Consider the following 55,295-nt stretch of genomic DNA (forward strand, 5'->3'; position numbering starts at 1 on the left):
ATTGCTTTCACTTTGGCTGATGCAGCGCTTCGGGATGTCTCCCGGCGCGGCAGGGCAGTTCTTCTTCTGGGCTGGAATGTTGACAACGGCCTCGCAGTTCGCCGCGGTGCCACTGGCACGGAAGGTCGGTCTTCTGAACACGATGGTGTTCACACACATTCCTTCCAGCGTCTTCCTGATCGCCGCCGCATTCGCGCCGTCACTGACGATGACCCTGCTGCTATTGCTCGCGCGCAGTGCGCTGTCGCAAATGGACGTGCCGACCCGGACGGCGTACGTGATGGCCGTGGTGACGCCAGCCGAGCGCACTGCGGCCGCGAGCCTGACTGCGGTACCGAGGAGCCTGGCTGCCGCCATCAGCCCGGTGCTTGCCGGTGGCCTGATGGCAATGGGCTGGATAGGCGCGCCGTTGCTGGCCTGCGGCGTGCTGAAGATTGGCTATGACCTCGCCATCCTGGCCGCTTTCAGGCGTGTCAGGCCACTCGATTAGCGTACATGGGCGTTGATCCGGCCCGCCTCCTTCCAACGGTGACGCTGGCGTGGAGAATGCGAATGGCAAAAGTCCCGGATGCGCAGGCGAGCGTGTAGCAATGCGTGGGGCACGGGCATCACCAGTCACATCAAAATAGCTCCGTGACGGTCACCAGAAACAAAAAAGCCCTCTAGAAAGAGGGCCTTGGCTACTTTTCTCCACTTCTGGAGATATGTATCTCAGAACGGAATATCGTCGTCCATATCCTCGAAGCCGTTCGACGGGGCTGGCTGCGGACGACGCGCGCCGCCACCCTGACCGCCACCCTGGCCGCCGCCCTGGCCACCGGAGGCCTGGCCGCCGCGGGCGCCGTAGCCACCACCACCGCCACCGCCCGATTCGCGGCCACCGCTGTAGCCGCCGCCCATGTCGTCACCGCCACCGCCGCCGCCCATGCCCTGGCGCGAGCCCAGCATCTGCATCTGTTCGGCCACGATTTCGGTGCTGTACTTTTCCGCGCCCGCCTGGTCGGTCCACTTGCGCGTGCGGATGCGGCCTTCGATATAGACCTGCGAACCTTTCTTCAGGTACTGGCCGGCGATCTCGGCCAGCTTGCCGAAGAAGGCAATGCGGTGCCACTCGGTGGCTTCCTTCATCTCGCCGCTTTGCTTGTCCTTGTAGCGGTCGGTGGTCGCCAGGCGGATGTTGGTCACGGCGTCGCCGCTGGGCATGTAGCGGGTTTCGGGGTCCGCGCCCAGATTGCCGACGAGGATGACTTTGTTGATCGATGCCATGTGAATGTTCTCCCAGGACCACGCCCTCTGCTGCAAGCGGCGTGGCGATGCCTTGACTGATGCGCAAACAAATGCGCGTAAACGAATAACGCGCCCCCGGCCATAGAGTCGGGCGCGCGGTCATGCTAGTGCCAAACAGCGGCGAAAAGCTTTACGAAGTGATGCGACAAACCCTTTCGGACCTGCCTTCCCGCTGCCGCCTGCTTCAGGCAGCGACGGCCGGCGCACTACTTTTCCGGGCCGGGGGCGACTTCATGTTCCAGGCGATTATAAGCCAGAGCAGGAGCACGACCGCGCAACCGATGAACACCGCGCTGCGACCTTCGTGCTTGAGCAGCCAGCCGCCGACGGCGCCGCCGAGAAACAGGCCCATCGCCTGCGTGGTGTTGTACACGCCCAGCGCGGCCCCGCGCGCCGCGGCGGCGTACCGCGACACCAGCGAAGGCTGCATGGCTTCGAGCACGTTGAAGGCGACGAAAAACAGCAGCAGCACGCCAACGATGCCCCACAGGCCGTGCACCGCGGCGAACAGCAGTTGCACGGCAGTCATCAGGCCGACCGAGCACAGCAGCACGGGGCGCACCTTGCCATAGCGCTCGGCCGCCATCATGGGTCCGAGCATCAGGACGAAGGAAACCAGCACCACGGGCAGGTAGACCTTCCAGTGCTGGTCCAGCGGCATGCCGGCGCTGCTGAGCATGGCCGGCACCACCATGAACATGGCGACCTGGGACGCATGCAGGGCGAGCACGCCCACGTTGAGGCGGATCAGGTCGGGGTTGAGCAGCACGGCACGGAACGGCAAGCGCACCGGGTGCGGCGGCGGCGGCGCGGGCACCAGGAACAGCGTGACCAGGATGGCGACCACGCCGAGCACCGACATCAGCGTGAAGATGCCCGGCATGCCGATGCTGTGCAGCAGCGGCGAGGCGATCACCAGCGACAGCGCGAAGGTCAGGCCGATGCTGCCGCCGACCATGGCCATGGCCTTGGTGCGGTGCTGCTCGCGGGTCAGGTCGGCGATGCAGGCGGTGATGGCCGCGGAAATCGCGCCCATGCCTTGCAGCGAGCGGCCGACGATGATGCCGGTCAGCGTGTCCGACCCGGCCGCCACCAGGCCGCCGGCGACGAACAGCAGCAGCCCCGCCACCATCACCGGCTTGCGGCCGACGCGGTCGGACAGCCAGCCCAGCGGGATATGGAGGAAGGCCTGCATCAGGCCATAGATGCCCATGGCCAGGCCCACGCGCTGGGCGTCGTGCCCGTCGGGCAGCCCGGCGGCGTATTCGGCGAACACCGGCAGGATCAGGAACAGCCCGAGCATGCGCAGTGCGAAGATGCTGGCGAGCGAGATGCTGGCCCGCAGTTCCATGCGGGTCATGCGGTCGCGACCGGCGGCCTGGGGCCTGGCGCCATCGGCCTTGGAATCGTCGGCCTTGGCCGCATCTTGGGAGGAGCTATGGATCGACGACATTGCGATCGTGGGGAATTTCCGAGACTGGTTGCCGGACCGGCCCATGCAGCACGCCGGATGCGGTGCCGCGCTGCACCCCCGGAAGCCCCCGGATGGCACCCATCGCGGGACCCTCGGAGACACCCTCGGAGGCATCGCCACACAAGGACGGGCAACCCCGGAAACCGAAGTTCGGTATATTAACAGGTTTGCTTCGCCGCGCTTTGGGCGCCGCAACGGGCGCCGCGCGGCCCGGAGCGGGCTGCCAGAGCCGTGCCTGGCATGCTTTTTTCTTGGAAATTCCGTGAGACCGGCCTGTCGACCTGACTGGCGGCCCGCCTGGCGAAGACATTCGGTATATGGAAGAAATCAGAATCCGTGGTGCCCGTACCCACAACCTGAAGAACATCAATCTCGATCTGCCCCGCAACAAGCTGATCGTGATCACCGGGCTATCCGGTTCGGGCAAGTCATCGCTGGCCTTCGACACCTTGTATGCCGAGGGGCAACGGCGCTATGTGGAGTCGCTCTCGGCCTACGCGCGCCAGTTCCTGCAGCTGATGGAAAAGCCCGACGTGGACCTGATCGAAGGCCTGTCGCCGGCGATCGCCATCGAACAGAAGGCAACCAGCCACAACCCCCGCTCCACGGTGGGCACGGTCACCGAGATCCACGACTACCTGCGCCTGCTGTTCGCGCGCGCCGGCACCCCCTACTGCCCGGACCACAACCTGCCGCTGCAGGCACAGAGCGTGTCGCAGATGGTGGATGCCGCGCTGGCGCTGCCGGAAGACACCAAGCTGATGATCCTGGCGCCGGTGGTGGCCAATCGCAAGGGCGAGCACCTCGACCTGTTCGACACCATGCAGGCGCAGGGCTTCGTGCGTTTTCGCATCCGCTCGGGCGGCGGCACCACGCACGAGGCGCCGGCCGTGGTCTATGAAGTCGACGCGCTGCCCAAGCTGAAGAAAACCGAAAAGCATTCCATCGACGTGGTGGTGGACCGCGTCAAGGTACGCGCCGACATCAAGCAGCGCCTGGCGGAATCGTTCGAGACGGCGCTGCGCCTGGCCGACGGCCGCGCCATTGCGCTGGAGATCGACAGCGCGCACGAGCACGGCTTCAGCTCCAAGTTCGCCTGCCCGATCTGTTCCTACTCGCTGCAGGAGCTGGAGCCGCGCCTGTTCTCGTTCAACAACCCGATGGGCGCCTGCCCGAGCTGCGACGGGCTGGGCCAGATCACCTTCTTCGATCCCAAGCGGGTGGTGGCGTTTCCCAACCTGTCGCTGGCCTCGGGCGCGATCAAGGGCTGGGACCGGCGCAACCAGTTCTACTTCCAGATGCTGCAGAGCCTGGCCGCCTACTACGACTTCGAGCTGGATACGGCCTTCGAGGACCTGCCCGCCGAGGTGCAGGAGGTGGTGCTGCATGGCTCGGGCGACGTCGAGATCCCGTTCACCTACATGAACGAGCGCGGCCGCACCACGGTGCGCGAGCATGCCTTCGAGGGCATCATCCCCAATCTGGAGCGGCGCTACCGCGAGACCGACTCGGTCGCGGTGCGCGAGGAACTGGCCAAGTACCAGAACAACCAGGCCTGCCCCGCCTGCCACGGCACGCGGCTGCGCACCGAGGCGCGCCACGTCAAGCTGGGCGAGAACGACCAGGCGCGCGCCATCTTCGAGATCAACGGCTGGCCGCTGCGCGATGCGCTGACGTATTTCCTCACACTGGACATGCACGGCGCCAAGCGCGAGATCGCCGACAAGATCGTCAAGGAGATCACCGCGCGCCTGAATTTCCTCAACAACGTGGGGCTGGACTACCTCTCGCTCGAGCGCAGCGCGGACACGCTCTCGGGCGGCGAGGCGCAGCGCATCCGCCTGGCCTCGCAGATCGGCTCCGGCCTGACCGGCGTGATGTACGTGCTGGACGAGCCGTCGATCGGCCTGCACCAGCGCGACAACGACCGCCTGATCGGCACGCTCAAGCACCTGCGCGACATCGGTAATTCCGTGCTGGTGGTGGAGCACGACGAGGACATGATCCGCGCCTGCGACTACGTGGTCGACATCGGCCCGGGCGCCGGCGTGCACGGCGGCATGATCGTGGCCGAGGGCACGCCGGCCCAGATCGAGCAGTCGCCCAACTCGCTTACCGGCCAGTACATGTCCGGCGCGCGCCGCATCGAGGTGCCGGCCGAGCGTGCCGCGCCCGACGAGGAAAAGCTGCTGCGCATCATCAACGCCACCGGCAACAACCTGCGCAACGTCAGCGCGGAGATCCCGGTGGGCCTGCTGACCTGCGTCACGGGAGTATCCGGCTCGGGCAAGTCGACGCTGATCAACGACACGCTGTACCACGCGGTGGCGCGCCACCTGTACGGCTCCACGGCGGAGCCGGCGGCGCACGACCGCATCGACGGGCTGGAACACTTCGACAAGGTCATCAACGTCGACCAGAGCCCGATCGGGCGCACGCCGCGCTCCAACCCCGCCACCTACACGGGCCTGTTCACGCCGATCCGCGAGCTGTTCGCCGGCGTGCCGGCGGCCAAGGAGCGCGGCTACGATCCGGGCCGCTTCTCGTTCAACGTCAAGGGCGGGCGCTGCGAGGCCTGCCAGGGCGACGGCGTGCTCAAGGTGGAGATGCACTTCCTGCCCGACGTGTACGTGCCTTGCGATGTGTGCCACGGCAAGCGCTACAACCGCGAGACGCTGGAGGTGCTCTACAAGGGCAAGAGCATCCACGAGACGCTGGACATGACGGTGGAGCAGGCGCACGAGTTCTTCAACGCAGTGCCGGTGGTACGGCGCAAGCTCAAGACACTGCTCGACGTGGGCCTGGGCTACATCCGCCTGGGGCAGTCCGCCACCACGCTGTCGGGCGGCGAGGCGCAGCGCGTGAAACTCTCGCTGGAGCTGTCCAAGCGCGACACCGGGCGCACGCTCTACATCCTGGACGAGCCCACCACGGGCCTGCATTTCCACGACATCGAGCTGCTCCTCAAGGTCATCCACAAGCTGCGCGACCAGGGCAATACGGTGGTGATCATCGAGCACAACCTGGACGTGATCAAGACCGCGGACTGGCTGCTCGACATGGGCCCCGAGGGCGGCGCCGGCGGCGGCCAGGTGATCGCCAAGGGTACGCCGGAAACCGTGGCCGGCAGCCGCGCCAGCTTTACCGGCAAGTACCTCGCGCCGCTGCTCGCGCGCTGAGCGCGCATCGGCCTGGCCGGCGCGCCGCCGTGCGCGCCCCCGCGGCGGTGGCGCCTTGCATTCGACACCGCGCGGCCTACCATGGACTGCGGAAGATCCCGATTCGCTCGGGTCGATGCAGGAGCATGGCCATGGAACTCAGCGTAGTACCGGTCTCCAAGCCGGAGGCGACCAACTTCATCTTCGGCCAGTCGCACTTCATCAAGACCGTCGACGACATCCACGAGGCGCTGGTCGGCGCGGTGCCGGGCATCCGCTTCGGGCTGGCCTTCTGCGAAGCCTCGGGCAAGCGCCTGGTGCGCTGGTCCGGCAACGACGACGGGCTGATCGACCTGGCCTGCAGCAACGCCATGGCGATCGGCGCCGGGCACAGCTTCCTGCTGTTCCTGGGCGACGGCTTCTATCCCGTCAATGTGCTGGGCGCGGTGCGCGCGGTGCCCGAGGTCTGCAGGATCTACTGCGCCACGGCCAATTCCGTCGAGGTGGTGATCGCGCAGACCGCGCAAGGCCGCGCGGTACTGGGCGTGGTGGACGGCGAGCCGCCGCTCGGGCTGGAAACCGACGCCGACATCGCCTGGCGGCGCGACCTGTTGCGCCAGATCGGCTACAAGCTCTGACATCCCGCGCCCGCCGGGCGCGGGCCGCGCCTCAGTGCGCCTGGGCGGACGGCACTGCCCGCACCGGCGGCTCGCCGTCGTCCTCCTTCATGCGGCTGCGGTTGAGCACGCCCGCCTCTTCCAGCACCGGGTAGGCCGTGGCGCAGAACAGCGAGTTCAGGCGCTTGAGGTCACTGATCACGTCGAGGTGCAGCGAGCTGGTCTCGATGCTCTCCGCGGTCTGCACGGCGATGCGCTGCAGGTGGGTGCGCGCGTACTGGCGCTCCAGGTCGCGGAAGGTGGCCTTCTCGGCCATCAGTTGCTGCGCGCTCCTGAGGTCGCCGGAGAGGAAGACCGACAAGCCCAGGCGCAGGTTCGCCACCACGCGCGCATGCATCTGCGCGATTTCCTGCATGCCTGCCTCCGAGAAGGCCAGGTTGTGGGCGATCTTCTTGTCGCGCGCATCCAGCAGGATGCGCTCGATGATGTCGCCGGCATGCTCGAGGTTGATGGTGAGCGAGATGATTTCGGTCCAGCGCCGGCCGTCGCGCTCGTCGAGGGCCTCCAGGCTGATCTGGGTCAGGTAGAGCTTGATGGCGGTGTAGAGGTCGTCCACCTCGTCGTCGATGCGGCAGGTGGCGGCGGCCAGCTTGGCATCGTTGTTGCGCAGCACCCGCAGCATGTTGTCGAGCATCTGCTCGATGCGGTCGCCGATGCGCAGCACTTCGCGCGCGGCGTTGGACAGCGCCAGCGCGGGCGTGGACAGCGCGGCCAGGTCCAGGTGGCGCGGCGTGACCTGGCTGTCGCCGGTATTGCGGCCCGGCAGCACCGCCTCGCACAGGCGCGCCAGCGGGCCGGTGGCGCCCAGCAGCAACACCGCCAGCGCCACGTTGAACAGCAGGTGGAAGTTCACCACCAGCCGCTGCGGGTCGGCATCGAACAGCGCGAGCAGGCTCTCGGCCTGCCCCAGCAGGGGCAGCGCGACCACGCAGCCAAGCAGGCGCGACAGCAGGTTGCCCAGCGTGACGCGCTTGCCGGGCTGGTTGTTGCCCGAGGTGGTGAGTAGCGCCGAGATCCCGGAGCCGAGGTTGGCGCCCAGCACCAGGGCCAGCGCCACGTGCAGCGAAACCACGCCGGCCGAGGCCAGCGCGCCGCAGAACAGCACCACTGCCAGGCTCGAGTAGCACAGGATGGTGAGGAAGGCGCCGATCAGCATGTCGAGCGTCGGATCGCCCGTCAGCGTGCCGAACAGCACCTTGACGCCGGCTGCCTGCACCACCGGGCGCGTGGCGATGGAGATCAGCTCGAGCGCCAGCGTGATCAGCCCCAGGCCGATCAGCACGCGGCCGACGTGGCCGGGCTTGTTGCCCTTCCAGGACAGGTGCAGGATCACCCCGACGAAGATCAGCAGCGGCGACAGCCACGACAGGTCCAGCGAGAACACCTGCACCATGATCGCGGTGCCCACGTTGGCGCCCAGCATGATGGCCAGCGCCGGTGCCACGGCAATCAGGCCCTGGCCGACAAAGGAACTGACGATCACCGCGGTGGCATTGCTGCTCTGCACCAGGCCGGTCACGCCGAGCCCGGCGGCAAAGGCCGAGAGGCGGTTGGAGATACTGGAGGAAAGCACGTGGCGCAGGTTGGCGCCGTACACGCGCAAGATGCCCACCTTGACGATGTTGGTGCCCCAAACCAGCAGCGCCACGCCGGAAAGCAAATGAAGTAAAACGCCCATGGTCCACCCTTCTGTGACCGGTGCCGCCGTTGCGATGGCAGGTGCCGGAGCCCGGCATGAAGGCTGAGGCAAATGCCGGCCGCAAGTTGCCGCCCGGTCATCGTATCGTTGTTGTCAATGGGGCATTATGCGCCCGCATGCATGTGCGGGCAACGCCATGGGGATGGCGCGTGGAACTGCGCAACAGTGCCGGCAGTCCGGGCGGCAGCGGGGCCGCGCGGACACCGGGCGTCCGGGCTGTTCGGGCGTCCGGATGCCCGGGCGTCCGGGCCTATAGCGCGACCTTGATGCCGAGCACCACGAAGATCGCGCCGGCAACGCGGTCAAGCCAGCGGCCGGCGCGCGGACGGTGCTTGAGCCAGTCGCCCAGCACACCCGCGAACAGCCCGAACAGCGAGAACACCACCGCCGTCTGCAGCATGAAGACCACGCCCAGCACCAGCATCTGCCAGCCCGGGTGGGCGGCATCGGCGCGCACGAACTGCGGCAGGAACACCAGGAAGAACAGCGTCACCTTGGGGTTCATCAGGTTGGCCAGCACGCTCTGGCGGAACACCGTGGACAGCGGCACCTCCGGCGTGTCGGCGGCCTTGCCCAGCGCCCCGCGCGAGCGCAGCGCCTGGATGCCGATCCAGATCAGGTAGGCGGCCCCCGCGAACTTGATGCACTGGAAGGCCAGCGGCGAGGAACGCAGCACGGCCGCCAGCCCCACGGCTGCCACCACGGTGTGGAAGAGACAACCGAAAGCAAAGCCCAGCGCCGCCGCCACGCCGGCGCGGCGCCCCTGCGCCATGCCGCGCGCCAGCACTTGCAGGTTGTCGGGCCCGGGAGCCAGGGTGATGGCCACCGAGGTGACGAGGAACAGCATGAGATCCGGCATGGAACAGGCTCCGGTGGTCTATCCAGGTGAGCGCGCGGCGCGCCTCAATGGCCGTCGAAGCGGCACACCGTGAACAGCGGCAGCCCGCTGTCGAGCAGATGGCGCGAACCGCCCAGCTCCGGCAGGTCGACGATGGCGGCGCCCTCCACCACCGTGGCGCCCAGGCGCTCGAGCAGCTTGCGCCCGGCCATCATGGTGCCGCCGGTGGCGATCAGGTCGTCGATCAGCAGCACGCGGTCGCCGGCCTTGCAGGCGTCGGCGTGGATCTCGACGGTGGCGCTGCCGTATTCCAGCTCGTATTCCTCGGACACGGTCTGGAAGGGCAGCTTGCCCTTCTTGCGGATCGGCACGAAGCCGAGGTTGAGCTCGTAGGCCACGATGGCGCCGAGAATGAAGCCGCGCGCGTCGATGCCGGCGACCAGGTCCAGGCGGGCGTCCATATAGCGGTGGACGAAGACGTCGATCAGCACGCGCAGGGTCTTGGGATCCTGCAGCAGAGGCGTGATATCGCGGAACATCACGCCGGGCTGCGGCCAGTCGGGCACGGTGCGGATGCGCTCGCGCAGGTAGTCGGTGACGTGGCCGAGGGCGGACGACTGGATAGTGGTATTGGGCATGGGAACTCGTTCTGACAGCCTGCCGCCGTGGCAGGCCGGATGCGGTAATGGGCTACCACCCGGGCTGCCGCGAACGGCAACACAATGGGCTGGTACCAGGGGGGCCGGGCGCGCAGGCTTGCGCGCCGTTCCGCCGGGCACCCGTAACCATACAGGAGACCGCGATGGCAAAAAAGATCTTGATGCTGGTTGGCGACTACGCCGAGGACTACGAAACCATGGTGCCTTTCCAGGCACTCCAGATGGTGGGCCATACGGTCCATGCGGTCTGCCCGGACAAGAAGGCCGGCGCCAGCTGCGCGACCGCCATCCACGATTTCGAGGGCGACCAGACCTATAGCGAGAAGCGCGGCCACAACTTCACGCTGAACGCGACCTTCGCCGAGGTCGACCCCGTCGCCTACGATGCGCTGGTCATCCCGGGCGGGCGCGCGCCGGAGTATCTGCGCCTGAACGACCGTGTGCTGGAGATCGTGCGCCACTTCGCCAGCGCCAACAAGCCGATCGCCGCGGTCTGCCACGGCGCCCAGCTGCTGGCCGCGGCCGGCGTGCTGGAGGGCCGCACCTGCTCGGCCTACCCGGCCTGCGCGCCCGAGGTGCGCCTGGCTGGCGGCAAATACGCCGACATCCCCGTGGACCAGGCCCACACCGACGGCAACCTGGTGACCGCGCCCGCATGGCCTGCGCATCCGGCCTGGCTGGCGCAGTTCCTTGCGGTGCTGGGCACCCGGATCGTACAGTAGAGGCTGCCGAAACGCGGCCCGCCCTTTGCGCCGGGCCGCGCCGAACCGGAGTCCCCCATGTGCGAAATCTTTATCCGGGCCAACCCGGAGTCGTACCTCTGCCAGTCGCGCTCGCTGCGCCTGCACGGCGTGGCCACCAGCATCCGGCTGGAAAGCCTGTTCTGGGAAGTCCTGGAAACGCTGGCCGGGCGCGACGGCATGAGCGTGGGCCAGCTCATCACGCGGCTGCACGACGAACTGGCCGCCTACCGCGGCGAGGCGGCGAATTTCACCTCCTTCCTGCGCGTGTGCTGCCTGCGGTACCTGATGCTGCAGGCAGAGGGCCGCATCCCGGCCGATCCGAGCATCCCGATCCGCTCGCTCGACGCGCGCTCCGTGCTCGAAGGCCTGCCGCCGTCATGGGCCGACAGCGTGGAAGGATCGAAAACCGCCAGCCGCGTGGCGGCATAGCGCCACAGCCGTGCCTTGCCGGGCGCTTGCGGGGCGTGCTTGCAGGCCGTCCTTGCGGGCCGTGCGCCCTTCAGCCCGTCAGCATGCGTTTTTCCGCCGCCTCCAGCGCCTCCGGCTGCCCGCGCAACACCACCACGTCGCCCGGCTCCAGCACGGTTTCCGGCTGGGGGTCGAAGGCGCGGATACCGCGCCGGCGCACTGCCGTCACCTCCACCCCGATGCGTTCCAGCCCCAGCGCGCCGAGGCTGCGCCCGAGCGCAGTGGCGTCGGGGCCGAGCGAGACCGAATGCAGGCGCACCGAGTCGCGCTCGACCATATCCTCTTCGTCGTCGCGCCCGTGAAAGTATCCGCGCAGCAGGCTGTAGCGCGCGTCGCGCGCCTGCTGCACGCCGCGCACCACGCGGCGCATCGGCACGCCGAGCAGCACCAGCGCGTGCGAGGCCAGCATCAGGCTGCCTTCGATGATCTCCGGCACCACCTCGGTGGCGCCGGCCTTCTGCAGGATGTCGAGTTCCGAGTCGTCCACGGTGCGCACGATCACCGGCAGGGCCGGCGCGAGCTCCTGCACGTGGTGCAGCACCTTGAGGGCGGAAGGTGTGTTGGCGTAAGTGATGATCATGGCGGCGGCCCGGTGCAGCCCGGCGGCGATCAGCGCCTCGCGCCGGCCGGCGTCGCCGTACACCACGGTGTCGCCGGCGCCCGCGGCCTCGCGTACGCGGTCGGGGTCCAGATCGAGCGCGACATAGGTGATGCCCTCGCGCTCGAGCATGTGGGCGAGGTTCTGCCCGCTGCGGCCGAAGCCGCAGATGATGGCGTGCTTTTCCGTCTGCAGGCTCTGCGCGGCGATGCGCGTCATGTTGAGCGACTGCATGAGCCATTCATTGGCGGCGAAGCGCAGCACGATGGCATCGCTGTACTGGATCAGGAAGGGCGCGGCCAGCATCGAGAGCAGCATCGAGGCCAGGATGACCTGGATCAGCACCGGATCGACCAGGTTCAGCCCGTCGATCTGGTTGAGCAGCACGAAGCCGAACTCGCCCGCCTGCGCCAGGCCCAGGCCGGTGCGGATCGCCACGCCCTGGCGCGAGCCGAACGCGCGTGCCAGGCCGGAGATCAGCAGCAGCTTGAAGAGGATCGGCACCGCCAGCAGCCCCAGCACCAGCCACAGGTGGTCCAGCACCACGTGGATATTGAGCAACATGCCGATGGTGACGAAGAACAGCCCGAGCAGTACGTCGCGGAAGGGCTTGATGTCTTCTTCCACCTGGTGGCGGTAGGGCGTCTCGGAGATCAGCATGCCGGCCATGAAGGCGCCCAGCGCCATCGACAGCCCGAGCCGCTCGGTCAGCGCCGCCATGCCGAGCGTGACCAGGAGCAGGTTGAGCATGAACAGTTCCTGCGAGCGGCGCGCGGCCACCACGTGGAACCAACGGCTCATCACTTTCTGCCCGACGAAGAAGATCAGGCTCAGGGCCACCGCGATCTTCAGCGTGGCCAGCGCCAGCGCCATGGCCATGTCGCCGGGATCGCGCGACAGCGCGGGGATCACGATCAGCAGCGGCACCACCGCCAGATCCTGGAACAGCAGGATGCTGATGATGTTGCGCCCGTGCTCGCTTTCCAGCTCCAGGCGCTCCGAGAGCATCTTGGACACGATTGCGGTGGACGACATCGCCAGCGCCCCGCCGAGCGCCACCGAAGCCTGCCAGGTCATCGGGAACGCCCAGTTGAACAGCCAGCTCGCCGGCACCACCACGAGCATCGACAGCACCACCTGCGAGCCGCCCAGCCCGAACACCTGGCGCTTCATGGCCTTGAGCTTGCTCAGGCTGAACTCCAGCCCGATCGAGAACATCAGGAAGACCACGCCGAATTCGGCCAGGTACTTGGTCTGCGCGGTATCGCTGGCCAGGCCTAGCGCGTGAGGACCGATCAGGATGCCGACCGCCAGGTATCCCAGCATCGGCGGCAGCTGCAGCATGCGGAATGCGACCACGCCGAACACGGCGGCGGCCAGCAACACGAGAGTCAGGTCCAGCGGAGAGTGCATCGACAAGGGCCTGGTACGCCGCCCCGGGACAGGGCCACGCCCGGCGCGGGCGACCCTGCCGGCGGATTACGGCAAGCGCGGCGGCCGCCTTTGCTGCCCGATCCCCGGAACAGGCAAGGCGCCATCGCATTCGTTGGTATACTTCGTCGCCATGATAGCTAATTTCAATGCGGATCGAGCACTTCGGCTTGCTCGCGAGACCCTCCAGATCGAAGCAGACGCCGTTGCCGCCCTTGCGGGCCGCCTGGACGGCGAATTCGCGCATGCCGTGCAGCTCACGCTGGAGTGCAGCGGCCGCGTGGTGGTGTCGGGCATCGGCAAGTCCGGGCATATCGGCCGCAAGGTGGCCGCTACGCTGGCGTCGACCGGCACGCCCTCGTTCTTCGTGCATCCTGCCGAGGCCAGCCACGGCGACCTCGGCATGGTCACGCGCGACGACGTGCTGATCGCCTTCTCCAATTCCGGCGAGACCGCCGAGCTGCTGTCGATCCTGCCGATCGTCAAGCGCATCGGCGCCAAGCTGATCTCGGTGACCGGCAATCCCGGCTCCACGCTGGCCAAGATGGCCGACGCCCACCTCAATGCCGGCGTCGAGAAGGAAGCTTGCCCGCTCAACCTGGCGCCGACCGCCAGCACCACCGCCGCGCTGGCGATGGGCGACGCGCTGGCGGTGGCGGTGCTCGACGCGCGCGGCTTCGGCGAGGAAGACTTCGCCCGCTCGCACCCGGGCGGCGCGCTCGGGCGCAAGCTCCTGACCCATGTGCGCGATGTCATGCGCAGCGGCAACGCGGTGCCCAAGGTGCGCGAAAGCACACCGCTGGCACAGGCGCTGATGGAAATCACGCGCAAGGGCATGGCCATGACCGCCGTGGTGGATCCGGACGATCACCTGATCGGCGTGTTCACCGACGGCGACCTGCGCCGCCTGCTGGAGACCCCCCGCGACTGGAAGACGGTGCCGATCAGCGAGGTCATGCACCGCGCGCCACACGCCGTGGGCCCGGACCAGCTGGCCGTGGAAGCGGTGCAGGTGATGGAGGCGAACCGCATCAACCAGATGCTGGTGGTCGACGCCGAGCACCGCCTGGTCGGCGCGCTGCATATCCACGACCTGACCCGCGCCAAGGTCATCTGAGGGCGGCCACAGCATATGCGGGATCTCCTGTCCTCCGTGAGCCGGCTCGGAATGCGGCTGCTGCCACTGCTGCTGATGGCGCTGGTGGCGGGCAGCACTTTCTGGCTGGTGCAGGTCAACTCGCCGCGCGAAGCCGCCACCGGCCCGGTCGGCAAGAAGCACGAGCCGGATTACTACATGATCCATTTTTCCGCCACGGAGCTTGCCGAGGACGGAAACACCAAGATGCGCTTCACCGGCGACAAGATGACCCACTTCGAGGACGACCAGACCTACGAAGTGACGCGCCCGGCCATGCGCGCCTATGAGATTGACCGCCCGCCGGTGACCGGCCACTCCGACCGCGGCACCATGAATGCCGAGGGCTCGGTGGTGGACCTGTTCGGCAACGCGCTGATCGTGCGCGCGCAGGGGCCCGATCCCGCCAAGGATCCGCAGATGACCGCTGCGTCCGAGTACTTCCAGGTGCTGGTCAACGACGACATCGTCAAGACCGACAAGGCCGTCAAGCTCACGCGCGGCCCGTCGGTGATGACCGCCAACGGCCTGATCTTCAACAACGTCACCCGCGAAGTACAATTGCTGGGTAACGTACACGGCACCATCATTACGGGGCCGCCGGCCAGCGCCGCGAAGCAGCCCTGACGAAGCCTGACGCGCCGCGCCCGGAAACAGCCAAGAAACGAAGCCGCCCGCGGGCCAGAGCCGCCCGCGCCAACCGCCACCACGCCAATATGAATCCATTCCTGACGACATCGTCCTGTCGCCGTCGCAGCACGGCTGCCCTGCTGACGCTGGCAGCCATGCTCGGCCTTGCGCTGGCCGCGCCCGCCCGCGCCGAGAAGGCCGACCGCGACAAGCCACTGGTGCTGGAGGCGGACAATGCCAGCTACGACGACGTCAAGCAGGTGTACGTACTGACCGGCAACGTGGTGCTGACCAAGGGCACCATGGTGCTGAAGTCCGATGCGGCCGAAGTGCGCACCGACCCCGAGGGCTACCAGTACGCCGTGGCCACCTCGAAGGCAGGCAAGCAGGCCTATATCCGCCAGAAGCGCGACAACGTCGACGAATACATCGACGGCTGGGGCGACCGCATCGAGTCCGACGGCAAGCAGGAAATCTCCAAGCTGATCGGCCGCGCCCGCATGGCGCGCCTGGCCGGCGCCAAGCTGGTCGACGAGATCCGCGGTGCCGTGATCACCTACGACAGCCGCAACGAGTTCTACACGGCCACCGGCGGCGCCGAGAACGCCACGGCAGGCAGCCCGTCCGGACGCGTGCGCGCGGTGCTCTCGCCGCGCCAGGAGCAGCCCGCCAGCGGCGCCGCCGCCAGTCCGCTGCCGCTCAAGCCGGCCCCTGCCCCCGCCAACCCCTGACGCCGGCGCGCAGCAGCGCCGCCCGATCCACGGATTCAGCCTTCATGACCGCTACCCAAACCGAACCGTCCCAGCCCAACGTCCTGACCGAGAGCAGCACCCTGGTCGTGCGCCACCTGAAGAAGCGCTACGGCTCGCGCACGGTGGTCAAGGACGTGTCGCTCGACGTGAAGAGCGGCGAGGTGGTCGGGCTGCTGGGTCCCAACGGCGCGGGCAAGACCACTTCGTTCTACATGATCGTCGGGCTGGTGGCGCTGGACGAAGGCGACATCGTGCTCGACGACAAGCACATCAGCGGCCTCGCCATCCACGAGCGCGCGCGCATGGGCCTGTCCTACCTGCCGCAGGAAGCCTCGGTGTTCCGCAAGCTCAACGTGCAGGAGAACATCCGCGCCGTGCTCGAGTTGCAGGTGCACGACGGCAAGCCGCTGTCCAAGGCGGATATCGAGCGACGCCTGGACTCGCTGCTCGACGACCTGCAGATCGCCCACCTGCGCGAGAATCCGGCGCTGTCGCTGTCCGGTGGCGAGCGCCGCCGCGTGGAAATCGCCCGTGCGCTGGCTTCCGCGCCGCGCTTCATCCTGCTCGACGAACCGTTCGCCGGCGTGGACCCGATCGCGGTGGGCGAAATCCAGCGCATCGTCAGCTTCCTCAAGGCACGCAACATCGGCGTGCTCATCACGGACCACAACGTGCGCGAGACGCTTGGCATCTGCGACCACGCGTATATCATCAGCGAAGGCACCGTGCTGGCGTCAGGCCAGCCCGAAGACATCATTGCCAACGAATCGGTGCGCAAGGTCTACCTGGGCGAGAACTTCCGCATGTAACGCGGGGCGCGGCCTACTGCCGCGCAGCCGGGATATTCGCGGCCAGGCGGCGTTCATGTCGCCTTTCATCCTGCAAACGATCACGGCGGCATCAGCGATAGCAATTTCCGTTCCAACGGCATGGAAGTTGCGCATAAAATAGGTCGCATGAAACCGTCGCTACAGCTCCGCCTCTCGCAGCATCTCGCGCTTACGCCGCAACTCCAGCAGTCGATCCGGCTGCTGCAACTGTCCACGCTCGAACTGCAGCAGGAAGTTGAGCAAGCGCTCACCGAGAACCCCCTGCTCGAACGCGAAAACGACTGGATCGAAAGCCCGCTGCGCGTGGGTGCCGATGGCTCCGTCAACCTGCAGAGCGCGCCCGCGCCTGCGCCCGCCGATGGCCAGGGCACCAGCGAGAACCGCCCCGACGGCGCCGCCGATGGCGACGACAACTACGCCGACAGCGGCGAGGATTACGGCAGCGACTGGAGCCTCGACGACTTTGCCCGCCGCCCGCAGGGCGACGAGGACGAAAAGACGCCGATGCAGCTGCGTGACGCCGAGCCGACGCTGCGCGAGCACCTGATGGAGCAACTCGCGCCGCTGAAGATTTCCATGCGCGACAAAGGGCTCGCGATCTTCCTGGTCGAGTCGCTGGACGACGACGGATACCTTAGCGCTTCGCTCGAGGAGATCTGCGCCGAACTGCCCGAGGAACTCGAGTTCGAGATCGACGAGGTACACGCCGTCCTGACCCTGCTGCAGAGCTTCGACCCGGCCGGCGTAGGTGCGCGCAACGCCGCCGAATGCCTGGCGCTGCAACTGCGCCGGCTCACCCATCCGCAGCGCGAACTGGCCCTGACCATCGTCACCAGCCACCTGGAGCTGCTCGCGGTGCGCGACTACACGCGCCTGAAGAAAGCGCTGCAGGTCGACGAGGCCGACCTCAAGGCCGCGCACGAACTGATCCGCTCGCTCGCCCCGTATCCCGGCCATGCCTATAGCCGCCCCGAGGCGGATTTCGTGGTGCCGGATGTTTTCGTGCGAAAAATGAGCGGCGGCTGGATCGCGCAACTCAATCCGGATGTGATGCCGCGGCTACGCATCAACGATATGTACGCGCAGATTTTGCGCGGTGCAAAAGGCGATTCAGGGGCTGCCGGACTGCAGCAAAAATTGCAGGAAGCACGCTGGTTGATCAAGAATATCCAGCAGCGCTTCGACACCATATTGCGCGTCGCACAAGCGATTGTCGAACGTCAAAAGAACTTCTTCACCCACGGGGAAATTGCGATGCGCCCCTTGGTTTTGCGGGAGATTGCCGATACACTGGGTCTACACGAGTCCACCATCTCTCGGGTGACAACCAATAAATACATGGCAACGCCGATGGGGACTTTCGAGCTGAAGTATTTCTTCGGCAGTCACGTATCCACAGAAACCGGCGGCGCGGCCTCTTCAACGGCAATTCGAGCGTTGATCAAGCAACTCATAGGAGCCGAAGATCCCAGGAATCCCCTGTCGGATAGCAGGATCGCCGAACTGCTCGGCGAGCAAGGCTTCGTGGTGGCGCGCCGTACCGTCGCCAAGTACCGCGAGGCGCTGAAAATCCCTGCCGTAAATCTCCGCAAGTCTTTGTAGCCGAGTTGCATCGCCTGCCTGATGCAACTCTTTCAGAAGGAGAAACGCTATGAACTTCAAGATCAGTGGACACCACTTGGACATCACGCCCCCGCTGCGTGAGTACGTGGAAACGAAACTGGAGCGTATCGTCAGGCATTTCGATCAAGTCATTGGCGTAAGTGTGCTGCTATCTGTCGACAATACAAAAGAAAAGGACCGGCGGCAGTACGCGGAAATCAATCTACATCTCAAGGGCAAGGACATCTTTGTCGAAGCGCATCACGAAGACCTGTATGCCGCTATCGACGCGCTAGTCGACAAGCTCGACCGGCAGGTGATTCGCCACAAGGATCGCGTGCAAAGCCACGACCGCGAAGCGGTCAAGTATCAATTGGCCGCAGCGCAGATGCAGCAATGACCGTGCCTGGCGGCCCACCTAGGGGGCCGTCGGTGTCAGTCCCTTGAAACCAGAACAAGCCGCGCCCGATGCGCGGCTTTTTTGCGCACATTTTTGTGGCGTTCTCCCGCATTTACGGCCGGTATCGAATCACGCAAGGGGATTCCGCAAGGCCACGCTCCCGGTGTATGCTGTGCAATACATAAGCAATAGCGCGGCAATTTTTCCGTGCGCGCGGCACCGCTTCCGCGCATCGGCTATTGCAATGCACAAGGCGGGGGCGGGCCTGCTCTATAATGGCCAGACGCCCGACACCGGCATGGGATAACCGGTGAAACGAGGGCACGAGCCTTTCTATCCCCTTTGCCTGGTGCGGCCCTCTCCTGGCCACGGGCCTGCTTACTAGAAAAACCTGCGCATTCCACATGAATCGTTTGGCTAAATTGCTGCCACCCGGCAACATCAACCTCGACGTCAGCGTCACCAGCAAGAAGCGGGTGTTCGAACAGGCCGGGCTCCTCTTCGAGAACAACCATGGCGTAGCGCGCGCTACCGTGACCGACAACCTGTTCGCCCGCGAATCGCTGGGCTCGACCGGCCTCGGAGCCGGGGTTGCCATTCCGCACGGTCGCATCAAGGGCCTCAAGCAGCCCCTGGCCGCCTTCATGCGCCTGGGCGAGCCGATCCCCTTCGAGTCGCCTGACGGCAAGCCGGTGTCGCTGCTGATCTTCCTGCTCGTGCCCGAACAGGCTACCCAGCAGCACCTGGAGATCCTTTCCGAGATTGCCCAGCTGCTGTCCGACCGCGAAATGCGCGAAGGACTCGCTACCCTGCCCACTCCCGATGCCGTGCACCAGTTGCTGACGCAATGGCATCCCTGACCCGCCGGGGCAAGCCCTGCCCGGCCAACAGGGCCGTTGCCTCCCCGGCCTGAAAGCCTGTCCCCCGAAAGCACCGCATGGAACTCACTGGCGTCACCTCGCAGTCGATCTTCGACGACAACGCAGCCGACATCAAACTCTCCTGGGTCGCTGGCCTGGAAGGGGCCGACCGGGCCTTCGACGTTGAGTTCGCGCGTGAAGCCACGTCCGCCGCCGATCTCGTCGGGCACTTGAACCTGATCCACCCGAACCGGATCCAGGTGCTCGGCAAACCCGAAATCACCTATTACCAGCGTCTCGACGACGAAATGCGCAAACGCCAGATGGGCGAGCTGATCCTGCTCGAGCCGCCCTTCCTGGTGATCGCGGACGGCATGGAGCCACCCCCCGACCTGGAACTGCGCTGCACGCGCTCGTCCACGCCCCTGTTCACCACGCCGGTATCCTCGGCCGCGGTCATCGACCACCTGCGGCTCTATCTGTCGCGGATTTCCGCGCCGCGCGTGACCATGCACGGCGTGTTCCTCGACATCCTCGGCATGGGCGTGCTGATCATGGGCGAGTCGGGTCTGGGCAAGAGCGAACTAGGCCTGGAACTGATCTCGCGCGGACACGGACTGGTGGCCGACGATGCGGTGGACTTCGTGCGCCTGGGGCCTGACTTCATCGAAGGCCGCTGCCCGCCGCTGCTGCAGAACCTGCTCGAAGTGCGCGGACTGGGCCTGCTCGACATCAAGACCATCTTCGGCGAGACTGCGGTGCGCCGGAAAATGAAGATGAAGCTGGTGGTGCAGCTGGTGCGGCGCAACGATGGCGAGTTCGAGCGCCTGCCGCTGGATTCCCAATACCTCGACGTGCTTGGCCTGCCGATCCACATGGTCAAGATCCAGGTGGCGGCCGGCCGAAATCTCGCCGTGCTGGTCGAGGCCGCCGTGCGCAACACTATCCTGCGCCTGCGCGGCATCGATACGCTGCGTGATTTCATGGACCGCCAGCGTGCCGCGATGCAGGCCGATGTCGCTTCGCGCGGCCAGGGCCGCCTGCTCTGACAAGCGGTTTCTGCGCCACTTTTCGTTTGCTTATATTGCTGCAAGCATGAAGAAGGGCGACGAGCGCAAGGCATTCATGAAGGAATGCCTGTCCAAGTAACAAGGGTCGCCCTTTCGTGGACGCATGTGCAAATGGCGAACTCCGGTTCGTCATTTTTTATGAGGCCCGCCCGTCACGATACCGTCATGACGGCGTCATCGCCTGATGTTATGCTTGTGACGCTATGCGCATCATACTTATCACCGGAATTTCCGGCTCCGGCAAATCCGTCGCCCTGAACGTACTGGAAGACGCAGGCTATTACTGCGTCGACAACCTGCCGGCCCAGTTCATCCCGGAACTGGCGCGCTACCTGGCCGCCCAGGGCTATACCCACCTCGGCGTCGCCACCGATATCCGCAGCCGCGAATCGCTGGACCAGTTGCCCGGCACGCTGCGCGACCTCGCCGCGGAGCACGAGGTCCGCGTAGTCTTCCTGACGGCCAATACCGATGCGCTGGTACAGCGCTACTCAGAGACCCGCCGGCGGCACCCGCTGTCGATGCGCATCGACAAGGCCGGCCTGCCCGCCGCCACGGGCGACGATGCGGGCAATGCACCCGATGCCGATGCGCCGCTCAACGACACTTCGCTGATCGAAGCGATCGAGATGGAGCGCGAGCTGCTCAGCCCCCTGGCGGAAGCCGCGCACCGCATCGATACCAGCAATGTGCGCACCAACACCCTGCGCGCGTGGATCAAGGAGTTCGTGCGGGACGACGACCTGCGGCTCACGCTGCTGTTCGAATCATTCGGCTTCAAGCACGGCGTGCCCAGCGACGCGGACATGGTGTTCGATGTGCGCTCGCTGCCGAATCCTTACTACGACCTCGCGCTGCGGCCGCTGACCGGGCGCGACGAGCCGGTGATCGATTTCCTGCAGAGCCAGCCGATGGTGCTGGCGATGGCCGAGGATATCCGCGCCTACGTCGAAAAGTGGCTGCCGAGTTTCATCGCCGACAACCGCAGCTACCTGACCGTGGCCATCGGCTGCACCGGCGGCCAGCATCGTTCGGTGTACATCGCCGAAAGACTTGCCAACTATTTCCGCGCGCATGGTAATGTGCTGGTGAGACACCGCGAGCTCGCGCCGGGCGGCTGACATGCCGCGACGCCAGGCTCCGCGGTCCCCGCCCGGGCCGCCGGTGTCCGGCATCGCTGCCCGGGCGCAACCTTTGCTGGCTCAGCATGTCCTCACGCGCCACGCCCACCGCTCCCGGCCCGTCGACCTCGCCGTCCTCATCCGCTACGCCGGCGCCGCCCCGGCTGGATAGCCTGCCGCTGTTTCCGCTGCACACCGTTCTGTTCCCCGATGGCCTGCTGCCACTGCGCGTGTTCGAGGCGCGCTACGTGGACATGGTGCGTGCCTGCATGCGCGACCGCACACCCTTCGGCGTGTGCCTGATCGCCAGCGGCAGCGAGGTCGCGCATCCCGGCGAGCCCACCATGCCGGAGACGGTCGGCTGCCTTGCGGATATCGTCGATTGCAATATGGAGCAGCTCGGCGTGCTGCTGATCAGCACGCGCGGGCGGCAGCGCTTCCAGCTGCTCAGCCACAGCGTGCGCGAAGACGGCCTGATGGTGGGCCAGGCCAGATTGCTGCCTGCGGACATCATCGACTGCAAGCTCGAATTGCTGGGCGAATGCCTGACCGTGCTACGCCGCATCGTCAGCTCGCTGCACGCCGAGCATCCCGGCAAGCTGCCCTTCAGCGAGCCTTTCCTGTGGGACGACCCGAGCTGGGTGGCGAACCGCCTGTGCGAACTGCTGCCGGTACCGCTCAAGGCGAAGCAGATGCTGATGGCCCTGCCCGATGCGGGGATGCGGATCGAGATCGTCCACAAATACATGCACCAACACCACATCCTCTAGGAAGGTTCAGGAAGGTTCAGGAAGGGACGAGCAAATCTGCTGCGCAAGCGGTGGCAGGCACTGTGGTGCTCGCCGTACCCATCTACGGCCGCGCTCCTCGCACCTGCCGCCTGCCACCTGCCGCCCGCTGCGATCTCTTCACCCTTGCTGACCCACCCTTAGAACAAGCCTCCCCGCGCTTGCGTTTCCAGCAGCTTGCGTACCGGTGCGGGAGTGCCGACTTCATCCAGGTCGTCGAGCGAGATCCAGCGCAGCGCCGGGCCGTCGCCGCTATCGCGCACGGCCAGCGCGCCGCTCATGTCGACGCGGATGGCGCGGATGAGCAGGCGAAAGTGGGTGAAGACGTGGGTGAGCTCGCCGACCATCGCGGCGCGGTCCGGGGTTCCGAATTCGCGGGCGCGTTCGAGCGCCGCGTCTTCGGCCTGCTCGGCATCGAAGGGCACGGTGTCGACCGGCATTTCAGGCAGGCTCCACAATCCACCCCAGATGCCGCTGTCCGGGCGCAGCGCCAGCAGGACCTCGCGGCGGCGCCGCACCAGCAGCATCACGGTGCTGCGCTCGGGGATGGCGGCGCGCGGCTTGGGCGTGGGCAGCACGGCAGTCAGGCCGTCGCGGCGCGCCACGCAGTCCGCCGACAGCGGGCACGACTGCGCCGCGCCCAGGCATGCAGGCTTGCCGCGCGAGCAGACCGTGGCGCCGAGATCCATCAGGCCCTGGGTGTAGGACACCATATCCTCGGACTGCGCAGGTCCCTCGGCCGGCAACACTTCGCCCGCCAGCTGCCACATGCGGGTCTCGACCGCCTTGACGCCGGGATGTCCGTGAATGCCGAAGAACCTGGCGAACACGCGCTTGACGTTGCCATCCAGGATCGGCGATCGCACGCCGGCGCTGAACGCGGCCACCGCGGCCGCGGTGGAGCGGCCGATGCCGGGCAGCGTCACCAGTACCTCCGGATCGGTCGGGAACGCGCCGCCGTGCTCGCTCATCACGGCCTTGGCGCAGCGATGCAGGTTGCGCGCGCGCGAGTAATAGCCGAGCCCGGCCCACAGGGCCATCACCTCATCGGCGCTCGCGGCGGCAAGCGCGGCGACCGTGGGAAGGCGGCTTACAAAACGCTGGAAGTACTCGATCACCGCGCTGACCTGGGTCTGCTGCAGCATGATCTCGGACAGCCAGATGCGATAGGGATCGCGTGTGTTCTGCCACGGCAGGTCATGGCGCCCGTGCACGCGCTGCCACGCCACCACGCGGGCGGCAAAGTCGGCGCACGGCGGGGCTACGGCGGCGGGAGTATCAACAGGCAGGGCGGCGGACTTGCGGGGCATCGGAGACGTGACGGGAAAGGCGGCGGCGCCGGGAGCGGCGGCGCGTCATGATACCGCCTCCCGCGCCACGGCCCCGCCGTGCCTGTGCCCTGCCTCAGGCCGCAACCGCCCGCGCCGGGGCGGCGCTGCCCTCCGAGCCCAGGATCTGCCCGGCGAACGATTCGATCCGTCCGCTGCGGTCGTCAAGGCCGTTGAGCACTTCCTCGAGCTGCGCGATGCGGCTCTCGAGCGTGTCGGTGGCTTCGTGGATGCGCTCGATCGAATCGACCCGGCGGCGCAGCTGCTTCTGGTGCTCGCGCACCTGCGCCTCCAGCGGCGTCATCACCGACTTGAGCCAGATCTCGATATCGCGGTTGAGGTCGCGGAAGGTCTCCAGCACGCGGCTGGAGATGGTGGAGAACGCGCTCTGCACCAGCTGCGGGCGCGAACGCGTCAGCATGCTCATGGCGCCGAAGTGCGTATTGGCCAGTGTCAGCGTCAGCTGCAGTTCGCTGATATAGCGCGCGGTGACGAACTGGATCGGCGCCGGCAGCGTGAAGCCATGCTCCGCATTGAAGCGGCGGTACATGCTTTCGGTGAGCTGATGGAGCTGGACGATCTTCTGGTCGGCCTCGCTCACCAGTTCGCCGAGCCGCGCGAACAGGCTGTCCATGTCTTCGCGCAGGCCGCGCGAGAAGAACCTTTCCTTCATCTGCTCGCGCCGGTCGCGCATGGTGCGACGCACGTCGCGCAGCTGCAGGCTCTTGATGATGTCGGCGCTGTGCCGCCCGAACACCAGCCGCAGGGCCTGGAACTTGGCGATGCTCTGCTCGAACTCTTCCTTCTCGGACTGCACGCGCGAGAGCATGTGCTTGACCATTGCGTGGTTCTTGCCGCGCAGGCCGCGCAGCTCGAACAACTGCTCGACGATGCTGCGGCGGCGGCTTTGCAGCAGCTGCTGCGCGCCGCGCGCCATCTCCTCCACGGAGCGCTGCACCTGGTCGGCGACGATCTCGCGCCGCTGCGGGATCAACTGGTCCGACAGCACGTGTTCGAACTGCGGCAGGCCGCTGCGCGCAAGCAGGTCGTCGTCGTGCGTCACCTTGGCGACCAGCCCCTTCTGCGCCGACACCGGATAGACGCGCGATTCGTCGATGCCCAGCACCTGCGCGCTGGTGGTGACCTGGCGCGTGATCTCCGCCGCGGTCTCGGACGGCGTCTTGAGCGGGTCCCACAGGCCGTCGATCTTGTTGAGCACCGCCAGGCAACCCTTGCGGTGGCCGGCGCTGACATGGCTGCGCCAGAGCTCGAGGTCGCTCTTGGTCACGCCCGCGTCGGCTGCGAGCATGAACACCACCACATGCGCATCCGGGATCAGGCGCAGCGTCAGCTCCGGCTCGGTACCGATGGCGTTCAGCCCCGGCGTGTCGAGGATCACCAGGCCCTGGCGCAGCAGCGGATGCGGGAAGTTGATCACCGCATGGCGCCAGCGCGAAATCTCCACCATGCCGTCGGCGTCGAGCGCGTACGCGGCGTCGGGGTCCTTGTCGTTGTACAGGCCCAGCGATTCGGCCATCTCGCGCGTGACGCGGCTGGTCTCGATCACGTGGCGGAAGGCGGCGAGCATGCCGTCGGGCGACGACGGATCGAGCGGCACGGTATGCCAGTGCGAATCGACGTCGAGGAAGTCGGCGGTGGAGGCTTCCTGCATGCGCGTCTCGATCGGCAGCAGGCGTATGCAGGGCGCCTCGCTCTCGTCGTAGCGCAGCTCCGTCGGGCACATGGTGGTGCGCCCGGCCGACGACGGCAGGATGCGCCGGCCGTAGTCGGCAAAGAAGATGGCGTTGATCAGTTCGCTCTTGCCGCGCGAGAACTCAGCAATGAAGGCAACCTTGAGCCGGTCACTCTTGAGCACGCCCTGGATGCGCTGCACGCGTTCGTCAGCCTGCGCATCGTAGAGATCGTGCTGCTGCAGCCACGAGCGGAATTCAGCCAGGGAATCGAGTACCCCGGTTCTCCAGGCACCGTATTGTTCGAATTGATGGACGAGGGTTGTCATTGGTACTGGGATCTTGAGCGCTGAGCCCCGCGGCAGCGCCAGGTGCCACGCGCAGGAATCTACGCCGGCTCGCGCCAGGACGGGGGCTGTGGATGCTGTAACACTTTTTTACGTTCTCGACGATACAGGTTTCCCAAGCACTTTTGTGAAATTCGAAGCGCCTGTGCGCGCCCGGTGTTGCGCCGGCCCATCGGGCGCGCGCAACATACTCCGGAAGGTAACAAAGAGCCACTTTTACGTGGCGTTGCTCCGCGCGCCCTGCCGCGGCGAGCCGCATGCCGTTCAACGCTGGCAGGTCGGGCAATAGAAGGTGGAGCGCTGCCCCTGGACGATCTGGCGGATGGTGGTGCCGCATACCCGGCATGGATGACCGGCGCGGTCGTACACGGCGCAGTCCAGCTGGAAGTAGCCGCTGCTGCCGTCGCTGCCGACGAAGTCGCGCAGGGTGCTGCCGCCGCGCTCGATGGCGCGTGCGAGCGTGTCCCGCACGGCCGCCGCGAGCCGCTCGCAGCGCGCCAGCGACAGCCGGCCGGCCGGCGTGGTGGGACGGATGCCGGCGGCGAACAGGCTTTCCGACGCGTAGATATTGCCCACGCCGACCACGATGTCGCCGGCCAGCAGCACCGTCTTGATGGCTGCGCTGCGCCCGCGGCCGTGGCGATAGAGCCAGCTCCCGTCGAAACGCTCGTCGAACGGCTCGATGCCGAGCCCGCGCAGCAGCGGATGCGTGTTCAGCGCGGCCTCTTCCAGCGGGCTCCACAGCACCGCACCAAAACGGCGCGGGTCGCGAAAGCGCAGCACGAGCGAGTCAGCCCCGCCCGGCGCAAGCGGGTCGGCAAGGACCAGGTCGAGATGATCGTGCGCCCCCGGCGAGGGCGCCTGCGGCAGCACACGCAAGGTGCCGGTCATGCCAAGGTGGATCAGCAGCCAGCCGCGGTCGCCGGCGGGCGCCGGGGCAACTGCGTGCGCTCCTGCGTGCTCCGCCGCCAAAGTACTGTCCGCGGCGGCGCGCACGCATTCCAGCAGCAGGTACTTGCCGCGCCGCTCGATGCGCGCGATCACGCGTCCGGCCAGTTGCGCCTCCAGGCCGGCTTCCACCGGCCAGCGCAAGCCGCGATGACGAACCACCACCTCGGCGATGCGCCGTCCCACCACATGCGGCAGCAAGCCGCGCCGGGTCACTTCGACCTCCGGCAACTCAGGCATCGAACCTCTCCCTTGCGCGCCACTCAAACCGCCAGAGACCCCATGTACGCTGGCGCCATGCGGACAAGCAAGGCATTGTAGCGGCAGGCTACAATGCCTTTAACTTTCCCATTGCATTTGCGCTTTTGCGTGCTGGAGCACCCCCCCACATGCCGGACCGCCTGGACCGTATCACGATGACCACCGCTGACTCCACCCTTATCCGGCGGCCCCTGCGTCACAGGCTCGCGGCTACCGCTGCGGCCGCGCTTGCGGTCTGTGCCCTGGCGCCGCTCGCCGGCCATGCTGCGCCCGCCGAGGGCAAGCGGCCGCTCACGCTGGCGGCGGAGGCCGCACCCGCGCCCATCCGCTCCAGCCCCTTGCCGCCCAGGATGCCGCTGCCGGCCGTGTCGCTGACCGGCGATATCCTGTACCGCGTGCTGGCCGCGGAAATCTCCGTGCAGCGCGGGGTGATCGGCCCGGCGTACCAGACCTACATGGAACTGGCCCGCAATACGCTCGACCCGCGCTTCGCGCAACGCGCCACCGAGATTGCGTTCAATGCACGCAGCGCGCAGCAGGCGCTGGATGCCGCGCGGCTGTGGACCGAACTCGCGCCGACCTCGGCCGGTGCGCGCCAGGTGCTGTCCACCCTGCTGGTGCTGAGCGCCAAGTGGGACGAGGCCGAGCCCCTGCTCGCGCTGCAGCTCAATGGCGTGCCGCCGAGCCACCGGCCGGAGGCAGTCCTGCAGATGCAGCAGCAATTGTCGCGCACCAGCGATCCCGCCGGCGCCGCGGCCCTGCTGCAGCGCCTGGTGGCCGACGATATGCGCTCGGCCGAAACCCACCTGGCACTGGCCCGGGCCAAGGAAGCCGCCAGCGATATCCCCGGCGCCCTCGCCGAACTCGACGAGGCGCAGCGCATCCGGCCAGACTACGAAGCCGCGGCGCTGATGGCTGCCGAACTGCGCGCGGATACCGCACCAGACCAGGCCATCGCCGGCCTGAAGTCGTTCGTCAGCAAGGCGCCGGCTTCGGTCAACGGGCACATCACGCTGGCTCGCCTGTACCTGCTGCAGAATGACCTGCCATCCGCGCGCGCCGAGTTCGAGACCCTGCGCAAGATCGCACCGAAGGATCCGCGCGTGCCGCTCGCGCTCGGGCTGACCAGCCTGCAGTCCAAGCGCTACGACGAGGCCGAGCAATACCTCAAGGAGTACCTGCAGCTGGCCGAGCAGGTGCCCTCGGCGAGCCCGGATATCGCCTACCAGTACCTCGCACAGATCGCCGAGGAAAAGAAGGACTACCCGGCCGCGGTGGCCTGGCTCGACCGGATCGACGACAGCCGCCTGGCGCCCGCCGCCGCCGTGAAGCGCGCGCAGCTGCTGGGCCGCATGGGCAAGCTCGACGATGCCCAGGCGGTCTTCAACGACATGCTGGCCGATGCCGAGGATATTGCCGAGCCCGACCAGCGCGCCCAGCGCATGACCGCGATCCGCCAGGCCGAGGTCGGCATGCTGATCGACGCCAAGGCCTACGACCGTGCCCGCAAGGTGCTGGAAGAACGCTCCGCGGCCGAGCCCGAGAACCCGGACTGGGTCTACGAGCTGGCCATGCTCGACGAGCGCGAGAAGCGCTACGACAGCATGGAGAAGCTGCTGCGCCGGGTGATCGCCATGCAGCCCGAGCAGAAGCAAGGCTACAACGCGCTCGGCTATTCGCTGGCGGACCGCAACGTGCGCCTGCCCGAAGCTCTGCAATTGCTGGAAAAAGCCTCGGCGCTGGGCCCGGACGATCCCTACATCATGGATAGCCTGGCCTGGGTCAAGTTCCGCCTCGGCCAGCTCCAGCCGGCGGCCGAACTGTTGCGCAACGCCTACGCCAAGGCGCCCGAGGCCGAAATCGGCGCCCACCTGGGCGAGGTCCTGTGGCAACTCGGCCAGCAAGACGAAGCGCGCAAGACCTGGACCGAGGCCGCCAAGATCGAGCCCGACAACGTGATCCTGATCGACACCCTGCGCCGCTACAACGTGCCGGTCTCCGCGCTGTCCAAGTAAGCCCTCGATCACCTTCCTTTCCGTCCAGCTTTCGATAATCCGCACCCTGTCCTCCCGGCCCGCGCCGGGAGGATGGCCCGGCGCCCGCGGTGGCGCCGCGGGCGCAAGATGCCTATGCCCATTTCCCGACGCCTAGCCCTGCTGGGCCTGACCGCGCCCCTGTGGCTCGCGGCCTGTGCCAGCATCACTCCCACGCGCCAGTTCGATGCCGGCGAGACCGCCCAGGTGCACGACCTCAAAGGCCGCTTTGCCGCCAACTACGTGCGCTACGGCCGCGAGGAAGGCGTGCAGGGCAGCTTCCAGTGGCACGAGCAGGGCCGCAACGTGCGGCTCGACCTGATCTCGCCGCTGGGCCAGACCCTGGCCGTGGTGACCTCCACGCCTTCGGGCGCCACGCTCGACCTGCCCAACCAGGCGCCGCGCAACGCCCCCGAAGTGGATAGCTTGCTGGAACAAGCCCTGGGCTTTTCGCTGCCGGTGGCTGGCATGCGCGACTGGCTGCACGCCAGGCCCGCGCCGGGCAGCCCCTCGCGCACCACCCGCGACGACAGCGGGCGCCTCGCCACGCTGGCGCAGAACGGCTGGACCGTGCGCTATGTCGCCTGGCAGGAGTCGGCCGCGCAGCAGCCGCGCCGCATCGACCTGGCACGCGACGGCGACAGCAGCCCGCTGTCGGTGCGCCTTCACGCTGCAAACCGTGTTCCAGCTGGTGGACTGGAGCGACACGCTGGACTTCCGCCGCCGCGACGACGGCCGCATCGAGCGCGTGACCGACGTGCCCGGCGTGCCGGCGGACTCCGACCTGATCGTGCGCGCGGCGCGCGCGCTGCAGCAGGCCAGCGGCACCGCCTTCGGCGCCGACATCGCCATCGACAAGCGCCTGCCAATGGGCGGAGGCATCGGCGGCGGCTCGTCGGACGCGGCCACCACGCTGATGGCCCTGAACCACCTGTGGGGACTCGGCCTGGGGCGCGAGGAACTCAAGCGCATCGGGCTGGCGCTGGGCGCCGACGTACCGTTTTTCCTGCACGGGGAGAACGCCTTCGCGCAGGGCATCGGCGAAGAACTGGCCACGGTGGAACTGCCCGACAGCTGGTTCGTGATCGTCCATCCGCGCCAGCACGTCCCTACTCCAGAAATTTTTTCGGACAAACTGTTGACAAGGGATACGCCCCTCTCCATAATTGCGGTCTTCGCTGCTTGCACAAACAAATTCGCTTTCGGTCGCAACGATCTGGAAACGATAGCAACAGCGAAGTTCGGCGAAGTTGCCCGAGCCCTTGAATGGCTGAGACAATTCAGTCCCCATGCAAGGATGACCGGTTCCGGAGCCTGCGTGTTTGCACGGTTTGATGACGAGCAGACAGCGCAGCAGGTACTAGACCGGTTGCCTCCCGGATGGGATGGCAAGTGTGCGCGGAGTTTATCGCGCCACCCGCTCGCAGCACTCGCTTAGAAAGTTTTTCGTTCGGCGTCACGCTGGCTGTATGTGACGATGGACGGACCCGGTTGTGTAGGGGAGTCGCCAAGTTGGTCAAGGCACCGGATTTTGATTCCGGCATTCGAAGGTTCGAATCCTTCTTCCCCTGCCATTACATTCCTATAGTGTCCTAACGGACCTGCACGAAAAAGCTGCCGGCACTAGCCGGCAGCAATCTTTCCCCCCTCCAGCAGCAAGACAGGTGCACCGAATGAGCAGCGAAGGCTTGATGGTTTTTACCGGCAACGCCAACCCCAAACTCGCGGAGGCTGTCGTGCAGCACCTCGGCATCCCGCTCGGGAAAGCCCAGGTCGGCCGGTTCTCCGACGGCGAAGTCCAAGTTGAAATCCAGGAAAACGTTCGCGGCAAGCACGTCATCGTGCTGCAGTCCACCTGCGCGCCGACCAACGATAACCTGATGGAACTGATGGTGATGGTCGATGCGCTCAAGCGCGCCTCGGCACGCAGCATCACCGCGGCCATGCCGTACTTCGGCTATGCCCGCCAGGACCGCCGCCCGCGTTCGGCGCGCGTCGCGATCTCGGCCAAGGTAGTGGCCAACATGCTGGAAGTCGCCGGTGTCGAGCGCGTCCTGACCATGGACCTCCACGCCGACCAGATCCAGGGCTTCTTCGATATTCCCGTCGACAACATCTACGCTTCCCCGGTCCTGCTGGGCGACCTGCGCGAGAAGAACTACGGCGATCTGCTGGTGGTCTCGCCGGACGTCGGCGGCGTGGTGCGCGCCCGTGCGCTGGCCAAGCAGCTGAACTGCGACCTGGCCATCATCGACAAGCGTCGCCCCAAGGCCAATGTGGCCGAGGTGATGAACATCATCGGTGAAGTCGACGGCCGCAATTGCGTGATCATGGACGACATGATCGACACCGGTGGCACGCTGTGCAAGGCGGCCCAGGTGCTCAAGGAGCGCGGCGCGCTGAAGGTCTTCGCGTATTGCACCCACCCGGTGCTGTCGGGTGGCGCGGCTGCCCGCATCGCGGACTCCGAGCTGGACGAAGTGGTGGTGTGCGACACCATTCCCCTGCGCGACGACGCCATCCAGTCCGGCAAGATCCGCCAGCTCTCGACCGCTTCGCTGCTGGCCGAGACCTTCACGCGGATCGTGAAGGGCGACTCGATCATGTCGCTGTTTGCGGATTCTTGATAGAATCCAAGGCTTTACTGCGGTAGGCTAGGGCGAATCAGCCTTTGCATGCCGCTTCATCGGGCTGTCTGGTCGCGGACAGCCCTCTTACATTTGGAGTCATCATGAAAGTAGTAGCTTTCGAGCGTAGCGTACAGGGAACGGGTGCGAGCCGCCGCCTGCGCAATGCCGGCAAGACCCCGGGCATCATCTACGGCGGCGCCGCCGAACCCAAGATGATCGAACTGGATCACAATGCACTGTTCCACGCCCTGAAGAAGGAAGCGTTCCACTCGTCGATCCTCGACCTGGAAGTGGAAGGCAAGGCTGAGAAGGCCCTGCTGCGTGCGTTCCAGATGCACCCGTTCAAGCCGCTGGTCCTGCACGTCGACTTCCAGCGCGTGTCGGCAGCTGACAAGATCCACGTCAAGGTGCCCCTGCACTTCATGAACCAGGAAAACGCCCCCGGCGTGAAGCTGGGCCATGGCATCGTCAACCACATCCTGAACGAACTGGAAGTGTCGTGCCTGCCGGCCGACCTGCCCGAGTTCATCGAAGTGGACCTGGCCAACGCAGAACTGGGCCAGACCCTGCACCTGTCGGACGTGAAGCTGCCGAAGGGTGTGAGCGCCATCACCCACGGCGACGAAAACCCCGCCATCGCCAGCATCTCGCTGCCGGCCGGCGGCGTGTCGGAAGCCAAGGAAGGCGGCGAAACGCCTGCTGCCTGAGTTGCCTGAACGCAGCCTGCTGGCTGCGTGGCAGCGACCGCAAGAAGAAGCCGCCGGCGTGTCCGGCGGCTTTTTTTCGCTCGCCGGTTTGCGAGCGGTTTCGCGTATGCTTGGCCTCTGGCCGCCCTCACCCAAGTAGTGCAACGCATGATCAAACTCATCGTCGGCCTCGGCAATCCCGGGGCGGAATACGAAGCCACCCGCCACAATGCCGGCTTCTGGCTGGTCGACCAGCTGGCCCGCATGGGCGGCGTCACGCTGCGCGTGGAAGGCCGCTTCCACGGCCTGGCGGCGCGCGCGCGCCTGTGGGACCAGGAGATCTGGCTGCTCAAGCCGTCCACCTTCATGAACCGCTCCGGGCTGGCGGTGGTGTCGCTGGCGCGCTTCTACAAGATCCTGCCGGACGAGATCCTGGTGGCCCATGACGAGATGGACATGCCGCCCGGCACCGTCAAGCTCAAGCGCGGCGGCGGCGCCGGCGGCCACAACGGCCTGAAGGACATCGCCGCGCACCTGACCACGCAGGACTACTGGCGGCTGCGCCTCGGCGTGGGGCATCCGCGCAATGCCCCCGGCGGCGCCGGCAGCCGCGAGGACGTGGTCAACTATGTGCTCAAGCCACCGCGTCGCGAGGAGCAGCAAGCCATCGACGAAGCCATCGACCGCTGCATCGCACCGCTGTCGCTGCTGGCCAGGGGCGAGAGCGAGCGCGCCATGCTCGAGCTGCACACGGGACGCTAGGCGTCGGACGCACCGCAGCCGGCTGCCAGACAAAAAAAACCCCGCCACCTTCCGGTGCCGGGGTTTTTTGCTGCCAGCCTGGCAAGCCGCCTCAGGCGACCCGCTTGGCCGCCGTCAGCAGGCGGTAACGCTCCATCAGCGTATCCCGCGATTCGATCCGTGCCGGATCGTGCGGGATGCAAGCCACGGGGCAAACCTGCTGGCATTGCGGTTCATCGAAGTGTCCGACGCATTCCGTACATTTGCCGGGGTCGATCTCATAGATCTCGGGCCCCATCGAAATGGCTTCGTTCGGGCACTCCGGCTCACAAACGTCGCAATTGATGCAGTCGTCGGTGATCATCAGTGCCATACAATTTCCTTGACCTGGACATGTGCCGCGCCCGACTGGCCGCGGTTCGCATGTCGCAAGCTTCTATTCTATTCCGCTTTGCCGATCTTCTCCTGAAGCCAGCGCTCCACCGAAGGAAACACGAACTTGCTGACGTCGCCGCCCAGCACCGCGATCTCGCGCACGAAGGTGCCGGAGATGAACTGGTACTGGTCCGACGGTGTCAGGAACATGGTCTCCACATCGGGCAACAGGTAGCGGTTCATGCCCGCCATCTGGAACTCGTACTCGAAGTCGGAGACCGCGCGCAGGCCCCGCACGATCACCCGTGCGTTGTTCTTGCGGACGAAATCCTTGAGCAGGCCGGAGAAGCCTTCCACGCGCACGTTGGGATAGTGGCCCAGTACTTCACGGGCGATTCCGATGCGTTCTTCCAGTGCAAAGAATGGGCGCTTGTTGGGGCTCTGCGCCACGCCGACCACGAGCTCATCGAAGATATTGGACGCTCTGCGCACCAGATCCTCGTGGCCCCGGGTCATTGGATCGAAAGTGCCGGGGTAGACCGCGACGACCATGCTTCCTCCTTGTTCTGCCCGTTGCCGGTCCTGGATGGACCGCTTGGCCCCGCCCGCTATGGTGAGGGCTGGAACCAAGGCTGCGTGACGAGCGTTGGCGACAGCGGCGTAGTGTAACCCTAAACGCGGCACTTGGAAGCCGCCGGATGATGGTTTCGCGGCGGTGCCGCATCTAGCGTGCGATGGCCGGTCACGCCGCGCCGGCCCGCGCGGATCAGTTCGTCTTGTGCTGCAGCAAATGGAAGTGCACGGCGCCGGCGCGGGCATGCCGCACGATCTCCAGCGCGGCCGGCACTGGCGCGTCGGGTCCGATCAGGGCCCGGTCCGTTTCCACGTAGACCGCGCCACCCGGGCGCGACAGCCTGGCCGCATGCTCCAGCGCCGGGCCGAGCCAGTCTTGCGCGAAGGGAGGATCCAGGAAGACCACATCGAAGCTCGAGGCCGGCATCTGCGCCGCTGTTGCGAAAGCATCACCCTGCACGATGCGGATCTGCTGGGCATCCAGCCTGTACTGGTTGTCTCGCAACTGTTTCGCCACACGCGGATTGGATTCCACCATGGTGACCTGCATCGCCCCGCGCGAAGCGGCTTCGAAGCCGAGTGCGCCGGAGCCGGCAAACAGGTCGAGACAGGCCATCCCGGACATGTCCTGGCCGAGCCAGTTGAACAGGGTCTCGCGCACGCGGTCGGGGGTGGGACGCAGGCCTTCGGCGTCGAGCACAGGCAGCGGCGTGCGCTTCCACCTGCCGCCGATGATGCGGACCTGGGTGGGCGAGCGCCGCGCCGCAGGAGCTGAGGATGGCCCGCCGGCGGCGGGCGAAGGAGATCGGGTACGCGAATTCATGCCGTGATTGTAGAGCCTGCGGACGCCGACCGCGCGCCGCATCTCGGAGCAAGCCTCACTCCGGCCCGCCCACGATCACGGTCGCCATGGCATCCGGATGCACATGGCGCTGGAAAGCGTCCTTCACCTGGCTGCGCGTCACCTTGCCGATCTGCGCGGTCCAGGTGTCCAGGTAGTCCAGCGGCAAGCCGTACCAGCCGATATTGGCCACATTGGTCAGCAGCTTGCGGTTGCTGTCGATACGCAGCGGAAAGCCGTTGACGAGATTGTCCCTGGCGGCCTTGAGCTCGGCGTCGGTCGGACCTTCCGCGACGTATTGCGCGAGCACCTTGCGCACCAGCGCCAGCGCTTCGTTGGTCTGCTCCTTCTTGGTCTGCAGGCCGATGCCGAAGGGGCCGGCCTGCTTGGCCGGGGCAAAGTAGCTGTCCACGCCATAGGTCAGGCCGCGCTTCTCGCGCACCTCGTCGGTCAGGCGCGAGCTGAAGCCGCCGCCGCCGAGCACGTAGTTGCCCACCAGCAGCGGGAAATAGTCCGGGTCGCCGCGGGCGATGGCGGGCTGGCCGATCGCCACCGTGGCTTGCTGCGCCGGATGAGGCACACGCTGCTCGCTGGCCGCGATCTTGAGCTGTACCGGCGGCATGGCCGGCGGCGTGGCGCCGGCGGGCAGGCCACGCGTGAGCTGCTCGGCGATGGTCTCGGCCTGCTTGCGATCGATCGCGCCGATCAGCGTCACGACGGCGCGCGACGCGGCGAAATTGTCGCGCCAGAAACGCTCGAGATCGGCCCGCGTGATGGACTCCACCGAGGCCACCGTGGCCGCAACGCCATAGGGGTGCGCCGGGTATATCGCGCGCGACACCATCTTGTCGGCAATCACGCCTGGCTTGGTGTCGGCTTCGCGGATGGCGGTGATCAGGCGCTGCTTCTCGCGCGCGACCACGGCATCCGGATAGGCCGGCGCCTTGATCAGCTGCGCGGCGAGCGCCAGCGACTGGCTCAGCTCCGGCTCGCTGGTGAGCGTGCGCAGGCCGATGCCGCCGCGGTCGCCGCTGGCGGCGCCGCCGAAATCGGCGCCGGTATCGGCGAAGGCGTCTGCCACCTGCGCCTCGTTGCGGGCAGGCTGGCCGTCCTGCGCCGCCGCGCCCTTGTCGAGCAGGGCCGAAGTGAGCGTGGCCAGGCCCGCCTTGCCGGGCGGGTCATAGCGGCTGCCAGCGTCGAAATCCATGTTGACGTCCAGCATGGGTATGGACGGGCTGCGCACGAAGTAGACGCGCGCGCCGGTGGATGTGGTCCACTGCTCGATCGGGATGGCCGCCAGCGCGGCCTGCGAGGCAAGCATGACCAGCGCGCCGCAAGCCACGCCCGCAAGGCGGCGCAGCAGGCGCGGCGACGGAATCGTCGGGGCAAAGAGAGGCATCTTCGGTCCTCTTGGAAACTCAGCGCAGCGCACCGGCGTCGACCGGTGCCTGCTTCTTGTTGGGATCGATCGGCTGGGGCAGCAGCGTCGCCACAGTCAGGTTGTCGTCGCTGAAATACTTTGCTGCCACCGCCTGCACCTGGGCCGGCGTTACCTCCTTGATGCGCTCCAGCATGCGGTCGAGCTTGCGCCAGGAAATGCCCGAGATCTCCGACACGCCGATCTCCATGCCTTGCCCGAACACGGAGTCGCGCTTGTAGATCTGCGCGGCCACCACCTGCGCCTTGACGCGCTTGAGCTCCTCGGGCGAGACGCCCTCGCGCGCGATGCGGGCGATTTCGTCGCGCAGCGCGCGCTCGATCTCCTCGGTGGTATGTCCGGCGGCCGGGGTGCCGTCGAGCACGATGATGGATTCGGCGCGGTTGACGCTGTCGTAGCCGACATTGACGTCGTCGGCCAGGCGCCGCTCGCGCACCAGGTCGCGCGTCAGGCGCGCATTGTCGTAGCCGTTGAGCACGGCCGACAGGACTTCCAGCGCGTAGGGATCGACATCCTTGTCGACATCGTGCAGGCGCGGCACCTTGTACGCCATCACCACGTAGGGGTTCTCGGCCGGCGCCTTGACCCAGACCCGCTTGACGCCCTTCTGCAGCGGTTCGAGCTGCGTCTTGCGCAGCGGCAGCGCGCGCGGCTTGAGCTTGCCATAGGTGCGCTCGGCCAGTTTCCTGACTTCGGCCGCGGTGACATCGCCGGTGACGATCAGCAGCGCGTTGTTGGGCACGTACCAGTCGCGGTACCAGGCCTGCACGTCTTCCACGCGCATGTTGACGAGGTCGTCCATCCAGCCGATCACCGGGTGGCGATAAGGCGCCGCTGTAAATACCGTGGCCAGCAGCTGCTCGTAGACGGTGCCGCGCGCGGAGTCATCGGTGCGCAGGCGGCGCTCTTCCATCACCACCTTCATCTCGCGCTCGAACTCATCCTTCTTGATGATGAGGTTGGCCATGCGGTCGGCCTCCAGCTCCATCATGCGCGGCAGGTACTGCTTGCTGATCTGCTGGTAGTAGAGCGTGAAGTCGCGGTTGGTCATGGCGTTCTCGCGCCCGCCCAGCGCGGCGATCTGCTTGGAGAATTCGCCTGGGCCGACCTTGGGCGTGCCCTTGAACATCATGTGTTCGAGCATGTGCGCCACGCCGGTGGTGCCGCTGACCTCGTCCATGCCACCGGTGCGATACCAGATCTGGTGGGCCACGGTGGGCGCGCGATGGTCTTCCTTGACGATCACCCGCATGCCGTTGGACAGCGTGAATTCGGTGGTGGCCGCATCGGCTGCCGCGCTCTGCGAGGCGGTGGCCTGGCCGGTCGGCAGGGGCGGCGCCACCACGCCGGTCTGCGCGTAGGCCGCGCCAAACCAGGGCAGGGTGCTGATCAGCAGGACGGGAAGGAGGCGCCGGGCAAAAGCGCCGGCGCGGCTGGCGCCGGCACCGGCGGCCGGCGATGCGGCACGGGCGGTGCCCGGCCTGGAGCTGACAGCACAATGGTTCATGCGACCCCGTCTGCTAGAATTTTGGCGATTGATTCTACCGGGGTATTGACCCCTTTCCCAATGTTTAGTTTCTGGAAGAAGCGCAAGGCCGAGCCGGCCGGTGCGCCAGTCGAGGCGCCAAGCCCCGCGCCCGCGGCCGCACCGGCCCCGGTAACGGCGCCCGCGCCGACCCCGAATGCAGCCCCGGTGGCGGCTCCGGTGGCCCCTGCGCTACCCGTGGCGGCTCCCCCCCCGGCGCCCGTTCCCATGCCGGCGGCAAGGCTGCCCGAGCCCCCCGCTGGCGAGGAAATGGTCCTGACACCGCCTCCGGCCGCCAGCCAGGAGGCCAGGCGTGGCTGGGTACAGCGCCTGCGCACGGGGCTGTCCAAGACCAGCCGCAACCTGGGCACGCTGTTCGTCGGCGTGAAGGTCGACGAAGCCCTGTTCGAGGAGCTGGAAACCGCGCTGCTGATGGCTGACGCGGGAGTTGAGGCCACCGAATACCTGCTGGGCGAGCTGCGCCGGCGCGTCAAGAGCGAGCGTATCGAGACCTCCGAAGGCGTCAAGACTGCGCTGCGCGAGCTGCTCACCAACCTGCTGCGCCCGCTCGAGAAGACCATGGAGCTGGGGCGCGAACAGCCAATGGTGATGATGATCGCGGGCGTCAACGGCGCCGGCAAGACCACCAGCATCGGCAAGCTCTGCAAGCATTTCCAGAGCTACGGGCAGTCCGTGCTGCTGGCCGCGGGCGACACCTTCCGCGCCGCCGCGCGCGAACAGCTGACGATCTGGGGAGAACGCAACAACGTGACGGTCGTCTCGCAGGAGAGCGGCGACCCGGCCGCCGTGATCTTCGACGCGGTCAACGCGGCGCGCGCGCGCGGGATCGATATCGTGATGGCCGATACCGCCGGACGCCTGCCGACGCAGCTGCACCTGATGGAGGAGCTCAAGAAGGTCAAGCGCGTGATCGCCAAGGCCATGCCGAGCGCGCCCCACGAATCGCTGCTGGTGATCGACGCCAACACCGGGCAGAACGCACTGGCGCAGGTCAAGGCGTTCGACGACGCGCTGAATCTCACCGGGCTGATCGTGACCAAGCTCGACGGCACCGCCAAGGGCGGCATCCTCGCCGCGATCGCGCGGCAGCGCCCGGTGCCGGTCTACTTCATCGGCGTGGGCGAGAAGGTCGAGGACCTGCAGCCGTTCAGGGCCGACGAGTTCGCGGAAGCCCTGCTGGGCTGAACACCCGCGCCGGCGGAAAAAAAGCCCCGCAATCGCTTGCGGGGCTTTTTCATACGGCCGCCTGAACTGCCGGCGCGCTACTCCGCGTCCGGCTGCGCCTTCGGCTCGGCCTGCTGGAAAGCCGGCAGCGCCATGCACGCATCGAACGCCTTGGCGATCGCCGGATAGCGGCTCACGTCGATATTGAAGCGCTGCGCGTTGAAGACCTGCGGCACCAGGCAGACATCGGCCAGCGTCGGCGTGTCGCCAAAGCAGAAGCGGCCTGCCTTGCCGGAACGCGCCAGGTTGGTGTTGACCGCCTCGAAACCCAGCTCGACCCAGTGGCGGTACCACGCGTCCTTGGCCTCTTCCGCCACGCCCAGCGTGTGCTTGAGGTACTTCAGCACGCGCAGGTTGTTGAGCGGATGGATCTCGCAGGCAACCTCGAACGCCACCGCGCGGATATAGGCGCGGTCGAGCGCGCTGCCGGGCAGCAGCGGCGGCTCGGGATGCGTTTCGTCGAGGTACTCCACCATCGCGATCGACTGCATCACGACCTGATCGTCGTCGAGCAGGGTCGGCACCAGCGCATCGGGATTGAGCGTGCGGTAGGCGGGCTGGAGCTGCTGGCCACCCTCGCGCAGCAGATGTACGGGCACGTAGTCGTACGGCAAACCCTTCAGGTTCAGCGCGATGCGCACCCGGTACGAAGCCGAGCTACGGAAGTAGCTGTAGAGCTTCAGCATGGGCTAGACCACCTTGACGATGAGCTCGCCCAGGCCTTCGATCTTGCCCTGCATGACGTCGCCCTTCACCACCGCGCCCACGCCTTCGGGCGTGCCGCTGTAGATCAGGTCGCCGGGATGCAGCTCGAACAGGCGCGAAAGATAGGACACCATTTCCGGCACCGACCAGATCAGGTCGGAGAGGTCGCCGCGCTGCTTTTCGGCGCCGTTGACGGCCAGCGTGACAGCGCCCTTTTCCGGATGGCCGATGGCGGACACCGGCACGATCGGACCGATCGGTGCAGACTTGTCGAAAGCCTTGCCGGTTTCCCAGGGGCGGCCGGTCTTTTTCGATTCGTTCTGCAGGTCGCGGCGCGTCATGTCCAGGCCGATGGCGTAGCCGAACACGTGGCTGGCGGCGTGGGCCTCGGCAATGTCCTTGCCGCCCTTGCCGATGGCGACCACCAGTTCGATCTCGTAGTGGCAGTTGCTGGTGCCCTGCGGGTACGGGAAGCTGCCTTCGGTGCCGTCGGCCACATAGCTCACCGCGTCGGCGGGCTTGCAGAAGAAGAACGGCGGTTCACGGTCGGGGTCCGAACCCATTTCACGGGCGTGGGCGGCATAGTTGCGGCCCACGCAGTAGACCCGGCGCACCGGGAACTGCGCGCTGCCGCCGCGCACGGGCACGCCGGTGGGCGCGGGCGGGGCGAATACGAATTCGGTCATCCAACTCTCCAGACTTTGTACTGTGTTTGTCAGGCCGCGCGTTGCCGGCAGACGCCCTGCCGCGCAGCAGGGCAATAGCATACACCGCCCCCTTCGGGCTTGTACGCCGGCGGACATTGAATGCGGGAAACCCCGCAATACAATAAAGACGTAGTCGGCGCGGATCTTGCATGGCAAGTCCCGACGCCAATGGAAACATGACCCGACGCCCTCCCGCCCCTCCCAGCCCGCCCCGTCCCGCGACGCCACCCGCGGCGGGTTCGCGCAGCCTGCGCATCTTGCTCGTGCGCGATCCGCACGACGCGGACCCGCTCAATGTCGAGACCATCCAGGCCGGCCTGGTATCGGCGGGTTTCACCGACATCGAGACGGCGGACGCGGACATGCGCCTGCCCGACGCCATCGCTGCACGGCAGCCTGATCTCATCATCATCGCCTCCGAATCGGCTGCGCGCGACACCGTGGAGCATGTGTGCGTCTCGACGCAGCACGCGCCACGGCCGATCGTGCTGTTCACGGACAACGACGACGCCCAGCGCATCAAGGCGGCGCTCACGGCGGGCATTACCGCCTACATCGTCGACGGCCTGCGCGCCGAGCGCGTCAAGACCGTGCTGGATGTGGCCTATGCGCGCTTCGAGCTGGACCAGCAACTGCGCGCCGAGCTGGATGCCACGCGCCTGCAGCTGGCCGAGCGCAAGGAAGTCGAGCGTGCCAAGGGCTTGCTGATGAAGGAGCGCGGCATGAGCGAGGAAGAGGCCTACAAGCGCCTGCGCAGCATGGCGATGGAGCGCGGCATCAAGCTGGTCGAGGCCGCGCGGCGCGTGATCGATGTGATGAGTTGAGCCCACGGCGCCGGCAACCGGCCCGCACGGGCTTGGTGCATTGCACAAACATGGCGCCGCGCCGGCGCACGCCGCGCACCGAGTGCGCTCAGGCCCGCCGCATTCCTCCCTCCCTTTTCCCGGTCGCCGTGCGCCCGATGCCCGCCTTTTGCCGCACCTGCCCCTCGCCGGCGAATGAACGCATGGCACGCCGCTTGCGTAGATACCATGACGGCCAACGAAGGCCGATCACTATCCGATGTGCGCCGCCAACGAAGGCTGCGCCGCATCACGGGACAACGGCGTCCTGACCTGCCCCGCATTCTGGCGAAAGCGGCGCGGTTCAGGACGCTTTTCATTTGGAGCCGTGGAATGCCCTCTCGCCTGAAGCTTGCCAAGCCGCTGCACGCCGCGGTCGCCAACGATGCCAGCACGGCCGCCGCCGACGCGGTGCCCGCCAGCAGCGGCCGCCGCCGCGCGCTGGCCACCATCGCCGGCGCCAGCGTGATCACCCTGGTCGACCCGCTGGTGCGCGCCGGCGCCTGGGCGGCGGGCTCCGATGCGCCGGAGAAGCCCGAGGTGCGGATCGGCTTTATCCCGCTGACGGACTGCGCTTCCGTGGTCATGGCCGGCACGCTCGGCTTCGACAAGAAATACGGCATCAAGATCACGCCCACCAAGGAGGCTTCCTGGGCCGGCGTGCGCGACAAGCTGGTCAACGGCGAGCTCGACGCCGCGCACGTGCTGTACGGCCTGATCTACGGCGTGCAGCTGGGCATCGGCGGGCCCAAGAAGGACATGGCCGTGCTGATGAACCTCAACCACAACGGCCAGGCCATCACGCTGTCCTCCAAGCTGGCGGAAAAAGGCGTCAAGGACGGCGCCAGCCTGAAGGCGCTGATGACGAAGGAAAAGCGCGACTACACCTTTGCCCAGACCTTCCCCACCGGCACCCACGCGATGTGGCTGTACTACTGGCTGGCCGCCAACGGCATCAACCCGATGCAGGACGCCAAGGCCATCACCGTGCCGCCGCCGCAGATGGTGGCCAATATGCGCGTGGGCAATATGGATGGCTTCTGCGTCGGCGAACCCTGGGGCGCGCGCGCCATTGCCGACAAGATCGGCTTCACCGCGGAAACCACGCAGGCCATCTGGAAGGATCACCCGGAGAAGACCCTGGGCACCACGGCCGAGTTCGTGCAGAAGTACCCCAACACCGCGCGCGCCATGGTGGCCGCCGTGCTCGAAGCCTCGAAGTACATCGACGCGTCGGCCTCCAACCGCCGCAAGACCGCCGAAACCATTGCCGCCAAGTCTTATGTCAACACCGACATGGACATCATCCTGGACCGCATGCTTGGCCGCTACAGCAACGGCCTGGGCAAGACCTGGGACGACCCGGACTCGATGAAGTTCTACCAGGACGGCAGCGCCAACTTTCCCTTCCTCTCCGACGGCATGTGGTTCCTCACGCAGCACAAGCGCTGGGGCCTGCTCAAGGACCACCCCGACTACCTGGCGGTGGCGAAGAAGGTCAACCGCATCGATGTCTACAAGCAGGCGGCCGAAGCCGCGCAGGTGCCGGTGCCCAAGAGCGATTTCCGCACGGCGCGCCTGATCGACGGCGTGACATGGGATGCCACCAAGGACCCCAAGGCGTACGCCGACGGATTCAAGATCAAAGCCTGAGCCGGTTCGATTGCAGCCCGAATGCCGGCGTGGCGACGCGCCGGCGCCTGAAGGAGCCTGATGTGAATGCACTAGCTCGACCGGCCGAACATGCCGGCAACCAAGTCTCCTCCACCGACGCCGGCGGCACCGCCGGACTCGCCGTGCTCGGCGACCAGCAAGCGCACGAGCGCGCCGAACGCCGCGCGCTCGAGGCTCAGGCCGATGCGCGCCGCGCCGCGCGGCGCGAGGCCGTCAGCGCCGTCGTGCTCAAGGCGATGCCGCCCGTCGCCGGCTTTGCGCTGTTCCTGTTGTTCTGGCACGGCGTGGCCACGATGAGCCCTGCGCTGCCCACCCCGGCCGCCACCTGGCACGCCGCCGTGCCGCTGTTTTCCGACCCGTTCTACCGCAACGGCCCCAACGACCAGGGCATCGGCTGGAATGTGCTGGCGTCGCTGGCGCGCGTCGCGGCGGGCTTCGGGCTGGCCGCGCTGATCGGCATTCCGGCTGGCTTCGCGCTGGGCCGCTTTGCCTTTCTCAACGCCATGATGGCGCCGATCATCAGCCTGCTGCGGCCGGTCTCGCCGCTGGCGTGGCTGCCGATCGGGCTGCTGCTGTTCAAGGCCGCCAACCCGGCGGCGATCTGGGCCATCTTCATCTGCTCGATCTGGCCGATGGTGATCAACACCGCGGTGGGCGTGACGCGCGTGCCGCAGGACTACCTGAACGTGGCGCGCGTGCTCGACCTGTCCGAGTGGAAGGTGTTCACGCGGGTGCTGCTGCCGGCGGTGCTGCCCTATATGCTGACCGGCGTGCGGCTGTCCATCGGCACCGCCTGGCTGGTGATCGTGGCCGCGGAGATGCTCACGGGCGGCACCGGCATCGGCTTCTGGCTGTGGGACGAGTGGAACAACCTGAAGGTCGAGCACATCGTGATCGCCATCTTCATCATCGGCGTGGTGGGGCTGCTGCTGGAATACGCGCTGCTGAGCCTGGCCAGGAAATTCAGCTACGGCAACTAAGGCATCCGGGAGATCGTCATGGAAAAGTTCGTCCGTATCGAAAACGTGGGCCAGACCTTCAAGACCAAGAAGGGACCGTTCGTCGCCCTGCGCGATGTCAACCTGACCATCGCCCGCGGCGAGTTCGTCACGCTGATCGGCCACTCGGGCTGCGGCAAATCGACGCTGCTGAACCTGCTGGCCGGCCTCGACCGCCCCAGCAGCGGCGCGCTGATCTGCGCCGAACGCGAGATCGCCGGTCCGGGCCCGGACCGTGCGGTGGTGTTCCAGAACCACTCGCTGCTGCCGTGGCTGACCTGCTTCGACAACGTCTACCTCGGCGTAGAACGCGTGTTCGGCGGCAGCGAGAGCCGCGCGCAGCTCAAGGCCCGCACGCATGACACGCTGGCCATGGTTGGCCTGACCCATGCCGAGAGCAAGTACCCGCAGGAAATCTCGGGCGGCATGAAGCAGCGCGTGGGTATCGCGCGCGCGCTGGCGATGGAGCCCAAGGTGCTGCTGATGGACGAGCCGTTCGGCGCGCTGGATGCGCTGACCCGGGCCCACCTGCAGGACGAGCTGATCAAGATCGTCGCCAAGACCCGCAGCACGGTGGTGATGGTGACCCACGACGTGGACGAAGCCGTGCTGCTGGCCGACCGCATCGTCATGATGACCAACGGGCCCGCCGCGACCATCGGCGAAGTGCTGCCGGTGGACCTGCCGCGTCCGCGCGAACGCATGGCGCTGGCCGACGACAAGACTTACCACGCCTGCCGCACCGCGGTGCTGGACTTCCTGTACCGCAAGCAGCGCAATCCTGCGCTGAAGGAAGCGGCCTGACCGGCGCGGAACGGCGAGGTGACTGACCGGGGCCGGCCGCCGCCATGGGCAGGGCCGGCCCGCTCCGCTATCATGAACCTCAAACAACACTGTCCCATCCCGCCATGACCGATACGTCCTCCACGCCCCAGCCCGCCGCCGCCTTCGCCGCGGCGAAGTACATCAAGGAGATCGGCCGGGGCGTCAATGGCGCCCGCGCGCTGCCGCGCGAAGACGCGCAGGCGCTGTTTGACGCCATGCTGGCCGGTCGCGTGGCCGATATCGAACTGGGCGCGGTGCTGATGGCCTATCGCATCAAGGGCGAGGCACCGCACGAACTGGCCGGCATGCTGGACGCCGCGCACGCGCATTGCCTGCCGCTGGCCGCGCCGCCCGAGCGCGTGGTGGTATCCATCCCCAGCTACAACGGCGCGCGCAAGCAACCCAACCTGATCCCTTTGCTGGCCATGTTACTGGCGCGCGAAGGCCATCCCGTGCTGGTCCACGGCACCCGGGAGTTCAACGGGCGCGTGACCAGCATCGCGCTGTTCGAAGCGTTGGGCATTGCGCCCTGCGCCACGGTGGCCGAGGCTGAAACCCTGCTTTGCGCCAAGGCCGGGCAGCCCGGGCCGCTGGCCGTGCTGCCGATCGATGTGCTGTCGCCGGCGCTGGCCCGCATGCTCGACCGGCGCATGCAGATCGGCCTGCGCAACTCCTCGCACACGGTGGTCAAGATGCTGCAGCCGGTGGGCGCGCATACGCCGGCCGAGGCCCTGCGCCTGTACAGCTACACGCATCCGGAGTACCGCGAGACCCTGACCGATTACTTCTCGCGCGAGCCTGCCAATGTGCTGCTGGCGCGCGGCACCGAGGGCGAGGTGGTCGCCGACGCGCGGCGCGGCGGCCGCATCGACTGGCTGCACGACGGGCACCAGCGCACACTGGTCGACCCCACCGCGGGCTCGATCAGCGAGGTGCCGGAACTGCCACCCGGCAACGACGTCGCGCAGACTGCGGCCTGGATCCGCTCCGTGCTGGATGGCAAGGCGCCGGTCCCGGCCCCGATCGCCACGCAGGTCGAGGCCATCCGCAGCTGCCTGCAGCAGGGCACGCGCGTGGCCTGGGCCAGCCCGGTCTGAACGGGGAACGGGGCGGCAGGCGAGGCTGGCGGCGCCCGCGTCGTCAGCGTCGTCAGCGCTTGCGCTGTGGCAGCGGGATGCGGTCGTCCTCGCCGGGCACGCGCGGGAACTGGTCGTCCTCCCATCGCTGGGATGCGGCTTCGATGGCATCTTTGCTGCTGGAAACGAAATTCCAGAAGATAAAGCGGTGCCCGTCGGTGGGGTCGCCGCCGAGCAGCATCACGCGCGACGGCGCCTCGGCCGTCAGCGTGACCGTCTGGTCCGGCACCAGCAGCGCCATGTGGCGCTCAGGCAACACTTCCCCATCCAGCGCGACCACGCCGTCTACCGGGTAGATGCCGCGTTGCGCATGCTCCGGCGGAATCTCGAGGCTTGCGCCCTGCTCCAGATCGATCGCCACGTACAGCGTGCGGCTGAAGACCTTCACGGGCGCCTCGGCCCCAAACGCATCGCCCGCGATCACCGTCATCCGCACCCCGGGCCGCTCGAGCTTGGGCAGGGTCGCGGCAGGATGGTGAAAGAAGGAAGGCTCCACGGTCTCGTGCTCCTTGGGCAGCGCCACCCAGGTCTGGATGCCGTGCAGGCGCGGACCGGCCTCGCGGGCTGCCTGCGGTGAGCGCTCCGAGTGCGCGATGCCGCGGCCGGCCGTCATCCAGTTCACGTCGCCCGGCTTGATGACCTGCTTGCTGCCCAGGCTGTCGTGGTGAAGGATTTCCCCTTCGAACAGGTAGGTGACGGTCGCCAGCCCGATATGCGGATGCGGGCGCACATCCATCCCCTGCCCGGCCGGAAGCACCGTCGGCCCCATATGGTCGAAGAAGATGAACGGGCCCACGGTCTGGGCCGCCGCGGCCGGCAGCACCCGGCTGACGGTAAAACCGTCGCCCAGGTCACGTACGTGCGGTTTGAGCAAGTGTTCGATAGCAGACATGCATTTTCCCCGGTTAGGCCGATGCTGACGGCCGCATGAATGAAAAGAGTGTAGCCGCTGGTGAAACACAGCATCTCATTGCGCGACAGAACCGGGACCGGCGGCGCCCCTCTAATCAATGTCCGATGGCGTTGCGGGGGCTGCCGGATAGTGGTCGCTCCACATAGCAGGAAGAAAGCCAGAAAAAAGGCTATTTGAAAACAGAAGCCAATTACCTGGAACTATCAACCCTATAAGGACTCCAACTTAGCAGTCTCCCGGCTTGAGTGCTAATATGTGTTGCAATGCAGTGCGCGGACCCTTCAGGGCGAGCGCCGCGGGCAACCCACCCGCCGGATGCGAAAGGAGCAATCGAGTGAACGCGGTCCTATCTGCCGACCAAACCCAAACCAGCAGCCGCCTGCCTACGGCGCCTCAGGGCGCCGGGGCATTTGCGCTGACGTTTCCCGGAAACCTGGGAAACCTGGACAGCTATATCCAGGCTGTCCATCGTATCCCCATGCTCACCCCCGAGGAAGAGCAGCGGCTTGCACGCGATCTGCGCGAGCATGACTCCGTCGATGCGGCTCGCCGCATGGTGCTGTCGCACTTGCGCCTGGTGGTGTCCATCGCCCGCCAGTACCTCGGCTATGGCCTGCCCCACGCGGACCTGATCCAGGAAGGCAATATCGGCCTGATGAAGGCCGTGAAGCGCTTCGACCCGGACCAGGGCGTGCGGCTGGTGTCGTACGCCATGCACTGGATCAAGGCCGAGATCCACGAATATGTGCTGAAGAACTGGCGCATGGTCAAGGTGGCGACCACCAAGGCCCAGCGCAAGCTGTTCTTCAACCTGCGCAGCCACAAGCAGGGTGCCCATACCTTCACGCCGGAGCAGGTCGACGCGGTCGCGCGCGAGCTGAACGTCAAGCCGGAAGAAGTGATGGAGATGGAAACCCGCCTGTCGGGCGGCGACCTGGCGCTGGAAGGCCAGATCGACGACGGCGAGGAGGAGTTCGCGCCGATCGCCTACCTGGCTGACAACCACAACGAGCCGACCCGCGTGATCGAGGCCCAGCGCCACGACCGCATGCAGGTGCAAGGCCTGGAAGAAGCGCTGACCAAGCTGGACGACCGCAGCCGCCGCATCATCGAGGCGCGCTGGCTGCACGTCAACGACGACGGCTCCGGCGGCTCAACGCTGCACGAGCTGGCTGACGAGTTCGGTGTCTCCGCCGAGCGCATCCGCCAGATCGAAACCGCGGCGATGAAGAAGATGAAGGGTGCGCTGCAGGCCTTTGCCTGATAGTTGCGCGGGAGCGCGGCGGAACGAAAGCCGCGCGCCAGAATGGAACAGGGCCGGTCTCGCGACCGGCCCTGTTTTTTTGTCCGGAGATCCCGCCCCTGGCGGGCGGAGCCGCTTCAGGAAAGCAGCTGCTTCAGGTCGTGCGCGATCGGTTCGGGGCCCTGGCCGTGGCGGATGAACAGACGCAACCGGCCACTCGGATCGAATACATAGCTGCCGGCAGAGTGGTCCATCGTGTAGTTGTTTGGCGAGGTACCCGGCACCTTGGCGTAGAACACCTTGAAATCCTTGGCCACCTTCTGCAGCGCCGCGTCGTCGGCCGGGCGCATGCCCAGGAAGCGCGGATCGAAGGCGGGCACGTATTGCGCCAGCAGCGCCTGCGTATCGCGCTCGGGATCGACCGTGACGAACAGCACCTGCACGCGGTCGGCATCCGGGCCCAGTTGCTCCATCACCGCCTTCAGCTCGGCCATGGTGGTGGGACAGACATCGGGGCAGTGCGTATAGCCGAAGAACATCACCACGGCCTTGCCCTTGAAGTCGGCAATCGAGCGCACTTTGCCGTTGTGGTCGGTGAGGACGAAATCCTTGCCGAATTCGCTGCCGCCGCTGATGTCGACATTCTTGAACGAGGCGCGCTGCTGGCCGCAGGCGGCAAGCAGCAGCGAGCACAGCGCCAGCAGGCAGAAGCGGCGGAACAGCGCAAAGCTGGACGAAGAACCCGGAAAGAGACGGCTTGGCATGCGATTCGCTTGATTGGCGGCTTGATTGGCGGACAGGCCGGCCCGGGCGCCCCGGAAAGCCGGATGGAGGCGGACGGCGGCCTGGTCACATTGGCAGATAGATGCAGTATCGCCGATCGGCACCGCCCCGCGCCGGGGCCGCGACAAGATGCCGCAACCGCGCGGGTGCTCCCGGCATCGCTCAGGACTGCGGCAGGAACTTGAAATAGTGATCGATCAGCAGCGCCGCGAACAACAGCGACAGGTAGAGGATCGAGAAGCGGAACGTGCGCTGGGCCAGCGCATCGGAATAGTTGCAGAACAACTTCCAGGCATAGGCCAGGAAACCGCCGCCCAGGACCAGCGCTGCCGCCAGGTAGATGTACCCGCTCATGCCGTACACGAAGGGCAGCAGCGTCGCCGCGATCATGATCAGCGTGTACAGCAGGATATGCAGCAGGGTGAAGCGCTCGCCATGGGTGATCGGCAGCATCGGCAGGCCGGACTTGGCGTAGTCGGCGCGGCGGTACAGCGCCAGGGCCCAGAAATGCGGCGGGGTCCAGGTGAAGATGATCAGCACCAGGAACCAGGCTTCGGCGGGCACGTTGCCCGCCACGGCCGCCCAGCCCAGCGCCGGCGGCATCGCGCCGGACAGCCCGCCGATCACGATGTTCTGCGGCGTGGCCGGCTTGAGCAGGATGGTGTACACCACGGCATAGCCGACGAAGGTCGCCACCGTCAGCCACATGGTCAGGTCGTTGGTGAAGACATGGAGTACCCACATCCCTGCCCCGCCCAGCACGGCCGAGAACACCAGGGTCTGCATCGTGGTGATCTCGCCGGTCGCCGACGGCCGCCACGCGGTGCGGCGCATCAGCGCATCCACTTTCTGCTCGACCAGGCAGTTAATGGCGAAAGCGGCACCCGCCAGCAACCAGATCCCGGCCGCGCCGCCGATCAGCACCGACCACGGCACCATGCCCGGCGTGGCCAGGAACATGCCGATGATGGCGCAGAAGACAGCCAGCTGCGTGACGCGTGGCTTGGTCAACGCGGCGTATTGCCGGGCCAGGTGGCGGAGTCGTCCGCCAGGATGGGGGTGGGTAGCAGTAACCACGGGGGAGTTCTTCTCTTTCATGTGGCGCGCACGGCAGCCGGCACGTCAGTAGCAATGTCAGCGGAGCGGGCCGCGAGCCCTATATTGTAGTTGAGGCGAACCAATAGCATCAGAAGCGCCGCCGCGCCGCCGTTGTGGGCCACCGCGGCCACCAGCGGCCAGTCGAAGACGATGTTGGAAAGACCAGTGGCCAGTTGCAGCGCCAGCACGGCCAGCAGCCACCCCGCGCCGCGCGACAGCCCGCCCAGGCGGCGCGCCCGCAGGCCGAACCAGGCCAGGTAGGCCAGCACCACGAAGGCAAAGCCGCGATGCACCCAGTGGATCGCCACCAGCGCCGAGTGCGGGATGTAGTCGCCGTCGGCGGTCATGCCGAGTTGGCGCCAGAGCGTGAAGCCGTGGCGGAAGTCCATCTCCGGCACCAGCTGGCCGTTGCATAGCGGGAAGTCCGTGCAGGCCAGCACCGCGTAATTGGTGCTCACCCAGCCGCCCAGGAAGATCTGCAGCACCAGCAAGGCCAGCGCGAGCCTTGCCGGCCAGCGCAGCGCGCCGGCATCCCGCGCCACGCCCAATGGCGGGTCGTTGCGCGAACCCAGCCAGATCAGCGCCGCCAGCAGGCTCATGCCGAGCATCAGGTGCGTGACGACGATGATGGGCTGCAGTTTGAGCGTGACCGTAAAAGCGCCGAACGCGCCTTGCACGCAAACCAGCAACAGCACGCCGGTGGCGAACCATGGCGACTGCCTGAGTTCGCGCCGCTTGACCCACGCCAGCACCATCAGCGTGATGATCAGCACCCCCACGGCCATGGCGAAGTAGCGGTGGATCATCTCGATCCAGGCCTTGGTGACGGAGACCGGGCCGCTCGGCATCGCCGTCTCGGCCGCGCGGATCGGCTCGCTCGCCGCGTGCGGGTTGGAGTGGCCGTAGCAGCCAGGCCAGTCCGGGCAGCCCAGGCCGGAATCGGTCAGCCGCGTGAAGCTGCCGAACATGATCAGGTCCAGCGTCAGGAAAGCGGTGATCCACACCAGCTTGCGGTACTTGTTGCGGTCTCCCTTGACCAGCACGTAGCTGAGCGGGAACAGCGCGATCAGGACGCCGATGATGGCAAGTTGGAGCAGCATGCGCGTTGGTCGTTAATCTTGGGCCGTTCTGGCGTCGGCCATCAGCCGGCATCCGCCGGGATCACCCGATGCGGGAGTACTTGAGCAGTTTCTTGAGGTCGGAAGCCATCTTCTTGGGATCCGGATCCCGCGGGAAACGCATCATCAGGTTGCCGAGCGGGTCGACGAGATAGAGCGTGTCCTCGATGCGCGCACCAGGCTCGGGCGGCAGCCATTTCTGCAGCGTGTCGCGAGGGGCACGCAAGAAGCGCACGCCGGCATACGGCTCGTTGTAGGCCGAGGAAAGGCGTGCATCGATGGGGCCGTCGTCGCTGACCAGCCACACCGGGACGATGCGCTCGCGATCCTGGCCCTGGCCCGCGCGCAACTGGCGGATGGTGAACAGCTTGCGCGCGCAGGCTTCATCACATGCGGCGCCGTCGGCACTGATCAGCAGCCATTTGCCTTTGAAGCTATCCAGCGGCACGGACTCGGCGCGCTCGTTGGCGACCTGCAGCGCGGGCATCGGGCGCTGCGGCTCGATGAGTGCGCCGTAGTTGGTGGTCCCGCCAGCCGGCCTGAACACGTAGTAGGTCAGGTAGGAAGCGATCACCGGCGACGCGCACACCAGCAGCAGCAGCAGCATCTGGATGCGGCCGCGGCGGGTGCGCGCATCGATGCGCGGGTCTTGCGGAGCAGCGCGCGCGGCCTGCGCCGGCGCGGGATCTTGTTGTTGCATCACGTTTCGTCTGTCTCTCTGTCTCGTCGTCTTTCATCGGAGCCGGCTGCGCTCGTCTGACCGCCGCGCCCGGCCGTGGTTCGCCGGCATGCCACCGCCCGGCTTGCCCGGGCCATCTAGGCCGCCATGCGCGCCGCGCGCCGCCAGCTCAGCGCCACCAGCAGCACCAGCGTCAGGGCGGCCAGCCCGAACCACTGGAAGGCATAGCCGTAATGCCGGTCGGCGCCCGTATCGGCCGGGGCCCAGTCGCGCGCCAGGCCATCGCCGCTTTCGCTACGCTGCTCCAGCACGAAGGGCTGCAGGGGTACGCCCAGTTCCCTGGCAAACGCCGCAATATCCACATTCTGGCGGATCTTCTGCCCGGCTTCCGAGCCCGCGTCCCGGCCCAGGCTGAACACCCTGGGCACCGTTTCCAGCGCGGTACCGTCCAGCTCCACCTCGGCCTCGGGCGTGGGGAACGGCGCGATACGCGTGCGTTCCTGCGCATCGCGCGGCAGCCAGCCTCGCAAGACCAGGAGCGCCGGTGCGGCAGGATCGCCGTCCACCACGCGCAGCGGCGTCAGGACCATGAAGCCGGCGCGGCTGTCGGTGCCGTTTCCGTGCGGCCGGTTGTCCAGCAAGACGGTGTGCGCCGCGTCGAAGCGGCCGCGCACATGCACACGCCGCTCGGCCACCGGGCCCGCGATCAGCGCCTGCCCGACTTGTAGCGGCGGCTCGGCAGCCAGCGCCTGCTGGCGCGCGGCACGCGCGAGTTTCTCATGGGCGCGGTTGAGCTGCCAGTTGCCCAGCGCGCAGGTGACGGCGATCACCACCAGCGCGGCAATGGCCGGGACCGGACTCAGGGCGCGCCACGGCTTCACCGGCGGCTCCCGTGTGCCGGGAACGGCGCGCCGGTGCGATAATGGCAGCTCCTCTCCAGCCGATCCCGCGCGCGCGGGCTTTCCATGCGCATTGTCATCATCATCGCGTTCATCCTCATCATCGGCAGCCTGGCCTCGGCCCTGTTCTTCATGATGCGCGACCGCGGCAGGACGCCGAACATGATGCGCTCGCTGATGTTCCGGGTCGGCTTTTCCGTGGCGCTGTTCCTCTTCATCCTGTTCTCGCACTGGATGGGCTGGATTCAGAGCACGGGCATCCGCATGGGGCCGTGAAGCCGTGGACTCCGGCAAGCGAACCGGTGACCAGACCAAAAAAACAAGCGCCGCAGGCTGGCTAGACTCCTGCGGCGCTTGTTTTTTGTTGTTCTGCACGGGGAGGGTGCCTCCCCGCGATGCCGCCGGCCGGGCCGGCGGGCACCGCAGCCGGGTGTCTTACAGCCAGTACACCACGATGTAGAGGAACAGCCACACCACGTCGACGAAGTGCCAGTACCAGGCGGCGCCTTCGAAGGCGAAGTGATGGTCGGGGGTGAAGTGCCCCTTCAGCACGCGCACCAGCACCACCGTCAGCATGATCGCGCCCATGGTCACGTGGAAGCCGTGGAAGCCGGTCAGCAGGAAGAAGGTGGAGCCGTAGATGCCCGAGGTCAGCTTGAGATTCAGCTCCGAGTACGCATGGTGGTACTCAAACACCTGGAAGCACATGAAGACCGCGCCCAGCAGGATGGTCAGCACCAGGCCCTGGATCAGCTGGCTGCGCTTGTTGGCCAGCAGCGCGTGGTGCGCCCAGGTCAGCGTCACGCCGGACATCAGCAGCAGTGCCGTGTTGATCGTGGGGATCGGCCACGGGCCCATGGTCTGGAAGCGTTCCACCACGCCGGCCGGGCCGGCATTGGGCCACACCGCGGCGAAGTCGGGCCACAGGATCTTGTTGTTCAGGTCGCCCAGCCATGGCATGGCGATGTTCCGGGCATAGAACAGCGCACCGAAGAACGCCGCGAAGAACATCACTTCGGAAAAGATGAACCAGCCCATCGACCAGCGGAACGACAGGTCGATGTTCTTGCCGTACTTGCCGGTCTCGGATTCGCTGATGGCTTCGGCGAACCAGCTCTTGAGCACGAACAGGAACCACAGCAGGCCGAGGCCGCAGACGTACGGTCCCCAGGGTTGCCCGTTTACCCAGCCGGCAGCCCCGCCGGCCGTCAGCAGCAGGCCGAAGCTTGCCGTGATCGGATGGCGCGATGGGCCCGGTACGAAGTAGTACGGAGCGTTGGCGCGATTCGCACTCATTCTTTTTTCTCCAGCTCAGAGTCTTGATTCAGTAATCGTTATCCGCACATCCGGCCCCGACTGCTGGCCGGCGGCATGCTTTTGCCTGCTTGTACCTGTTACCTGTTACCTGCCCTGCGCCGTACCCGGACTGCGCGGCCTCACCCTACCACGACGCGCACGACGGTAATCAGCACCGCGATCAGGATGGCTACCCCGATCAGGCCGGCGATGATCACATGGACCGGATTGAGCTGTGCCATGTCGCGCTCATGCTCGCTGCCCTTGCGCAGGCCGATGAACGACCAGAACACCGCGCGCAGGGTCTGCGCAAAGGACAGCTTGCGCTTGACCGCGTCCTTCATCTCTTCCACGGCTACTCCCACTACTGCCTCGACCTCGGCCGGCGATGCCGGCCGCTGCTCAAATGCCCTTGCCTGCCCCGGCCGGGGTCTCCAGATCGCCCTGCGGCACCTGCGCCACCGGCGAACCGATCTCGAAGAAGGTATAGGACAGCGTAATGTTCTTCACGTCTTTCGGCAGGTCCGGATCGATCACGAACACCACCGGCATCTCGCGTGCTTCCTTTGCCTTGAGCGTCTGCTGCTTGAAGCAGAAGCACTCGATCTTCTTGAAATACTGCGTGGCCAGCTTGGGCAGGTAGCTCGGGATCGCCTGCGCCGAGATGTCGCGCGACTGCCCGTTCGCCACCTCGTAGACGATGGTGGCCATCTCGCCCGGATGCACTTCCATGGTGTTCTTCACCGGCCGGAATGCGAAGGGGCCGCGCGCGTTGGAATCGAACTCGACCGTGATGGTGCGGCTCTTGTCCACCTGCGTGTTCTTGACCTGGCCGCCATACAGATCGCGCGTGGTCACCACATTGAGGCCGGTGATCTCGCAGATCTTCTTGTACAGCGGCACCAGCGCATAGCCGAACGAGAACATCAGCGCCACCACCACCAGCAGCCGCAGCATCATGCCGCGGTTGAAGCGCCTGTCGGTGGTGTCTTGTGACTGCTGGTTCGTGCTCATTCCAATACCCTGCAGCTTCAGCCCAGAAGAATCATCTTGGCGAAGAAACCCAAAAAGAAAACCATCACGATCGAAAAGAGGATCAGACCGAGACGGCGGTTGGCGGCCTTGCGGTCTGGCTGCGATGGACTTTTGTTTGGATCCTGCATGACACCCTGCTTGCTGGACGCGGAAGGACGGGCATGCCCATCCTTCCTTGCCCGGTTGCGTCTTACCTGACGTGCGGCGGCACTTCAAAGGTGTGGAACGGGGCCGGCGACGGCACGGTCCACTCCAGGCCTTCGGCGCCATCCCAGGGCTTGTCCGCTGCCTTCTGGCCACCGCGATACGACGGCAGCACGACGAAGAAGAAGAAATACACCTGCATCAGCCCGAAGCCCAGCGCACCGATCGATGCGATCGCGTTGAAATCCGCGAACTGGGTCGGGTAGTCGGCATAGCGACGCGGCATGCCGGCCAGGCCCAGGAAGTGCATCGGGAAGA

General features: G+C 66.7%; 55 protein-coding genes, 1 tRNA gene and 2 pseudogenes (2 of these 58 cut by a window edge). 31 read left to right on the plus strand and 27 right to left on the minus strand.

Annotated elements, in window-relative coordinates; translation table 11 throughout:
* Window positions 1–490, plus strand: the 3' portion of a protein-coding gene (locus AC1DKV_RS08460; protein WP_441613696.1) for an MFS transporter. The gene continues 743 nt to the left of window position 1, outside the view; the window shows 490 of its 1,233 coding nt (coding positions 744–1,233); its start codon lies off the left edge, out of view; it ends in the stop codon at window positions 488–490.
* A 221-nt stretch (window positions 491–711) separates the two neighbouring features.
* Here the strand turns inward: AC1DKV_RS08460 and AC1DKV_RS08465 are convergent, their stop codons facing one another.
* Together AC1DKV_RS08465 and AC1DKV_RS08470 are read right to left on the minus strand one after the other, a co-directional pair.
* Complete coding sequence (locus tag AC1DKV_RS08465) at window positions 712–1,266, minus strand: single-stranded DNA-binding protein (protein ID WP_441613697.1); 555 nt, start codon at window positions 1,264–1,266, stop codon at window positions 712–714.
* A gap of 205 nt (window positions 1,267–1,471) precedes the next feature.
* A complete protein-coding gene (locus tag AC1DKV_RS08470) occupies window positions 1,472–2,740 on the minus strand; it encodes an MFS transporter (protein ID WP_441613698.1) in 1,269 nt (422 codons plus the stop codon).
* Between the two features lie 338 nt (window positions 2,741–3,078).
* Here AC1DKV_RS08470 and uvrA point away from each other — a divergent pair, with 338 nt between their 5' ends.
* A complete protein-coding gene (uvrA, locus tag AC1DKV_RS08475; RefSeq protein ID WP_441613699.1) occupies window positions 3,079–5,940 on the plus strand; it encodes an excinuclease ABC subunit UvrA in 2,862 nt (953 codons plus the stop codon).
* Window positions 5,941–6,071: 131 nt separating this feature from the next.
* Window positions 6,072–6,557, plus strand: coding sequence for an adenosine-specific kinase (locus tag AC1DKV_RS08480; RefSeq protein ID WP_441613700.1), 486 nt, complete (start codon window positions 6,072–6,074; stop codon window positions 6,555–6,557).
* A gap of 31 nt (window positions 6,558–6,588) precedes the next feature.
* Here AC1DKV_RS08480 and AC1DKV_RS08485 read toward each other — a convergent pair whose 3' ends face one another.
* The 3 genes from AC1DKV_RS08485 to AC1DKV_RS08495 form a co-directional block, all read right to left on the minus strand.
* Complete coding sequence (locus AC1DKV_RS08485) at window positions 6,589–8,274, minus strand: Na/Pi cotransporter family protein (RefSeq protein WP_441613701.1); 1,686 nt, start codon at window positions 8,272–8,274, stop codon at window positions 6,589–6,591.
* 271 nt (window positions 8,275–8,545) lie between these two features.
* Window positions 8,546–9,154 carry a LysE family translocator gene (locus tag AC1DKV_RS08490; RefSeq protein ID WP_441613702.1) on the minus strand — a complete coding sequence of 203 codons (609 nt, stop codon included), beginning with the start codon at window positions 9,152–9,154 and terminating at the stop codon, window positions 8,546–8,548.
* Window positions 9,155–9,198: 44 nt separating this feature from the next.
* On the minus strand, window positions 9,199–9,771 hold the full coding sequence (locus AC1DKV_RS08495; RefSeq protein ID WP_441613703.1) for an adenine phosphoribosyltransferase: 573 nt from the start codon (window positions 9,769–9,771) through the stop codon (window positions 9,199–9,201).
* A gap of 164 nt (window positions 9,772–9,935) precedes the next feature.
* Between AC1DKV_RS08495 and AC1DKV_RS08500 the strand changes: the two genes are divergently transcribed.
* Complete coding sequence (locus AC1DKV_RS08500) at window positions 9,936–10,514, plus strand: DJ-1/PfpI family protein (RefSeq protein WP_441613704.1); 579 nt, start codon at window positions 9,936–9,938, stop codon at window positions 10,512–10,514.
* Between the two features lie 57 nt (window positions 10,515–10,571).
* Entirely contained in the window at window positions 10,572–10,964 is a 393-nt protein-coding gene (locus AC1DKV_RS08505) for a ribbon-helix-helix domain-containing protein (protein WP_441613705.1), read from the plus strand.
* A 70-nt stretch (window positions 10,965–11,034) separates the two neighbouring features.
* On the opposite strand, the gene AC1DKV_RS08510 is transcribed toward AC1DKV_RS08505, so the two are convergent.
* Window positions 11,035–13,014, minus strand: coding sequence for a monovalent cation:proton antiporter family protein (locus AC1DKV_RS08510; protein ID WP_441613706.1), 1,980 nt, complete (start codon window positions 13,012–13,014; stop codon window positions 11,035–11,037).
* 151 nt (window positions 13,015–13,165) lie between these two features.
* Here AC1DKV_RS08510 and AC1DKV_RS08515 point away from each other — a divergent pair, with 151 nt between their 5' ends.
* The 11 genes from AC1DKV_RS08515 to AC1DKV_RS08565 all read left to right on the plus strand — a co-directional run bounded on the left by AC1DKV_RS08515 (window position 13,166) and on the right by AC1DKV_RS08565 (window position 22,202).
* Window positions 13,166–14,149 carry a KpsF/GutQ family sugar-phosphate isomerase gene (locus tag AC1DKV_RS08515; protein WP_441613707.1) on the plus strand — a complete coding sequence of 328 codons (984 nt, stop codon included), beginning with the start codon at window positions 13,166–13,168 and terminating at the stop codon, window positions 14,147–14,149.
* 15 nt (window positions 14,150–14,164) lie between these two features.
* Entirely contained in the window at window positions 14,165–14,794 is a 630-nt protein-coding gene (gene lptC / locus AC1DKV_RS08520; RefSeq protein ID WP_441613708.1) for an LPS export ABC transporter periplasmic protein LptC, read from the plus strand.
* A gap of 89 nt (window positions 14,795–14,883) precedes the next feature.
* Window positions 14,884–15,528, plus strand: coding sequence for a lipopolysaccharide transport periplasmic protein LptA (lptA, locus tag AC1DKV_RS08525; protein ID WP_441613709.1), 645 nt, complete (start codon window positions 14,884–14,886; stop codon window positions 15,526–15,528).
* A 44-nt stretch (window positions 15,529–15,572) separates the two neighbouring features.
* Window positions 15,573–16,358: an LPS export ABC transporter ATP-binding protein gene (gene lptB / locus AC1DKV_RS08530; protein ID WP_441613710.1), complete on the plus strand. Its 786-nt coding sequence runs from the start codon at window positions 15,573–15,575 to the stop codon at window positions 16,356–16,358.
* Between the two features lie 147 nt (window positions 16,359–16,505).
* Window positions 16,506–17,981: an RNA polymerase factor sigma-54 gene (locus tag AC1DKV_RS08535; RefSeq protein ID WP_441613711.1), complete on the plus strand. Its 1,476-nt coding sequence runs from the start codon at window positions 16,506–16,508 to the stop codon at window positions 17,979–17,981.
* 49 nt (window positions 17,982–18,030) lie between these two features.
* Window positions 18,031–18,381 carry a ribosome hibernation-promoting factor, HPF/YfiA family gene (gene hpf, locus AC1DKV_RS08540; RefSeq protein ID WP_441613712.1) on the plus strand — a complete coding sequence of 117 codons (351 nt, stop codon included), beginning with the start codon at window positions 18,031–18,033 and terminating at the stop codon, window positions 18,379–18,381.
* 404 nt (window positions 18,382–18,785) lie between these two features.
* A complete protein-coding gene (gene ptsN, locus AC1DKV_RS08545) occupies window positions 18,786–19,241 on the plus strand; it encodes a PTS IIA-like nitrogen regulatory protein PtsN (RefSeq protein WP_441613713.1) in 456 nt (151 codons plus the stop codon).
* 77 nt (window positions 19,242–19,318) lie between these two features.
* Entirely contained in the window at window positions 19,319–20,290 is a 972-nt protein-coding gene (hprK, locus tag AC1DKV_RS08550) for an HPr(Ser) kinase/phosphatase (RefSeq protein ID WP_017230420.1), read from the plus strand.
* Entirely contained in the window at window positions 20,256–20,390 is a 135-nt protein-coding gene (locus AC1DKV_RS08555; protein ID WP_441649690.1) for a PsiF family protein, read from the plus strand. The genes hprK and AC1DKV_RS08555 overlap by 35 nt, the downstream gene beginning before the upstream one ends.
* Before the next feature lie 124 nt (window positions 20,391–20,514).
* Window positions 20,515–21,432 (plus strand): RNase adapter RapZ, encoded by a 918-nt coding sequence (rapZ, locus tag AC1DKV_RS08560; protein WP_441649691.1) that lies wholly within the window; start codon window positions 20,515–20,517, stop codon window positions 21,430–21,432.
* 86 nt (window positions 21,433–21,518) lie between these two features.
* A complete protein-coding gene (locus tag AC1DKV_RS08565; protein ID WP_441613715.1) occupies window positions 21,519–22,202 on the plus strand; it encodes an LON peptidase substrate-binding domain-containing protein in 684 nt (227 codons plus the stop codon).
* A gap of 158 nt (window positions 22,203–22,360) precedes the next feature.
* Here AC1DKV_RS08565 and mutY read toward each other — a convergent pair whose 3' ends face one another.
* The 3 genes from mutY to mutM all read right to left on the minus strand — a co-directional run bounded on the left by mutY (window position 22,361) and on the right by mutM (window position 26,774).
* The gene (gene mutY, locus AC1DKV_RS08570) at window positions 22,361–23,530 is read right to left on the minus strand and encodes an A/G-specific adenine glycosylase (RefSeq protein WP_441649692.1); all 1,170 of its coding nucleotides are present in this window, start codon (window positions 23,528–23,530) and stop codon (window positions 22,361–22,363) included.
* A 94-nt stretch (window positions 23,531–23,624) separates the two neighbouring features.
* Window positions 23,625–25,568 (minus strand): dynamin family protein, encoded by a 1,944-nt coding sequence (locus AC1DKV_RS08575; protein WP_441649693.1) that lies wholly within the window; start codon window positions 25,566–25,568, stop codon window positions 23,625–23,627.
* 282 nt (window positions 25,569–25,850) lie between these two features.
* Window positions 25,851–26,774, minus strand: coding sequence for a bifunctional DNA-formamidopyrimidine glycosylase/DNA-(apurinic or apyrimidinic site) lyase (gene mutM / locus AC1DKV_RS08580; protein WP_441613718.1), 924 nt, complete (start codon window positions 26,772–26,774; stop codon window positions 25,851–25,853).
* Window positions 26,775–26,950: 176 nt separating this feature from the next.
* On the opposite strand from mutM, the gene AC1DKV_RS08585 reads away from it, so the two are divergent.
* The 7 genes and pseudogenes from AC1DKV_RS08585 (at window position 26,951) to pth (ending at window position 32,906) form a co-directional block, all read left to right on the plus strand.
* Entirely contained in the window at window positions 26,951–28,810 is a 1,860-nt protein-coding gene (locus AC1DKV_RS08585; RefSeq protein ID WP_441613719.1) for a tetratricopeptide repeat protein, read from the plus strand.
* Window positions 28,811–28,924: 114 nt separating this feature from the next.
* A pseudogene (lolB, locus tag AC1DKV_RS08590) lies at window positions 28,925–29,494 on the plus strand (lipoprotein insertase outer membrane protein LolB); the annotation flags it as partial.
* A gap of 1 nt (window position 29,495) precedes the next feature.
* Window positions 29,496–30,266: pseudogene (gene ispE / locus AC1DKV_RS08595) on the plus strand (4-(cytidine 5'-diphospho)-2-C-methyl-D-erythritol kinase); the annotation flags it as partial.
* A gap of 59 nt (window positions 30,267–30,325) precedes the next feature.
* Window positions 30,326–30,402, plus strand: a tRNA-Gln gene (locus AC1DKV_RS08600).
* Between the two features lie 99 nt (window positions 30,403–30,501).
* Window positions 30,502–31,455 (plus strand): ribose-phosphate pyrophosphokinase, encoded by a 954-nt coding sequence (locus AC1DKV_RS08605; RefSeq protein ID WP_441643146.1) that lies wholly within the window; start codon window positions 30,502–30,504, stop codon window positions 31,453–31,455.
* 104 nt (window positions 31,456–31,559) lie between these two features.
* Window positions 31,560–32,165, plus strand: coding sequence for a 50S ribosomal protein L25/general stress protein Ctc (locus tag AC1DKV_RS08610; protein WP_441649694.1), 606 nt, complete (start codon window positions 31,560–31,562; stop codon window positions 32,163–32,165).
* A gap of 147 nt (window positions 32,166–32,312) precedes the next feature.
* On the plus strand, window positions 32,313–32,906 hold the full coding sequence (gene pth, locus AC1DKV_RS08615; protein ID WP_441649695.1) for an aminoacyl-tRNA hydrolase: 594 nt from the start codon (window positions 32,313–32,315) through the stop codon (window positions 32,904–32,906).
* Between the two features lie 91 nt (window positions 32,907–32,997).
* On the opposite strand, the gene AC1DKV_RS08620 is transcribed toward pth, so the two are convergent.
* From AC1DKV_RS08620 to AC1DKV_RS08640, 5 genes are all read right to left on the minus strand, one after another.
* Window positions 32,998–33,258 (minus strand): YfhL family 4Fe-4S dicluster ferredoxin, encoded by a 261-nt coding sequence (locus AC1DKV_RS08620; protein ID WP_441613725.1) that lies wholly within the window; start codon window positions 33,256–33,258, stop codon window positions 32,998–33,000.
* A gap of 68 nt (window positions 33,259–33,326) precedes the next feature.
* The gene (gene coaD / locus AC1DKV_RS08625; protein WP_441613726.1) at window positions 33,327–33,812 is read right to left on the minus strand and encodes a pantetheine-phosphate adenylyltransferase; all 486 of its coding nucleotides are present in this window, start codon (window positions 33,810–33,812) and stop codon (window positions 33,327–33,329) included.
* Window positions 33,813–34,026: 214 nt separating this feature from the next.
* Complete coding sequence (gene rsmD / locus AC1DKV_RS08630) at window positions 34,027–34,656, minus strand: 16S rRNA (guanine(966)-N(2))-methyltransferase RsmD (RefSeq protein WP_441649696.1); 630 nt, start codon at window positions 34,654–34,656, stop codon at window positions 34,027–34,029.
* A 55-nt stretch (window positions 34,657–34,711) separates the two neighbouring features.
* Window positions 34,712–36,073, minus strand: a complete 1,362-nt coding sequence (locus tag AC1DKV_RS08635; protein ID WP_441649697.1) for a M16 family metallopeptidase — start codon at window positions 36,071–36,073, stop codon at window positions 34,712–34,714.
* A 19-nt stretch (window positions 36,074–36,092) separates the two neighbouring features.
* On the minus strand, window positions 36,093–37,619 hold the full coding sequence (locus AC1DKV_RS08640; RefSeq protein WP_441613729.1) for a M16 family metallopeptidase: 1,527 nt from the start codon (window positions 37,617–37,619) through the stop codon (window positions 36,093–36,095).
* A gap of 60 nt (window positions 37,620–37,679) precedes the next feature.
* Between AC1DKV_RS08640 and ftsY the strand changes: the two genes are divergently transcribed.
* Window positions 37,680–38,843: a signal recognition particle-docking protein FtsY gene (ftsY, locus tag AC1DKV_RS08645; protein ID WP_441649698.1), complete on the plus strand. Its 1,164-nt coding sequence runs from the start codon at window positions 37,680–37,682 to the stop codon at window positions 38,841–38,843.
* A 77-nt stretch (window positions 38,844–38,920) separates the two neighbouring features.
* Here ftsY and maiA read toward each other — a convergent pair whose 3' ends face one another.
* Window positions 38,921–39,565, minus strand: a complete 645-nt coding sequence (gene maiA / locus AC1DKV_RS08650; RefSeq protein WP_441613824.1) for a maleylacetoacetate isomerase — start codon at window positions 39,563–39,565, stop codon at window positions 38,921–38,923.
* A gap of 6 nt (window positions 39,566–39,571) precedes the next feature.
* Window positions 39,572–40,273, minus strand: a complete 702-nt coding sequence (locus AC1DKV_RS08655) for a fumarylacetoacetate hydrolase family protein (protein WP_441613731.1) — start codon at window positions 40,271–40,273, stop codon at window positions 39,572–39,574.
* Window positions 40,274–40,470: 197 nt separating this feature from the next.
* Between AC1DKV_RS08655 and AC1DKV_RS08660 the strand changes: the two genes are divergently transcribed.
* The 5 genes from AC1DKV_RS08660 to ybiB all read left to right on the plus strand — a co-directional run bounded on the left by AC1DKV_RS08660 (window position 40,471) and on the right by ybiB (window position 45,730).
* Window positions 40,471–41,118 carry an ANTAR domain-containing response regulator gene (locus AC1DKV_RS08660; protein WP_441613732.1) on the plus strand — a complete coding sequence of 216 codons (648 nt, stop codon included), beginning with the start codon at window positions 40,471–40,473 and terminating at the stop codon, window positions 41,116–41,118.
* 351 nt (window positions 41,119–41,469) lie between these two features.
* Window positions 41,470–42,789 carry a CmpA/NrtA family ABC transporter substrate-binding protein gene (locus AC1DKV_RS08665; RefSeq protein ID WP_441649699.1) on the plus strand — a complete coding sequence of 440 codons (1,320 nt, stop codon included), beginning with the start codon at window positions 41,470–41,472 and terminating at the stop codon, window positions 42,787–42,789.
* A gap of 62 nt (window positions 42,790–42,851) precedes the next feature.
* Complete coding sequence (ntrB, locus tag AC1DKV_RS08670) at window positions 42,852–43,790, plus strand: nitrate ABC transporter permease (protein WP_441613734.1); 939 nt, start codon at window positions 42,852–42,854, stop codon at window positions 43,788–43,790.
* Between the two features lie 18 nt (window positions 43,791–43,808).
* Window positions 43,809–44,612 (plus strand): ABC transporter ATP-binding protein, encoded by an 804-nt coding sequence (locus AC1DKV_RS08675; RefSeq protein ID WP_441613735.1) that lies wholly within the window; start codon window positions 43,809–43,811, stop codon window positions 44,610–44,612.
* 104 nt (window positions 44,613–44,716) lie between these two features.
* Window positions 44,717–45,730: a DNA-binding protein YbiB gene (gene ybiB / locus AC1DKV_RS08680; RefSeq protein ID WP_441613736.1), complete on the plus strand. Its 1,014-nt coding sequence runs from the start codon at window positions 44,717–44,719 to the stop codon at window positions 45,728–45,730.
* 52 nt (window positions 45,731–45,782) lie between these two features.
* Here ybiB and AC1DKV_RS08685 read toward each other — a convergent pair whose 3' ends face one another.
* Window positions 45,783–46,661: a pirin family protein gene (locus AC1DKV_RS08685; protein WP_441649700.1), complete on the minus strand. Its 879-nt coding sequence runs from the start codon at window positions 46,659–46,661 to the stop codon at window positions 45,783–45,785.
* A gap of 355 nt (window positions 46,662–47,016) precedes the next feature.
* Between AC1DKV_RS08685 and rpoH the strand changes: the two genes are divergently transcribed.
* Window positions 47,017–47,946 (plus strand): RNA polymerase sigma factor RpoH, encoded by a 930-nt coding sequence (gene rpoH / locus AC1DKV_RS08690; protein ID WP_441613738.1) that lies wholly within the window; start codon window positions 47,017–47,019, stop codon window positions 47,944–47,946.
* A 116-nt stretch (window positions 47,947–48,062) separates the two neighbouring features.
* On the opposite strand, the gene AC1DKV_RS08695 is transcribed toward rpoH, so the two are convergent.
* From AC1DKV_RS08695 to AC1DKV_RS08715, 5 genes are all read right to left on the minus strand, one after another.
* Window positions 48,063–48,689 (minus strand): SCO family protein, encoded by a 627-nt coding sequence (locus AC1DKV_RS08695; RefSeq protein ID WP_441613739.1) that lies wholly within the window; start codon window positions 48,687–48,689, stop codon window positions 48,063–48,065.
* Between the two features lie 181 nt (window positions 48,690–48,870).
* Window positions 48,871–49,806 (minus strand): heme o synthase, encoded by a 936-nt coding sequence (gene cyoE, locus AC1DKV_RS08700; protein WP_441613740.1) that lies wholly within the window; start codon window positions 49,804–49,806, stop codon window positions 48,871–48,873.
* Window positions 49,803–50,906 (minus strand): COX15/CtaA family protein, encoded by a 1,104-nt coding sequence (locus tag AC1DKV_RS08705; RefSeq protein WP_441613741.1) that lies wholly within the window; start codon window positions 50,904–50,906, stop codon window positions 49,803–49,805. Before AC1DKV_RS08705 ends, cyoE begins: the two co-directional genes overlap by 4 nt.
* A gap of 61 nt (window positions 50,907–50,967) precedes the next feature.
* Entirely contained in the window at window positions 50,968–51,624 is a 657-nt protein-coding gene (locus tag AC1DKV_RS08710) for an SCO family protein (protein ID WP_441649701.1), read from the minus strand.
* Window positions 51,625–51,740: 116 nt separating this feature from the next.
* Window positions 51,741–52,484 carry an SURF1 family protein gene (locus tag AC1DKV_RS08715; protein ID WP_441613743.1) on the minus strand — a complete coding sequence of 248 codons (744 nt, stop codon included), beginning with the start codon at window positions 52,482–52,484 and terminating at the stop codon, window positions 51,741–51,743.
* 84 nt (window positions 52,485–52,568) lie between these two features.
* On the opposite strand from AC1DKV_RS08715, the gene AC1DKV_RS08720 reads away from it, so the two are divergent.
* On the plus strand, window positions 52,569–52,778 hold the full coding sequence (locus AC1DKV_RS08720) for a twin transmembrane helix small protein (RefSeq protein WP_441613744.1): 210 nt from the start codon (window positions 52,569–52,571) through the stop codon (window positions 52,776–52,778).
* Window positions 52,779–52,937: 159 nt separating this feature from the next.
* Here AC1DKV_RS08720 and AC1DKV_RS08725 read toward each other — a convergent pair whose 3' ends face one another.
* From AC1DKV_RS08725 to ctaD, 5 genes are all read right to left on the minus strand, one after another.
* On the minus strand, window positions 52,938–53,798 hold the full coding sequence (locus AC1DKV_RS08725) for a cytochrome c oxidase subunit 3 (RefSeq protein ID WP_441613745.1): 861 nt from the start codon (window positions 53,796–53,798) through the stop codon (window positions 52,938–52,940).
* A gap of 140 nt (window positions 53,799–53,938) precedes the next feature.
* On the minus strand, window positions 53,939–54,151 hold the full coding sequence (locus tag AC1DKV_RS08730; RefSeq protein WP_441613746.1) for a DUF2970 domain-containing protein: 213 nt from the start codon (window positions 54,149–54,151) through the stop codon (window positions 53,939–53,941).
* 49 nt (window positions 54,152–54,200) lie between these two features.
* Window positions 54,201–54,812, minus strand: coding sequence for a cytochrome c oxidase assembly protein (locus AC1DKV_RS08735; RefSeq protein WP_441649702.1), 612 nt, complete (start codon window positions 54,810–54,812; stop codon window positions 54,201–54,203).
* 17 nt (window positions 54,813–54,829) lie between these two features.
* Window positions 54,830–54,961: a cytochrome oxidase small assembly protein gene (locus AC1DKV_RS08740; protein WP_441613748.1), complete on the minus strand. Its 132-nt coding sequence runs from the start codon at window positions 54,959–54,961 to the stop codon at window positions 54,830–54,832.
* 62 nt (window positions 54,962–55,023) lie between these two features.
* Window positions 55,024–55,295, minus strand: partial view of a cytochrome c oxidase subunit I gene (gene ctaD / locus AC1DKV_RS08745; protein WP_441613749.1) — the final stretch only. 1,345 nt of this gene lie beyond the right edge of the window; only the last 272 of its 1,617 coding nucleotides appear in the window; the start codon falls outside the window, past its right edge — the gene reads right to left on this strand; its stop codon occupies window positions 55,024–55,026.

It is taken from the genome of Cupriavidus sp. 05T41, from assembly GCF_056396525.1.

Bases quoted from the DNA above. Each gene is read 5' to 3' on its own strand.
- AC1DKV_RS08465 (WP_441613697.1), bottom strand. From the start codon at position 1,266: ATGGCATCGATCAACAAAGTCATCCTCGTCGGCAATCTGGGCGCGGAC.
- AC1DKV_RS08470 (WP_441613698.1), bottom strand. From the start codon at position 2,740: ATGTCGTCGATCCATAGCTCCTCCCAAGATGCGGCCAAGGCCGACGAT.
- uvrA (WP_441613699.1), top strand. From the start codon at position 3,079: ATGGAAGAAATCAGAATCCGTGGTGCCCGTACCCACAACCTGAAGAAC.
- AC1DKV_RS08480 (WP_441613700.1), top strand. From the start codon at position 6,072: ATGGAACTCAGCGTAGTACCGGTCTCCAAGCCGGAGGCGACCAACTTC.
- AC1DKV_RS08485 (WP_441613701.1), bottom strand. From the start codon at position 8,274: ATGGGCGTTTTACTTCATTTGCTTTCCGGCGTGGCGCTGCTGGTTTGG.
- AC1DKV_RS08490 (WP_441613702.1), bottom strand. From the start codon at position 9,154: ATGCCGGATCTCATGCTGTTCCTCGTCACCTCGGTGGCCATCACCCTG.
- AC1DKV_RS08495 (WP_441613703.1), bottom strand. From the start codon at position 9,771: ATGCCCAATACCACTATCCAGTCGTCCGCCCTCGGCCACGTCACCGAC.
- AC1DKV_RS08500 (WP_441613704.1), top strand. From the start codon at position 9,936: ATGGCAAAAAAGATCTTGATGCTGGTTGGCGACTACGCCGAGGACTAC.
- AC1DKV_RS08505 (WP_441613705.1), top strand. From the start codon at position 10,572: ATGTGCGAAATCTTTATCCGGGCCAACCCGGAGTCGTACCTCTGCCAG.
- AC1DKV_RS08510 (WP_441613706.1), bottom strand. From the start codon at position 13,014: ATGCACTCTCCGCTGGACCTGACTCTCGTGTTGCTGGCCGCCGCCGTG.
- AC1DKV_RS08515 (WP_441613707.1), top strand. From the start codon at position 13,166: ATGATAGCTAATTTCAATGCGGATCGAGCACTTCGGCTTGCTCGCGAG.
- lptC (WP_441613708.1), top strand. From the start codon at position 14,165: ATGCGGGATCTCCTGTCCTCCGTGAGCCGGCTCGGAATGCGGCTGCTG.
- lptA (WP_441613709.1), top strand. From the start codon at position 14,884: ATGAATCCATTCCTGACGACATCGTCCTGTCGCCGTCGCAGCACGGCT.
- lptB (WP_441613710.1), top strand. From the start codon at position 15,573: ATGACCGCTACCCAAACCGAACCGTCCCAGCCCAACGTCCTGACCGAG.
- AC1DKV_RS08535 (WP_441613711.1), top strand. From the start codon at position 16,506: ATGAAACCGTCGCTACAGCTCCGCCTCTCGCAGCATCTCGCGCTTACG.
- hpf (WP_441613712.1), top strand. From the start codon at position 18,031: ATGAACTTCAAGATCAGTGGACACCACTTGGACATCACGCCCCCGCTG.
- ptsN (WP_441613713.1), top strand. From the start codon at position 18,786: ATGAATCGTTTGGCTAAATTGCTGCCACCCGGCAACATCAACCTCGAC.
- hprK (WP_017230420.1), top strand. From the start codon at position 19,319: ATGGAACTCACTGGCGTCACCTCGCAGTCGATCTTCGACGACAACGCA.
- AC1DKV_RS08555 (WP_441649690.1), top strand. From the start codon at position 20,256: ATGTCGCTTCGCGCGGCCAGGGCCGCCTGCTCTGACAAGCGGTTTCTG.
- rapZ (WP_441649691.1), top strand. From the start codon at position 20,515: ATGCGCATCATACTTATCACCGGAATTTCCGGCTCCGGCAAATCCGTC.
- AC1DKV_RS08565 (WP_441613715.1), top strand. From the start codon at position 21,519: ATGTCCTCACGCGCCACGCCCACCGCTCCCGGCCCGTCGACCTCGCCG.
- mutY (WP_441649692.1), bottom strand. From the start codon at position 23,530: ATGCCCCGCAAGTCCGCCGCCCTGCCTGTTGATACTCCCGCCGCCGTA.
- AC1DKV_RS08575 (WP_441649693.1), bottom strand. From the start codon at position 25,568: ATGACAACCCTCGTCCATCAATTCGAACAATACGGTGCCTGGAGAACC.
- mutM (WP_441613718.1), bottom strand. From the start codon at position 26,774: ATGCCTGAGTTGCCGGAGGTCGAAGTGACCCGGCGCGGCTTGCTGCCG.
- AC1DKV_RS08585 (WP_441613719.1), top strand. From the start codon at position 26,951: ATGACCACCGCTGACTCCACCCTTATCCGGCGGCCCCTGCGTCACAGG.
- AC1DKV_RS08605 (WP_441643146.1), top strand. From the start codon at position 30,502: ATGAGCAGCGAAGGCTTGATGGTTTTTACCGGCAACGCCAACCCCAAA.
- AC1DKV_RS08610 (WP_441649694.1), top strand. From the start codon at position 31,560: ATGAAAGTAGTAGCTTTCGAGCGTAGCGTACAGGGAACGGGTGCGAGC.
- pth (WP_441649695.1), top strand. From the start codon at position 32,313: ATGATCAAACTCATCGTCGGCCTCGGCAATCCCGGGGCGGAATACGAA.
- AC1DKV_RS08620 (WP_441613725.1), bottom strand. From the start codon at position 33,258: ATGGCACTGATGATCACCGACGACTGCATCAATTGCGACGTTTGTGAG.
- coaD (WP_441613726.1), bottom strand. From the start codon at position 33,812: ATGGTCGTCGCGGTCTACCCCGGCACTTTCGATCCAATGACCCGGGGC.
- rsmD (WP_441649696.1), bottom strand. From the start codon at position 34,656: ATGAATTCGCGTACCCGATCTCCTTCGCCCGCCGCCGGCGGGCCATCC.
- AC1DKV_RS08635 (WP_441649697.1), bottom strand. From the start codon at position 36,073: ATGCCTCTCTTTGCCCCGACGATTCCGTCGCCGCGCCTGCTGCGCCGC.
- AC1DKV_RS08640 (WP_441613729.1), bottom strand. From the start codon at position 37,619: ATGAACCATTGTGCTGTCAGCTCCAGGCCGGGCACCGCCCGTGCCGCA.
- ftsY (WP_441649698.1), top strand. From the start codon at position 37,680: ATGTTTAGTTTCTGGAAGAAGCGCAAGGCCGAGCCGGCCGGTGCGCCA.
- AC1DKV_RS08655 (WP_441613731.1), bottom strand. From the start codon at position 40,273: ATGACCGAATTCGTATTCGCCCCGCCCGCGCCCACCGGCGTGCCCGTG.
- AC1DKV_RS08660 (WP_441613732.1), top strand. From the start codon at position 40,471: ATGACCCGACGCCCTCCCGCCCCTCCCAGCCCGCCCCGTCCCGCGACG.
- AC1DKV_RS08665 (WP_441649699.1), top strand. From the start codon at position 41,470: ATGCCCTCTCGCCTGAAGCTTGCCAAGCCGCTGCACGCCGCGGTCGCC.
- AC1DKV_RS08675 (WP_441613735.1), top strand. From the start codon at position 43,809: ATGGAAAAGTTCGTCCGTATCGAAAACGTGGGCCAGACCTTCAAGACC.
- ybiB (WP_441613736.1), top strand. From the start codon at position 44,717: ATGACCGATACGTCCTCCACGCCCCAGCCCGCCGCCGCCTTCGCCGCG.
- AC1DKV_RS08685 (WP_441649700.1), bottom strand. From the start codon at position 46,661: ATGTCTGCTATCGAACACTTGCTCAAACCGCACGTACGTGACCTGGGC.
- AC1DKV_RS08695 (WP_441613739.1), bottom strand. From the start codon at position 48,689: ATGCCAAGCCGTCTCTTTCCGGGTTCTTCGTCCAGCTTTGCGCTGTTC.
- cyoE (WP_441613740.1), bottom strand. From the start codon at position 49,806: ATGAAAGAGAAGAACTCCCCCGTGGTTACTGCTACCCACCCCCATCCT.
- AC1DKV_RS08705 (WP_441613741.1), bottom strand. From the start codon at position 50,906: ATGCTGCTCCAACTTGCCATCATCGGCGTCCTGATCGCGCTGTTCCCG.
- AC1DKV_RS08710 (WP_441649701.1), bottom strand. From the start codon at position 51,624: ATGCAACAACAAGATCCCGCGCCGGCGCAGGCCGCGCGCGCTGCTCCG.
- AC1DKV_RS08720 (WP_441613744.1), top strand. From the start codon at position 52,569: ATGCGCATTGTCATCATCATCGCGTTCATCCTCATCATCGGCAGCCTG.
- AC1DKV_RS08725 (WP_441613745.1), bottom strand. From the start codon at position 53,798: ATGAGTGCGAATCGCGCCAACGCTCCGTACTACTTCGTACCGGGCCCA.
- AC1DKV_RS08735 (WP_441649702.1), bottom strand. From the start codon at position 54,812: ATGAGCACGAACCAGCAGTCACAAGACACCACCGACAGGCGCTTCAAC.
- AC1DKV_RS08740 (WP_441613748.1), bottom strand. From the start codon at position 54,961: ATGCAGGATCCAAACAAAAGTCCATCGCAGCCAGACCGCAAGGCCGCC.